We start from the raw sequence: 56,748 nt of genomic DNA, 5'->3' as shown, positions 1-56,748 counted from the left end.
AGATCATGGGAATCGGCCATGCGGACGCCCACCGCCTCATCGGGCTGACCCGGCGCATGGTGGGCTACCGGGATGAGATCTTCGTGGACACCGGGGGCCATGAGCGCCTCCGGCTCGCCTGGCTGCAGTCCGAGGTGTTCGAGTTCTTCGCCGGCATCCTCAAGCAGCGCCGCCGTGACCCGGGGGAAGATCTGGTCAGCATGCTGTTGAAGGCGGAGGTGAACGGTCGCCGGCTGACCGGGGAGGAGGTCTTCTACAACTGCATGAATGTCGCCGTCGGCGGCAACGAGACCTCCTCGCACAGCGCGTCCACCGGACTGCTCGCGTTCATGGACAACCAGGATCAGTACCGGATGCTGCGGAGCGGCGCGTGGCGGTCACAGCTCACCGTGGCGGAGGTTCTGCGCTGGAGTTCGACCAACGCCTACGTGCAGCGCTCGGCGCTACGCGATGTCACCCGCGGAGGGATCACCATCAAGGAGGGCGATTCCATCACGCTGTGGAACTATTCGGCCAACCGTGACGAGACCGTGTTCCCGCACGCGGACCGTTTCGACATCACCCGGGAGCCCAACCGCCACCTGTCCTACGGGGCGGGCCTGCACCGCTGTATCGGAGCTCCGATCGCCTACGCCGAGCTGTCGCTCCTGCTGGAGTCGCTCGCCGGCTCCGGGATGACCTTCGCCCTGGCCGGCGAGGTGCGGCGGCTGCGCTCCAACTTCATCCTCGGGATCACCCGCCTTCCCGTGGCGGTCGTCTGAGAGACGGTAGAGCGCGCGAGCGCGGCCGGTGCGATCGTCCGCACCGGCCGCGCTTCGGTTTCGTCTCAGGACACCGGCCGCGTCGCCTCCCCGGTCACCAGGTCATCGATACGTTCCCTGGCCACGTCGATCACCTTCTCCGACATGTCATTGCATGCCCACTTCCGCCCTGTCAGCTCGGCGGCGATCGCCGTGGAGCCGATTCCCACGCAGGGGTCGACGACGAGATCGCCTTCCGACGTGAGAAGTTCGATGAAGTACGTCGGGAGAGCCACGGGATAGCGGTCGATGTCGGGAAGGACACCCTCGGCCGCGCATCGATCCAGATACCGGAAGTCGGTGTAGGAGTCGCCCATGGTCAGGAGGTTGCCGAACGGATGGGTCAGGCTGCTCTGGTACTGGCGGACCTTGGTGGTGTCGACGGGCACGTCCGGCGTACGCGACAACCAGTACAGCGTGCTGACCGAGTCGTGCAGCCGGATACGCTGCTCGTCCACCCACGTGTCGCGCGCGTAGAGCAGTTGCGGGTTGTACCAGTAGAACTCCTGCAGCAGATGCCAGCCGCCCTCGCCGAGCAGTCGCGACAGGGCGGCGTAGTTCTGAATCGTGCGGACGGGGCGGTCGTCCGCCCAGGTGCACCCCATCTCCAGCACGACGCTCCCGTCGGGCAGCAACACCCGATCGAACTCCTTCATGAACCTGAGGAACCAGTCTCCGAAGCGTGGGCACGCCGGGTCATCGGATGTGATCGTGTACGGTCCCGTGAACCACAGGGACGACATGATGAGGCGCACGCCGGCGTCGGGCAGCGTACCCAGGAAGTCGATGGCGTCACCGCGGGTCAGTACCCCGTTGGCGGTGCTGGTGACGTGGGCCTGGCCGAGGCCCGCGGCCGGTTGGTTCATGAGATCTCCTCCAGTCGGTGGTGTCGTGAACTCCGCGGGCTCACCTGACCCAGCGCGCCTTCGCGGGCAGGCTGGTGATGGTCCGCTCGCTGGGAGTGACGCGACGTTCGATGGGCCCGTCGATCTCCCAGTCGATGAGCCGTGCGGTGAGTTCCTCGAAAAGGGCGATGAGTTCCAGCCGGGCCGCCGCGACCCCCAGGCAGTGGTGGATGCCGATGTTGAAGGACAGATGCCGCTGGACGGGGCGATCGAGGAGCAGGGACCCGGAGTCGTGCCAGCGACGCTCGTCCCGGTTCGCGGAGGCCCAGATCAAGATCACCCGTTCACCCGCTGGAATTCGCGTTCCGTGCACCTCCACCTCTCTGGTGGTGACCCGCTTGAACCAGTGGAAGGGCGCGTCGAAGCGGAGAAGCTCCTCCACCGCGCCGGGGACGATCTCGGGCTTGGCCTTGAGCAGTTCCCACTGATCCGGGTTGTCACGCAGATGGACGAAGGCGCTCGCGATGGTGGCGCTGGTGCTGACGATCCCGGCGTCGAAGAGGAAAAGGATGTTGGCCAGCGCCTCGTCGTGTGACAGCTCTCCCGCGAGCATCGCCCCGGACAGCACCGAGAGCAGGTCGTCGCCGGGCCGGGTGCGGCGCTTGGCGAGCTCGCGGGACAAGTACTCCCACATCTCGTCGCGGGCCGCCATCGCCTGCGCCGGCAGCTCGATCATTCCGGGATTGCGCTCAAGCATGGTCGAATGCCAGGCGCGTAACTGCTCTTGATCGCTTGCCGGCAGCCCGAGCCAGGCGCAGATCACGCCCGCGGGCAGCGGATAGGAGAGATCCCGCGCGATGTCCACGGATTCCTGTCGCGCGAGCCGGTCGATCAACGCGCTCACTTTGTCGCGCACCATCGGTTCCAGCCGGGCCCGCACCTTCCCGGCGGAGAACTCCTTTCTGAGCACGCCGCGAATCCGGGTGTGTCTGGGCGGGTCGGCGCAGTCCATGGCGGGCGCCGGGCCGAACAGGAGCCCGGTGTCGTCGAGGTCATTGCCCTGTGCGGAGGAGTAGGTTCTCCAGTCCATGGCTGCCGCCTCGACGTCGGCGAAGCGTGACAGCGCCCAGAAGTCCACCCCCTCCACGGTCTGCCCGTGATACAGCGGCGCCTCGGAGCGGAGCCTCCGATAGACCGGATAGGGGTCCTCCGCCAATTGCAAGGGGTCGTAGGTGAGTTCCATGTGCGTCTCCTTCACCGGTCGAGCACGGGCTTGACCATGGATCCCCTCGGGGTCAATTCCATGTCGTTGGTGTGCCGGCGGACCCACGACGGCGCGGTGCTTTCGCCATTTACGCCCTTCTCGATGAACACCAGGTTGTGGTAAATGTGGATCGCCGTGACCGACCGGTCGAGATAGGAGCCCAGGCGCGACTCCTCATCGAGCTGGTCCTGATGGTGCAGTCCATCGATGAGCTTCTTCAGGAAGCCGATCCATGTCGCCGTGTGGGTGAACGACGTGTGGCCGCCGTTCCACCCGGGCCAGTAAGACGTCTGTACGTCTTCGACGACATAGAGCCCACCGTCCTTGAGCAATGGGAACAGCGTGTGGAACGCGGTGATGGTGTGCGAGCTGATATGGCTGCCATCATCGATGATCAGGTCGATGCCGTCGATCTGATCGGCGACTTCGCGCAGCGAAAGAGGGTCCGACTGGTCGGCCCGATGAATTCGCACGCGCGGCTGGGCGAGCGGTGACTTGTCGAAGATGTCCAGGCCGTGAATAATCCCGCGACGGAAATAGGATTTCCACATGCGCAAGGACTCTCCGCCCTCGTCGGGCGCTTCGAAACCGCCTATACCTATCTCCAGGACATTTACCCTCCGGTCGCGGTACTTCGCGAAGTGGCGGTCGTAGTGGGCGGCGAACCAGTTCTCCCCCCACTTGTCGGCACCCGCCTTCAGCGCTTCGTGGCGGACCGACGGCGCGACCGGTGACAAGGCGTTCAGCACCTCCCCGGCCACCCGTCCGGCCGCCTTGTAGCGCAGCAGCCACGGGTCGTCGGGGGCGTTCGTCCTGGGCCCGGGCTCGCCGTCCACGCTCACGACGCGGGTGGCGTCGCATGCGGCGCCAGGCCGGCCGTAGAGCGCGAGCACCAGGTCTCGCAACTCCCAGCGGATGGTCACACTCTGCTGCGGCGCCTTCCCCTCGGTGACCTGGATTCCGGCCGCGCCCACGCGCAGTGCGAATTCCACCGAGCGGTCGCCCGCCGAAAGCAGGAATTGCACGTCGACCGCCGGCTCGGTGACCGTCGCGGGATTCAGCCGGAAAGTCAGCTCCTCCAGCGCCGCCCGCGCCACGTGGCAGGGATTCTCCCGGCGTAACCGGTCGGCGATTCCGTGTTCGCCGGCGTCCGCGATATCCAGGAGTAGTTCGGTCATTTCGACGTCGTTCATGTGTCCGGCTGCCTTTCTTGACCGACGGGCTTCTGGTCCTGATTATTGGGCTACACCGTTCGAGGGAGCAAGGACATGACCGTCATCATGAACAGCGTTACACTCCGGGAAATCTGGCAGGATATCCTGGGAGTCGAAGTCGGCGAGACCACGGATTTCTTCGACGCCAGCGGTGACTCGTTGTCGGCCATGCGCATCTACGCGCGGGTCACGGATGCTTTCGGCGTCGTACTTCCGCTGAGCACTATTTTCGACAGTCCCCGTTTCGACGAGTTCGCCCTGGCCGTGGAGGCGCACGCCCAGTCGCAGCGCGGCGACGGTGAACAGAGGCGTTGACTCCCCGTCGTCACGCGGGGAGGGTTCGATGACAAAGGCGCTGTGCATGTGACACCATTCCGCACTTGCACAACGTCCTGGTCGGCGACAACGAGGTGGAGCGTTGGACTTTCTCGCGGGAGTAAGGACCCAGGCCAAAGTCCTGGGGGCGGCTGGCGCGGTTTCTGTGGTGGCACTTATGGCTGTCCTGGTGGTGGAGGCCCTTACCCCCGCTGTGACCGCGCTCGTGCTGGCCCATCTGGTCGACACGCTGATCGCGACCGGCGGCTCAGGGGGCATCGCCGCGGCGGTGTTCCCCGGGCTGCTCGCCTTTTCGGGCGTCCTGCTGCTGGGGGCCGTCGGAGAAGCGATGGACGGCCCGCTCAGGGCCGGGATCACCGCACGGATCGACGGCGAGCACAGAAGGGACGTCGCTCACCTCGTCTCCGGCAGCCGGTATCTAGCGCCGCTTGAGAACCCCACCGTGCAGCGGCTGGTCAGGGAGGTCACCCTGGATCCCGCACGGGGATACGACACGACCCCGGCCGAGGGCGCGATCGCACAGCTGCGCTGGCTGGCCAGCCTCCTCGGCGTCGCCGCCTCCTGTGCCGTGCTGGCCTGGTACGCGTGGTGGCTGGTGCCCCTGGTACTCCTGCCGGCCCTCCTGAACTGGCACATCTGCAACCGCCAGGCCACCGAGATGGCCGCCCTGTGGCGGGGCGCGATCAAGGGGGAGCTGCACGCGGACGTCTGGCGGCAGGCGGCCGTCTCCGCGGGTGAGGGCAAGGACATCCGCATCTTCGGATTCGCGGCGTGGATGATCGACCGCATGCAGCACCACATCGTGAGCGCCAACGAGGCGTTCTGGGACTACGTGGCACGCATCATGCGCGGTCAGTGGCGGCAGTTCGGGCTGGTCGCGGTGGGCCTTGTCCCGGCGTACGCGGCCGTCACGGTGAGCGCGGCGCAGGGCTCCACGCCGATAGGCGTCCTGGCGGCCGTGCTGACCGCCGGCTGGTCGGTCTTCCAGGTACTGGGCCGGAGCATGGAGCAGTACAAGATGGCCTCGGCGGCCCGTGTGCTGGAAGCCACGGACCGGTTACGTCACGAACTCGCGGTCACCGTCCCGCAGGGCGATCCCGGGCCCCGCGAAGACCTCAGCGAACGGCCTCCCCCGCTGGTGCGGTTTCAGGGCGTCTCCTTCACCTACCCGGGCACCAGCCGTTCCGTGCTGCGGGAGCTGGACCTCGAGATCCGCCCGGGGGAACTGCTGGCCATCGTCGGCCTCAACGGCGCCGGCAAATCCACGCTGATCAAGCTGCTGTCCGGGCTCTACGCGCCGACCGGCGGCCGCGTCACCGCTGACGGGCGGGACATCGAAGAGATCGACCCCCGCCTGTGGCGATCACGGCTTTCTGTGGTCTTCCAGGACTTCGTGCGCTACCACCTCAGCGTCAGCGACAACATCGCGCTGGGGCACGCCACTTCGGAACCCGACCAGGACGACCTGAACGCCGCGGCGCGGGACGCGGGCCTGACCGCGGTGCTGGAGAGATTGAGCGGCGGATGGGAGACGCCGCTCGCCCGCGTCCGCGAAGGCGGAGTCGATCTCTCCGGCGGCCAATGGCAACAGGTCGTCCTCGCGCGAGCGCTGTACGCCGTGCGCCGTGGGGCCCGGCTGCTCATCCTCGACGAGCCCACCGCCCACCTGGACGTGCGTACCGAGTTCGACGTCTTCGACCGCCTGGCCAAGCACCGGGGTGAGACGAGCGTCGTACTGATCTCCCACCGGTTGTCCACGGTGCGCATGGCCGACCGCATCGTCATGCTCGACGGCGGGCGCATTACCGAGTCCGGCACTCACGACGACCTGATGGCGCTGGGCGGCTCGTACGCGGAGATGTTCGCCATCCAGGCCGAGCGCTTCAACCGCGGCTACGACGAGCGCATCGAGGAAGGGGAGCTGTGATGAGGCGCTATCTCGCACTGTGGCTGGAGCTCTTCCTCGTCTCCTGGCGAGGGGCGCGTGGACTCACCGCCGGCTCACTGCTGGTGGTGGCGGGCACGACGGTGATGACCGCGGCGGCGGCGCTGACGTTGCGCGCCACCGTCGACGCGGCGGCGGCCGGATACCTGCAGGCCGCCGTCATCGGCAGCGTCGGAGCGGCGCTCGCGTACGGCCTCACCATGGTTCTGCAGGACGTGGCGGGTACGCTGACCAACACCACCGCGGACCAGGTCGGGCGGCTCCACCTGCACCCCCGCATCCACGAGGACATCGCCACCATCGAGGGCCTCGATCACCTTGAGCGCAGCGACTTCCTGGACCGGGTCACGGTTGTTCGGGGCGCGTCGGGCAAGCTGCTCGGCCTCTTCTGGAAAGCGATCATGGCGGCCGGGGGAATCCTGCGGATCGTCATCGTGATGCTGATTCTCGGTGTGCTGAGTCCCCTGCTGCTCCTGCTCATCGTCTTCGCCGCCGTCCCCGTCTGGTGCAATCAGCGCGGGCAGCGCCTGCTGAAGCGGGCCGACATCGCCACCGCGGAGATCGACCGGCTGCAGCAGCACCTGTTCGATCTGGCGACCAACGCCGCCAGTAACAAGGAACTGCGTGTCTCCGGAGCGGCGGAGACGGTGGTCCGCCGGCAGAGCGCGGCCTGGGATCAGATGATGCGCGAACGCCAGCGCGCCCAGTGGGCGGCATCGGCCTGGAAGCTGGTGGGGTCCGTCGCCTTCGCCGCCGCCTTCATCGCCGGGCTCGCGCTCATGGTCCAGCGCGCCGGTCAGGGGCAGGGCACCGCCGGAGACCTGGTGCTCGTGATCGTCACCGCGGCGAGCCTGCGGCAGGCCATGCAGGCGGCGGTGTCCAATACGGCGGACACGACCGGCGCCGCGCGGGTCGTCGAGCCTTACCTGTGGCTGCGGGAGTACGTGGCCGCCCACAAGCACGCCGACTCCGGTACGCTCCCGACGCCCGACCGGCTGACCGAGGGAATTCTGCTGGACAAGGTCAGCTACGCCTACTCCGGGACGGGCCACCCCGCGCTGGACGAGGTCAGCGTGCGCATCCCCGCCGGCAGCGTCGTCGCCATCGTGGGTGAGTACGGCTCGGGCAAGACGACCCTGGTCAAGCTGCTGGGCAAGTTCTACCCGGTCAGCTCGGGGCGGATCCTGGTCGACGGCACGGAGCTGTCCTCACTCGAGACCGCGGGCTGGCGCGCCCGGCTGAGCGCGGCGTTCCAGGACTTCGGCCGCTTCCGCACGACGTTCGCCGAGACGATCGGCCTGGGAGACCTGGCGCACCTGAACGATCCTCAGCGGATCGAGGAGGCGATCGGCTACGCCGACGCGGGGGAACTCGTCCGCCGGCTGCCCGATGGCCTCGGTACTCAGCTGGGACGCGAACTGGGCGGAGTCGACCTGTCCGAGGGACAGTGGCAGCGCACCGCCCTGGCCCGCGCGTCCATGCGCCGGAATCCGCTGCTGTTCGTGCTCGACGAGCCGACGGCCTCTCTCGACGCGCCGAGCGAGCAGTCCATCTTCGAGCGTTACATGGAGCGTGCCCGCGACCTGGCCGCGCGGACGGGAGCGATCACGATCATCGTGTCCCATCGATTCTCGACCGTCACCGGCGCAGACATGATCTTGGTGCTGGACAAGGGCCGGCTGATCGAGCACGGCACCCACGCCGAACTCATGCGGCTCGACGGCCGCTACGCGGATCTGTACGGGATCCAGGCCACGGCGTATTCCGCCAACGGCCACAAGCCCAGTTGATCGAGGGGAGTCGAAGGTGGACATGCGGCCAGAGCAGGAGCCAGGGGCCTATCACGGCTACGTGGACGGGCAACTGATGAAGATCTGCCCCCATGACACGGCCACGGACACCGACCCGTTCACGAAGCTCGCCCACGCCCAGTTCCGGGCGATGATGCTGAGCGAGGCGTACACCTGCGTCGGCGGCGCGTCCGCGGTCCGGCAGGCCCGGTACAGGTTCGGGGTCTTCCCGGAGCTGGCGTCGCCGGAGGGTGTGGGGGAGTGCGCGGCGTCCCTGCGCGCCTTCCTCGAGGAGTTTCCGGAGAAGGAGAATCCCGTCGCGGTGTTCGTCGCCGTGTTCAGGGGGCCGGTCATCGACGGCGAGGATGCCTTCGAACGGTTGCTCTGGCAACATCTGCAGGGTCTGCACGACGGCGACACGCAGCCTCCCTGGTGGGACCCGGACGATCGAGACGCATGGGACGACGAGCTCGGATTCGTCTTCTCCGGGCGTAACTTCTTCGTGGTCGGGCTGCATCCGGCCGCTTCCCGCCACTCACGGGTCTTCGCCTGGCCCACGCTGGTGTTCAACACGCTGTCGCACATGCGGCCCCTGGAACAGGCCGGTCAGTTCCAGCGGATGCAGAGCAAGATCCGCGTCCGCGACGAGCGGCTCCAGGGGTCGCCGAGCCCTACTCTGACGCTGCGGCAGGTGGCGCAGTTCTCGGGCCGCTCCGTGGGCCCGGATTGGGAGTTCCCGTTGAGGCCCCGCGAAGAACAACCGGACCCTGAGTGACGGCGCCCACCTTCCTCAGCGCGGCGGTGTGAAGGAGGCCGTTGGACGTGACCACGGCCTCCCCGTCGCTCCAGAGCCCGCCGGTGAGCGAGGTCAGCCGCCCGCCGGCCTCGCTGACGATGAGGTCGAGCGGCACGACGTCCCATACGGCGCCGCCCGCCCCGGAGGAGGCGATGTCGTAGGTGCCTTCGGCGACGAGCATGTGCGGCAGGAAGTTCCCGAACCCGCGGGACCGCGCGCAGGCGGTGATCAAACGGACCATGCCCTGCGTGTCGGGCCCGTAGTCGCGCAGGCCGCCGTAGGCGATCCGCGCCCCTTCCAGGCGGTCCACGGACGATACGGTGAGCCGCCGGCCGCTCTCGAATGCTCCCGAGCCGCTCACCGCCCACCACCTTCTGCCCAGCAGCGGTGCGCTGACGAGGCTGAACCGCGGGCGGGCACGGCGCACGTAGCAGATCATGTGGGCGTAGGCCGGGAGTCCCTCCACGAAGTTGGAGGTGCCGTCGATGGGGTCGATGACCCAAAGGGACGCCTCCTCCGCCGTGCCCCCCAGTTCCTCGCCCACGACCGCGTCCCCCGGGAAGGCTCGCCGAATCGAGGCTTCGATGGCCCGCTCGATGCGTACCTCCAGATCGAGCATGGGGGAGTGGTCGGACTTGATGGAGACCTCGTAGGCTCCTTCGCGGAACGCGCGGGCCGAGAGGGCGTCGGCCGAGTCGAGGCACCGCCACGCCAGCGCGAACCGAGCCCGCTCGGCCGTCCGGAGGCCGGCAGGCTCCATCACGCCTCCGTTCCCGCCAGGATCGCGGCCAGGCGGCGCGCGAGCGCGAGCGTGGTCAGCGAGGGGTTGGCCGCCCCCATCCGGGGAAACGTCCCGGGACCCGCCGCGTACAGGCCGTCGATCTCGGCGAACTCGTGCCGGTCGGTCAGCATGCCGCCCAGAGGAGTGCCCCCGCCTTCATGATCCTCGGTCCCGATGTATCCCGACCACGTCAGCGGATCCGCGGCCGGACGGGCGTCCAGGGATTGCGGTAGTACGGCTGCCGCGCCCGCGCTCGCCGGATCGGCGAAGGGACGGAACGCCAGGGCGGTCGGTGCGGCCCCGGCGTGACCCGCGATCTGCTCCCATACGGACTGAAGGATCTCCCGCTGCCCATCGAGCATCGTCGCGTCCTCGGCGGACAGGCAGCTGTACACGGCGACCGGCAGGCCGGCCCGTTGCTCGATCCAGGTGCCCGGCGAGGGCAACTGCTCGCCCGTGAGCTGGGCGTCAACCACGGCTCCGCCTGCCGACGGGGCCGTGACATGGACGAAGAGATTGGATCGTGCCGACGGGGCGCAGGGCGCGTAGTACGAGCCGGGTGGCAGCGTGTGCAGCAGCCTCGCCGCGCCCGCCCCTTCGAGCCGTACGAGGAAGCCCTGCACCAGATGGTCGTAGAGGGACGGAAGCCGGCGCACCGGACCTCCCCTCACGTCGCTCAGCGCGCGCAGGGCGAGCCCGGCGTTGCACACTGCGCCCGCGCTCAGCACGACGGCGCCGGCCTGAACCTCTCTCACCCCTCCGCCGCCCTCGCGTACGAGGACGCCCCTGGCCCGCCCGTCGCGGATCACGACGCGGACCACCTCCGCCCTGGCACGGACCCGCACCCCGCCGCGACCACCCCGTGGCTCGCCCGTCCGGGGATCGCGCCAGGTGTCCAGCGGGGAGTATGCGTGCCATCGACCTGGATGATCCGGATCATGACGGACGGCGAGCGGCGCCGTTTCGAGCCGGAGGTCCCTCAGCGGCGGCACCGGGTCGCCGCCGGGGAGCTCACCGCCGCACCAGGAGGCGAGCTGATCCAGTGTGCGATCGTAGAGTGACGGCCCCCCGTGCCAGGAGTCGCGGAGGTCGCTTGCGACGGTGACGGGCCACCAGGTGGGGGTCAACGCCCATGATTCCGCCGGTAGCACCACGCCGTACCAGTAGAGGGAGCGGCCTCCGACCCGGCGTCGCAGGCCAGACGTCCCCGTGAAGTGGGGCGCGTTCAGGGCAGCCCACGGGCGGACGTAGTACGGATCGGTCTCGGGAAGCAGCCACTGCCGCAAGGCCCGGTCGCCGTCGTGGACCTGGTTCACATGGCGCAGTTCGTCGCCGGGGCCCGCCTCCAGGACGAGCACGTCGTCCACCTGCCGCGCTTCGAGATGCCTGGCCACTTCGAGGCCGGCCAGGCCGCCCCCCACGATGACCACCCGGCTGTGACGTGGCAGAACGTCCTGGTCAATGAGTGAATGACGCATCCGCAACCCGCTTCAAAAGATGAAGAGTCTCGTTCACGCCGTCGATCCAGGCCTCGACCGCCTTGGCGGACACCCTGGCCGGCTGGTAGGTGAGGTGCAGCGCGAACCTGTCCGGGCCCAGCCGCCATTCGGAGTAGACAGGTCTCCAGTACGAGGAGGCCATGGGCAGGGGCACCCGGGCACTCGTGACACCCGGTAGCCGCAGCATGGTGGTGTCCAGCGTCTCCGACATCATGTTCACCTTCACGACCTCCGGCCGGCCCAGCTCGTGCAGGATCTGGTCGACGTAGGCGTCGCGGTGACGATCGGCCGCCAGCCAGTGCCGACGGACCGAGGACAGGACTTCGGGGAACGGCCGGCCCGCAGGATCGGCGAGCGGCACGAGCCGGGTGTTGAGGCAGAACCCGGCCAGATCGTGCACGGAGGGATCTTCGCGGTTGGCCGTGTCGGTGCCGGCCAGCATCCGGTCCTGGCCGGTGATCCGGGCCAGGGCGGAAGCGGTGGCACTGAGCAGAACCAGGAACGGCGAGACCCGGGCCTGCCGTGAGACCCCGCGGACCGAGTCCACCTGCTCCGCGCTCGCCTCGAAGGTCGCGGCCGCCGTGGCGAAGGGCGGCGCCCCGGGATCGCCTGGCCCCGGCCAGTCCACCTCCCGGGGAACTCCCGCGGCCGCCGCACGCCAGTAGGCGGTCACGGACTCCTTCGACTTCTCCCAGGACTCCCGCTGTTCCCGGGTGTAGTCCAGGTAGGTGATGGTCAGCTCGGGCAGGCTCGGCGCCCGCCGCTCATGGCGCGCCGCGTAGCACTCCGACAGGTCGCGCCACAGGACGGAGATCGACCAGCCGTCGTACAGCACGTGATGGATGGTCATGGCGAGCACGACCATGTCCTTCAGCACGTAGATCTCCGGCTGGTACAGCGGGTCGCCGGAGCAGAGCCGCCCGGCGTCGTAGCGGCGCGCCACCAGGTCCGTCGTGATGTCGTCCAGCGTCACACCGGTGTCCACCGGGCGGATGACGGGACGGCACGCCCCGCCGGCCGGATCTCCGGCCCGCTGCCAGTCGGCGCCGTCGCGCGTGACGAGGGTGGTGGACAGCACCGGATGACGTGCGGCGAGATCCTCCAGCGCCCCCGCGAGCGTGTCCACGTCCACGTCCCCGGTCAGCCGGAAGACGAAGGAGTTGTGGTAGCGGCGGGCGCACGCGGGGAACGCCCGGATGTTGCGCAGCATCTCCTGCTGCTGGAACGAGAGCGGGAACAGGGCCTCCGCACGACGCATGGTCGCTCCCTCGGGTGCGGTCAGGACTCGGGCAGGTACGAACACAACCGCAGCCATCGCTGCCGGTCGTCGGAGGTGTCGCCGTGCTCCGCGGTGAAGGTGATGACGTATTCGGCGATCTCCGACAGGCTCCACTGCAACGCGTAGAAGTGATGCAGCAGCGGGTCGCCCTGCGGCGGCAGGCCGAACTCGCGCGCGCAGAAGTAGCCGTCGCGCTCGGCGGGAGCACGCAGGGCGCACTGCCAGTCCGCTATGGCGAAGTCGTCACCCAGGCGGAGAACGTTGTCGCCGTTGAGGTCGCCGTGCGTGATGCTCAGGGGACGGCGCGCGGCGGTACACCGCTCACCGGTCTCGGAGATCCGTTCCCTCAGCCCCGCGATGTAGGCGCCGTTACGCCGGACCAGCTCGCGCAGACGCCGGCTGAAGGGCCCGGCGTCCCGTGACGGCTCCAGCGCCCGCGACAGGCCGGCCGACAACCGATCTTCGAACGGCAGCCGGAAGTCCTCCACCGGCAGGTCCGTGGCGACGTCGCAGGTGTGGACCTTGCTCATCAGCTCCCAGATGCGGTTGAGCTCGCGTGGGGTGAGGGAGCCGGCTCCGCCGATCGGCTCCACCGGCAGGTACGGGTAGACGGCGACGGGAAAGCCCTGCACGGTACGCAGGACTCGCCCGTCTCGTCCGGCCAGCGGCGCGAGGACGAAGTCGAGTCCCGCGCCGCGCAGTGCGTACGCCGTCTCGTAGGACTGCGGAAGGTGGCCCAGGAAGTCGCGGCGCACGCTGATCCACAGGCTGCCGCAGCGATAGGCCCAGCTGTCAGTGCCCAACGGCTGGAAACGCAGCTCCGTTCCGGCCCCTTCGTAGGCCGGGCGGACCGTCCGCAGCAGGAGGTCCTCGTCCAGTCTGCTGTTGCGTGCCAGCATGGTGCGGGTCAGACCGGAACCTGCGAGACGAGGGTCCGCACCTTGCTGAAGGCCGCCGCGACGGCTTCCATGCTCCCCTCCCCGCCGAGCAGGAACGGGTGATGCATGGTCAGCACCTCCTCGTGTGCCCGGGTGGCCTCCGGCAGCTTGTAGCCCGCCGGGTCGATCCGCCGCTCGTGATCGGCGCTGATGCTGTAGCGGCGCTTGGTGTGCGGCTGATAGAGCGGATTGGCGTTCAGCGCGGGGTAGCAAGGCTGAACGGGGTATCCGAGCTCGGCCCTCAGCGCGCGGCAGATGGCGCGCAGGGGCTTGCCGCCGAACTCGCGAAGATCCAGGCGGATCGCATAGTGGTAGTAGGTCGGCATGGTGACCGAGGCCGCCGGCCGTACCGGGCGGACTCCGGGGATCTTCTCCAGCAGGCGGGTGAGAAGCTCCGCGTTGGCGGCGCGGTCCTGATGCTCCTGGTCGAGCACGGCGAGCTGGTCGAGCAGGAGCGCGGCGCCGAACTCGGACAGGCAGTAGTTGTTGCCCATCACGCTGGAGTTCTCCACCAGCTCCATGTCCCGCGGCAGGAGGGATCCCGTGGCCAGCCTGCGTCCGTCGGCGCGCAGCTGGAACAGGCGATCCGCCAGCCAGGCGTCATCCGTGATCGTCGCGCCGCCCTCTCCGGCCGTCAGCAGCTTCGTCTGCTGCATGCTGAACGTGCCGATGGCGCCCATCGTCCCCGCCCGGCGGCCGTTCCACCGCGCGCCGTGCGCCTGCGCGCAGTCTTCGATCACCGGAAGCCCGTGCCGCCGGCCGATGTCGAGGATGCGATCCATGTCGGCCATCGAGCAGTACAAGTGGACGACGGAGATGGCCCTGGTACGCGGTGTGATGGCCGCCTCGAGGGCGTCAGGGTCGATGCAGAGTGTCTCGGGGTCGACGTCGACGAGCACGGGGACCGCGTTCACGTTCAGCACCGACGACGCGGAGGCCACCCACGTCAGCCCCGGGATCAGCACGTCGTCGTCGGCGCCCACCTCCAGTGCTTCCAGGGCGATGGTGAGGGCGCTGGTGCCGTTCGCCGTCGGCACGCAGTGACCGATCTCGTTGTAGGCGGCGAAGCGTTCGGCGAACCGCTGCTCGTTGGTGCGATGGCCTTTCCATTCGCCCGACAGCGCCCAGCGTCCCGATTCCAGCGCGAGGGTCAGGAGCGTGCCCGCGTCGGCCTGCGGACGCGGCCACTGCGGCCAGGCGAGGTCGGTCACCGGCCGGCCGCCCATGAGTGCGAGAGTGCCTGTCATCATTCCTCCTTGTCACCGCGGCGATCGCCGGTCAGCCCATGTGGAAGACAGATCGCACGTTGCCGTCCGTCCTGTTGAGCGCCACGTCCAGCGCCGCCTTGTGGTCGGCGAGGGCGAACTCGTGCGTCAGCATGAAGTCGACGTCGACCGCCTTGCCGGTGAGCATCCGGATCGCGTCGTCGAACCGTCCTCCGGGGCCGAGGACACCGCGGACGGTCAGCGCCTTGATGGTGGCGACGTGCGGAGCCATGAGCCCCTTCTCCTCCACCCGGTAGCCCACCAGGCAGACCCGCCCACCGGGACGGACGATCTCCATCGCCTCCTGGACCGCCGCGGGATAGCCGGAGGCTTCGAGCACCACGTCCGGCCGGAGCCGCTCGTTCCCGTCGATCAGTGCGGTCAGCTCACCCGCCGCACCGCTGGACACGGCGTGTGAGCCGCGCGCCTGAGCCACGGCACGGCGTTCGCGGACGGGCTCCGACACCACCGTCACCTCCGCGCCGCGCTGCTGGGCGGCGGTCATGAGCATGAGACCGATACCGCCCGCGCCGGTGATGGCGACGCGCTCTCCCGCCTGAAGGCCGATGGCGTCGATGGCGTGCAGAGCCACGGCGAGCGGTTCGACCTGACTGCCGAGCCGCAGCGGGAGCGCGCCGGGAAGGGCGAACAGGTTTCGCACCGGGCTGATCATGTAGTCGGCGCAGGCGCCGTCGCGGGTGAACCCGAGCTCCTGGAGGTCCTCGCACAGCACCGGGTCGTCGTTCACGCACGCCTTGCACGCCCCGCAACTGCAGGTGAGGTCGCCCGTGACGTTCTTGCCCACGAGGCCCGCGTCACCGGAGTCACCGACGGCGACGACGGTGCCGCTCCACTCGTGGCCGGGGACCACGGGGTACTGGAATCCGTGCCACACGCCGCGGAAAAGCGAAAGATCGCTTCCGCAGAGAGAATTGTAGGCCACCTTCACGAGCGCCTCGCCGGCCTTCGCGGTCGGCACTTCTCGATTTTCCAGATGCGCTTGTCCGGGGGCGGAGAAAACCAGGGCTTCCATGTGCTCGGTCCTTTCCGTCGGGCTAAGGAATGTCGAACCTAATAAGGCGGAATTGGAGAGTCAAGCGCGTGTGCAACATGTTTGGGAGTTCGAGAGAACACGCCTTGACGAGGCCGGATCACGACATTTTCATACGACCCATGGAAAGCATTGAACTTGCGATTCTCGACGCCGGGGGAACAGGCCTTCTGGAGCTCGACGGAGCCCGGCCGTCGATCGCGGTCGAGAAGGGGATCGGCGCCGGCCCGCGCGAGATAACGGAGGCGATGCGCCGGCAACTGGGCATCACCGGCATGATCCTCAGGGTCGCCGGGCCGAACACCGTCGAGGTCGAGTACACCGGGACCGACGGCAGGCCGCCGTCCGGGTCGCTGACCTGGCGGCGGGCCGATCCCGAGCAGGCCGGCGCGCCGCGGATGTGGTGGCAGCGGCCGGGCGCCGTGAACGAGGTACTCGCCGCCGTCGACGCCGCGCTCGCCGCGCGGGGCATCGAGCGCATCGGCCCACCGGCGCAGATGCGGAACATCAGCGTCACGAGCCTGCTGCGTGTACCGACGGACCGGGGCCCGCTCTGGCTCAAGATGGCGCCGCCGCTGTTCGCCCATGAAGCAGGGGTCATCGACTGGGTCGCGGGAACGGGCACGGTGGCGGTGCCCCGGGTGGTGGCCAGGGGGGCGCGGTGGTGGCTGGCCGAGGCCTTCCCGGAGGAGCGGACGCCGGCGTCCGGCGATCCGCTGCTCGCCATGGCCACGGTGCAGCAGGCCTCGGTGGACCGCACCGGTGAACTGATCGCCCGCGGGTGTCCCGACCGGCCGCTTCGCCGGCTGGCCGGCGATGTCGCGGACCTCGCGGCGCGGCGGGATCTCGTCACGGCCGAGGAGCGCCGCCGGCTCATGGGAGTGCTGCCCCGCTTCGCCGGAATCGTCGCCGACGTCGACGCGCTGGGCTTCCCTCAGGTCATCGTCCACGCCGACCTGCACCCCGGCAACGTGCTGTGGACGGGCGAGACCTGGTTCCTGTTCGACTGGACGGACTCGTGCGTGACGCATCCGATGGTCGAGCTGGCGATGCCCCTCAGCTACGACACGAGCGCGTGCTCCGCGCGACGGGCCGCCCGGTACGCCGACCGCTGGCGCGGCTGGGTGCCGGACCAGGCCATCGCCACCGCATTGCAGGCGGCGCCCGCGGTCGGTGCCGGTCACCTGGCGGTCAGCTACGGCCACATCCTGCGGGCCGTCGGCCACCATGACGGGAGCACGCAGAGCAGCCGTGACCTGCTGCCCTGGTTCAGGCGCTGGATCGACGCGCTCTGCGTGGCCGTCGGATGAGGCGAGGCGCGGAGGTGGCCGATCAGTCGGCCACCTTCGCGACCAGGTCCTCGCTGACGTCCCACAACCAGGCGGCGAGGTCCCGGTCCTGCGCAGCGGAGGAGGTGCGGGCCGGTCCACGCTCCGCGTAGTAGGCGGCGCGCGGGGCCCCGCCCTCGGCACCGGTGGCCAGCCACACCAGCACGTCCGCTCCCTTCTCCGGGCGGGCCAGGAGGAAACGCTCGAAGGGCTTGACCAGCCGCACGAAGGGCGATTCCCGGTTGAGGTCTGTGCGGATCGACCCGGGGTGCGCGCTCGATGCGGGCAGTCCGGTACGCCGCGTCAGCTCCGTGGTGAAAAGGATGTTGGCCAGCTTGGAGTTCGCGTAGGCCAGGCGCCCGCTCCAGCGCCGGGTCAGCTGGATGTCGTCGCGGTCGATGGCGGCGGCCGTATGGGTGGACGACGAAGTGGTGATGACCCGGCCCGCGTTCTCGCCCAGCAGCCCGGCGAGGAGATTCGTGAGCAGGAAGGGCGCGAGATGGTTGACGGCGAACGTCAGCTCGTGGCCCTCGGCGGACTCCTGCCGTCTGCTCGGCTGAACGCCCGCGTTGTTGACCAGGACGTCCAGTTCCCGATGGTGTTCCAGCACGATGTCGGCGAGCTTTTCCACGTCGTCGAGACGGGACAGGTCGGCGTGCACGGGATCGGGCACCCGCAGGCCGGATGGCGCCACTCGCGTCATTCTCCGGTGTACCGATTCCAGCTTTTCAGGAGAGCGCCCAGTGGCCAGTACCCGATGGCCTTGGCGGGTTAATTCAACCGCCGCGGCGGCTCCGATTCCAGAGCTCGCCCCGGTTATGAGCACGTAACTCATTCTGTTGCCTCTCTGTTCGGCTCTTCTCATAATCTAAGCAACATCCACCCGTTGAGGGAGAAAGAAATGACGTATCGCCAAAGCTTCGCCTGGTGGTCCTTCACCGAAAAGGGAGAAGATCTCTCACTGCTCGAATCGGCGGCGGAAATCGGCTATCGAGGAGTGGACTTCCTGCCGGCCGAGCACTGGTCCAGGGCCCGCGACGCGGGCCTCGACCTCACGATCATCGACGGGCACGTCTCGCTGGAGGTCGGCTTCAACGATCGGGACAACCACGCCGCTCTCGCGGACGAGGTCCGGGCGAACCTGGCGCTGGCGGTGGAGGCCGGCGTCCCCTTCCTCGCGGTCAACGCCGGAAACCGCCACGTGCGCTCCGACGCCGAAGGAGCTGCCGTCTGCGCGGAAGGGCTGGCGCCACTCGCCGCCGAAGCGGCGGCGGCGAACGTGACGCTTCTGCTGGAACCGCTGAACAGCAAGGTCGATCATGTGGGCAACCAGTGCGACCACACCTCGTGGGCGGCGTCGATCGTCGACGAGGTCGCTTCGCCGGGGCTCGCGCTGCTGTACGACGTCTACCACATGCAGGTGATGGAGGGAGATCTCCTGCGCACCATCGACCGGTACCTCGATCGGATCCTCCACATCCACACGGCCGGCGTGCCGGGCCGCCACGATCTCGACGACCAGCAGGAGATCAACTGGCCGGCCGTCGCGCGCTTGCTCCACGAGCGCGGTTTCGCCGGGTACGTCGCCCACGAGTTCATCCCTCGGGCCGACCCGGTGGCCGCGCTCCGGCACGCCTACGGGGTATTCGACCGGGACGGTCACGTGTAGCTCGCCAGCGAACCGGTCCTTCGGACATCGAGCGTGACGCAGTGGAAGCCGCCGCCCAGCGTCCGCGCATGTGTCAGCCGGAGTGGCAGGACATCGATCCCGTGCCGCTCGAGGAACCGGATCAGACCGGGCTGGCGGTCGTCCACGACGGCCAGCCCGGGGCGGACGACGAGGAGATTCATGCCGATCCACGTCGAGGCCCGCGGATGCGCGCCGGCATGGCCGGTGTCCACGAGGTCCGGACACCGGAGCTGCTCCCAGCCCTTCAGGAACGCCGGCATGTTGGCGTCGTTGACCCGCGCCGGATTCACGAGCAGACGGCCCGGTGACAGGGCGACGAGTGTGGAGTCGACATGCGTCGAGGCGTACAGGCCGCGGCAGGGATGCACCGTATAGGTCTCGCCGAGGGCGGACTGGAGCCAGCGCGCGCCCAGTTCGTTGCCGCTGTCGGACACCAGGTAGAGGAGGTCCGTGCCGAACCGCAGGACGTTCGCCGCGTCGAAGGCCGGCTCCACCTCGCGTAGCCGTCCGCCGGGAGCCGCACTCAGGTCGTACATGTCGTCGAGCAGGCGCGGACGCGGCGCGGCGATCCACCGCGCCCCCGCGGTGAAGTACTCCATGAACAGGTTCTTGTAGGCGAGCGACTCGAAGATCCGCGCGCGCAGGACCATCGGCGTTTCGATGAGGGTCGTGCCCACGGCCAGCAGGCCGTCGCGCGGGCAGTAGTCGTAGAAACCCTCCGTGGACCAGTCGGGCGTGCTGATCCGGGCCGACAGGTCACGTGGTTCCGGCCTGCGCACGGTGACGCCCAGCCCGGACAGGGCCTCGGCCAGCGCGTCCAGCTCCGCTTCCGTCTGCTCGACGATCTCTCGCGCGTACGGGCCGTGCGGTATGTCGTCCGGGGACTCCAGCGTCGAGAACTCCACCGCGTGCAGGCTGACGTCGGGAGCGGGCACGCGTGCCCCCCGCATCGTCCCGACGATGATCTCCTCAAGCGGGTCCCACTCGTTGTGCACGTTGACCAGGCTCATGACGGACCTCCTCGTGTGGTGGACGGGTCAGGCGGATAGGCGAGTGGTCTCGGACGACCACAGGGCCTCGATGGCCCGGTCGACGACGGATCGGGGCACGGCGACCAGCGGCCGGCCTCCGGACCGGACGGGCCGGCCGATGGATTCCAGCAGCACCATGGCGACCTCGTCGTCCCCGAGCGGCAGGTATCCCCGCTTGTTGTCGGTGATCAGCAGCTCTTTCACCGCCTCCGGCCGTACGGCGCGCAACCGGTCCCTGCCGAAGGCCAGAACATCGATGAGCCGGTGATGCGTCCGCACGGCGTCGTCGGACAGGCCGTGTGTCTCGCGGGCGATGTCGGCCGCGGCCAGCATGCCCCAGGCGACCGCCTCGCCGTGCGAGATGGCTCCGCCGGAGGCGAACTCGACGGCGTGGCCGACGGTGTGTCCGTACTCGAAGAGGATCGCCTCGTTCCGTTCCCGGGAGTCGATCGCCAGAAGAGGCGTTTTGGCCTCGACCCCGATGCGCAGCAGCGTGCTCAGGGCGCGATCGGGCGACTCCCGTCGCTGGACCACGGCCGCCAGGAAATCGCCGGCGTCGTGAGGCACGGCGGCGAGTACGTTCTTGGCCATCTCGGCCAGCCCCGTGAGCATCTGATCGTCCGGGACCGTCTCGAGCCAGGCCAGGTCACACGCGATGAGGGACGGGATGAGGTAGGCGCCGAAGAGGTTCTTGCCGCGCCGGAGGTTCACGGCCTGCTTCTCCGAGATGACCGCGTCGAACGCGGCGACCGGCGTCGTGGGCAGGTGCACCAGGGGCAGCCCGCGAAACAGCAGCGCGGCGACCAGGCCGGCCATGTTGCCGAGTACGCCGCCGCCCATCGCGACCACGACCGAGTTCCGGCCGACGCCCTGGTCGATGAGCTGGTCGACGATGCGCTCGACCGCGGCGAGAGACTTGTTCTGCTCGCTCGCCGCGACCATCACCGGCACGATTCTCAGCTCATGCCGGATGTTCTCGATCAGCTTCTCCGCGTGGCTCCATACGGCGGAGTCGATGATCATGGCGACGTGGCCGTACCCTCCGAGCTCTCGCGCCAGGAGCTCACTGATCTCCGCGTTGCAGTCGAATCCCGAATAGTAGGGGACGACATTCCGCCCGAATGTCACCTCGTCCACATGCATCTGTGTCTCCCATCGGTGTAGGTGCCTGCGCCGGCCACGGACATCAGCGCGGTGCGGCGAGGAGGTCGTCGAGCTCCATGTCCAGAAGCCGGGCGAGCTGGGTCGCCGAGCTCGCGCGGGCGACCAGCCTCACCCCGCCTCGCGTGGCCTTCGTCCAGGCCAGCAGGCTCGCTTCCGTCCGTGCGTCCAGGTGGTCACGGGTGAAGGCCATGATCGGGAATCGCGGTAGTTCCCGCGCCTGCCATCGGTATGTCTCCGCGACCGCGAGGTCCGCGCGCACCACGGGCCCGAAGAAGGCGAACATGGCGTCGTCGGCGGCGACCTCGGAGGACAGGATGCCCTCCTCGACCAGAGCCGCGCGGAACCGGTCCTCGGGCAGGCTCGACAGCGCCGACGGCGCGTCCCCCGCGCATGGGGCGTGCTGGCCGATCACGGCCACGGCCTCGGGCGGCCCGCTCTCCCGCCGTTCCAGCGATCGACCCAGTTCGTAGGCGATCAGTCCGCCGGAGCAGTCGCCGACCAGGACGAACGGCAGTCCGTGTCCGCGCGCGTGCCGGGCGAGTTTCTCGCCATAGGCGCCGATCACCTCGGTCATGGTGCGCAAGGGGGGTTCCGAGAACCGGCTCTCCCGCCCCGGCAGACGCAAGGAGAAGACGGCGAGCCGATCCGGAAGCTCCCCTGCCAGTTCGCGATGGGCCGCGGCGCCCGCGCCCGCCGCGGGAACGGTGTAGACGACGGCCCGGGTACGCCCGTTCGGCGGGCGGTGTTCCAGCATCCAGCGTTCAAGCACGGACGATCTCCCTAGATTCGAGTGCGCCGGCCCTTGGCCGCGTCACGTCCTGCGGGACTCCATGTCCAGGGCGAACTGGTGCCAGTCCCTTGACCGGGCGTGGGCCAACTCGACGATGGCCTCGCACCACCGGGCCGGAATGTTCCTCACGAGCCAGGCGCGCTGCTCGTCCGTCACGTGTGAGCCGAACCAGCGCAGCAGCAGCCTGCCCGCGCTGGACATGCGCAGTGACGGGTCGCGAACGAGGGCGCGCATCGTCAAACCATGATCCTTCGGCCGTTTGACCAGATGCGTGCCCCGGGCGGTGGCGTCGGCCGCATCCGTCTGACATGGGCGGGCCGGGGCGGCCGGTCCCTGGCCGTGTTGCCGTCGCTGCCGAGGCGGGACCGGGTCTTCGTTGCGCACCAGGCGCTGGCGCACGTCGCGGACCGTGCCGGGGGAGATGCCGGTCTGCCGGGCGATCTCGCGCAGCGATGCCGTCGGCTTCTCCCTGATGAGGATGCTCGCGAGGCGCCGGCCTTCGGCGCTGTTGAGTGGCCGGGCCTTGCCGTCCCGGCCGATGCGCGTGTGCAACTGCGCATCATCCTCAGTTGCCGATCTCCTCCGGATGGCGGCCACCGTCTTGGAGGACAGGCCGCTCACCGACGCGACCGCGCGGTCCGACCACTCCGGGTGCGATCGGATGATGCGTGAGGCGGCGGCGGAGCGATCGGAAAGCGTGAGCGGCAGGCCGTGGCGCACGTTGGCCTGGACGGCCAGGACGAACGCGTCCTGCTCGCTGCCGTCGAAGAAGATGACGTCGATGAATCCGCGCTTCTGCATGAGCGCCGCCCGCACACGGTGGATTCCGTCGATTACTTTCATGGTGGGCCGGTGCACGATGATGGGAGGCAGGCCGCCTTCCATTTGGGCGAGCATGCTGATGTGCGCTAAATTCTCGCCGGTCAGCCTGGGTGTTTCCGTGGTAATGAGGTCCGCTATTGGGACCGTCTCCAGAATGGATTCCCTGGACATTTCCATGACCTGCGTCGTTGTCATGGTAGCCAATTCGCTCACGGCGCGTCCTTTCTGCCGACGTCACAGGCGTGCTCTCGCACCTCCGGCCGGAGATCGCAGTCGTGTACCTTCCGTTTCACCTGCCCTCAGCTTTGCCGGGTCGTGGGCAGGTGGCCAGGTGGCGGCCGGACAGCAAGTTGCAGGGCGGTGTCCTCTTCATGCCAAGGCCCGGGCCGCCGAATGGCGTTGATTGTTCGATGTTGACTCCCGGCCGGAGCATCACATAAACAGCTCTATGCGGCAGGAGGAGGCGTTACCGCCCTCCACTCTTTCGGTTTCACGATTCGGGAGACGGAATTGAAACGTGTCGTGGTGGTATATGACGTGGGAGCGGCTTCTCCGCTGGAGATAAGCATGTCGCTCGCCGGGATCGCGGAGCCGCTCTTCGTGTGTCCGGAACCCGGCAGGAATCAGCGGGCCATGGAGGTCATTTCGCGGGTCGGGCTCTTCTGCGACGTGGTCGGCAGGCCGTACGACGAGGTGGCCGGGCTGCTGGCGGCGTACGCTCCCGACGGCATCGTGACCTACAGCGAGTTCCAGCTGGAGTGGACGGCGCACGTGGCCGCCGGGCTCGGGCTGCCCTTCCACGATCCGCGTGTGGTGCGCGACCTGACCAGAAAGCACGACCAGCGAATGATCCTGAACGCCGCCGGCGTGAGTTCCACCAGGACATTCCTCGTCAACGACATGGGTTCGGCCCGGGCGGCGGCGGCAGGTGTCACCTTCCCGTGCGTCCTCAAGCCCAATGTGGGGGCCGGAGCACGGGACACCTACCTGATCGAGGACGCCGGCGAGCTGCTCGACGTCGCCGCCGGGCTGCTCGCCCGCCCGGCCCGCGGGGACGCGGAAGCGTACGTCGTGGAAGAGCGCATGACCGGCTGTTCCGTGGGGTGGCCGTGGGGTGACTACGTCTCCGTCGAGTCGATCGTCTCGTCGGGCGCTGTCACACACCTCGGCATCACCGGCAAGTTCGCCCTCGCGCCGCCGTACCGGGAAAGAGGGGGGTACCTGCCGGCGCGGCTGGACGGATGGGATCCCGCGGCCATCGAGGACGTCGCCGGCCGTGCCATCGCCGCCCTGGGGGTCAGGACGGGCATATGCCACACCGAGCTGAAGATGTCGCCGGACGGGCCCGCCGTCATCGAGATGAACGGGCGCCTCGGCGGGAACATCTATGACCTCTTCCTCCGCGGCCGTGGCCTCAACCTCGTGGCGGTGGGCGCCCGGATCGCCCTCGGCGAGGATGTGGACGTGCCGGCTCCTCCGTCCGGCGGCGTGGTCTTCCACTACTACGGCACCTCGCCGATGCGGGTGAGTCAGGTGACCCGGGTCGACGGAGTCGCCGAGGCGCGCGCACTCCCCGGCGTCACCCGGCTGACCATGCAGGCCGAGCCGGGCGCCGTCGCGGACTGGCGGCACGGCGTGCGGGGCAAGATGTACGCCTGCTGCGGCCAGGTGGACACCCACGAGGAGCTGGCCCGGCTCATCGACCAGGTCGAGCGGACCGTGGACATCGGCTACGCGCCGGAGCCGGTCTCCGCCGTGCCTGGATGAGCCGGCGCCACTCCGAACGGTCCCCGCGTGCGTACGAACCGGCGGCAGAGGAGCAGAACGTATGCCGGACAACGGCTTGAGCCTCCGCGAGACACATCGGGAGGATCCGAGGGAGGCGTTACGCCAGCTGCCCGGAGCGCTGCAACTCCCTCTCACCTTCCTCACCGGGAAAGCCCTCAAGGGGCAGAGCGGGCCGCGCATGACCCCCACGTTCCACCTGCTCGCCGCGATGACGTCCCTCGGGACGGGCGTCGCTCTCGCGGCGCTCAGCCTGGCGGCGGCGAGATGGTGGTCCCTTCCCGGGCTCCTGGCCGGATGGGCGGTCACCCTGCACGGCCTGCGCAACCTGCGGATGATGATGTTCCACCAGTGCGCCCACCGCAACATGTGGGGGCGCAGACGTCCCGACCGGCTGCTCGGGCGCGTGCTGGGCGGCCTGCTGCTGGTACAGGGATTCGACGCCTACAGCCGCGAGCACGTCGTGGACCACCACGCCGGGCATCACATGACGCTGCGCGACCCCACGGTGCAGGCGTTCCTGCTCACGCTGGAACTCCGGCCCGGCATGTCACGGGGGCACATGTGGCGCGTCCTGCTGCGCAAGCTGTTCTCCGTCGCCTACCACGCGAGGTTCCTCGGCGCCCGGCTGCACGCCTACTGGTCCACGACCGGCTCCGCGGCCAGGGTGCTGACCGTGCTCTGCTACGGGGCGCTGGCCATCTTTCTGACATGGGCGGGCCTCTGGGGCGCCTTCCTCGTGTGCTGGGTGGTGCCGCTCACCGTGCTGTTCCAGATCAGCAACACGCTACGGCTCTGCGTCAAGCACACGTTCCCGCCCCCGGACGCCGATCCCGGTGTGCGCAAGGGCAGGGAACATTTCGCCTCGCTCACCAACGCCATCTTCCTGTGCCACCCACCGCCGAAGCCGGGCCTGCGGGGAGCGCGCCGATGGGCGGCGTGGACGATGTGGTGGGCCGAACTCGCCGTGGTCCAGTTCCCCAGCCGGTATCTCGTGCTGACCGGTGACACGGTCTGCCACGACTTTCACCATCGCCACCCCCGGTCGAAGGAGTGGGCGGACTACGTCTTCGCCCGGCAGCGAGACGTCGACGACGGGCATCCGGGATGGCCGCCCTACCAGGAGGCGTGGGGACTCGTCCCCGCGATCAACCGGGTGTTCGACTCCCTGTCGGGCGCCGACCCCTTCGTCTACGACGTGAGTCGGATCCGGCACACCTCGGCCGGGCGGCGCGCGGTCTTCCTCGCCTTCGACGACTGACCAAGTTCAGGAGAGCATCATGCCCGTACTGCCCACCTCCGCCACCACCTCGCGAAACCGGGGAACCGTGGTCCTGGGCGTCGCCGCGAGCGACGCGCACGCCGTGGCCAACCAGCTCATCGCCGCGTCACTCCGCCTCGCGGGGTTCGTCGTGGTGAATCTGGGCGTGTGCACGCCGCTCCAGGAGTTCGCGGCGGCCGTGGACGACCACCCGGAAACGCTGGCCGTGGCCATCGGCAGCATGAACGGGCACGCGTACGACGACCTGTCGGATCTGCCCCTGCTGCGTGCGGCCGGTCGCCTGCCGTGCCCGGTGCTGCTGGGAGGAAATCTCGCAGTGGGCGGCGACGGGGAAACCGATCACGCGAGGCTGCGGGCGTTGGGCGTGGACCACATCGTCGCGGATCCGGCCGACCTGCCCGGTCTCCTGACGCGGCTCGCCGAGCGCGCCCGGCCGGACCGCCTGGCAGTGGCGCCGTGACGTTCGCCGGCATCGACGCCGAGGCGGGTGACGACGTCCCCGGCCTCGGCGCGTGCGTCGGCTACATCCGGGACCTGGCCAAGCCCTCCGCCGTGGATCTGCTGCGGGACGCGGCCCGCACCGGGCGGCCCGTCCTGCAGCCACGTTGTGGCGTGGGCGGGCACGAGGCGATGAAACGCCTGCTCATCGAGCTCGAAGAGCAGGCGGCCCCCGACCTGTTGACACTCACCATCGACTCGCACACCAGGTTGCGCCGCTTCGGGGAGGCGCAGCGGATCCTCGCGAGTGACCCGGCGCGGCTCAACGGCTACCCGCTCGTCAGCCACGGGTGGCGGCGGGGACGGGAACTCAACGCGGCCGTCCGCGCTCCGCTGCAGGTACGCCATGGCTCACCCGACGCGCGAGAGCTCTTCGTCACGGCGATCGCCTCAGGCATCACCTCCTTCGAGGGCGGAGGGATCTCCTACAACCTGCCTTATGTGAAGGACGTCCCCCTCGGTGAGTCGCTGCGCGCCTGGCGGGAGATCGACCGGGCCTGCGGGGTGCTGGCCGGGCATGGTGTCGTGGTCGAGCGGGAACTGTTCGGGACGCTGACCGCGGTGCTCATGCCGCCGAGCATCAGCCTCGCCGTCTCCATCCTGGAAGCGGTCGCCGCGGCCGGTGAAGGCGTCACGGCTCTCACGATCGCCTACCCGCAGGGCGGCAACGCCGTACAGGATGTCGCCGCCCTGCGTGCCGTCAAAGTGCTGGCCGGCAGGTACGTCGGTGACCGGGCCGCCGTGTTCCCCGCGTTGCACCAGTTCATGGGCGCCTTCCCCCGTGATCTCGCCAAGGCGGACGCCCTGATCCTGTTCGGCGGGATGGTGGCGACGTGGGGGAGGGCGGCCAAGGTCGTGGTGAAGACGCATCGGGAGGCGTTCGGGATCCCCGATCTCGCGGCGAACGTCCGAGGTCTGCGCACCACCCGGGTGGCCGTCTCGGGCTATCTCGGGGCCGGCTTCGGGGTGGACGAGGACGCCGTCGCCGAAGAGACACGGTGGATCTGCCAGGAGGTCGTGGAACTCGTGGAGCCGGTGCTCCAGGGCGGTGACCTGCTGAGCGGTATCGAGAAGGCGTTCGTCGCCGGGCGGCTCGATGTGCCGTTCAGCGCCAGCGTTCACGCGCACAACGCGGTCCTGCCGCGCCGGGACGCCACGGGGGCGATCCGGTACGCCGATCCCGGCGGGCTCCCGTTCTCCGCCACCACCCGCCGGCGCAACGACGACCTGCTCGCCGCCTCGCCGGGGCACGGCGTCATGAACCCCGCCGGCCTGATCGAGGCGATCCGGGCCGACGTCGAGCATTTCGCGACCTGAGGCGCCACGGCGACCGCCCAATACCCGCCGAGCCAGAAAGCCGGGCACGGAGAATGCCGGAGTTCTCCATGACAGGATGCGGAACTCCTGATGCAGCTTGCTGCAGCCGCCGCTTATTTTCTTTCTGTCGCCCGCGTCGCAGAGTGGTGAATGTATCAGGCACTGCGGGAAAATGGGGAGCAGCGAAATGGTGAAGCGAACTCTGGTAGCGGTGGTATCGCTCGGCAGCGCGTTCGCCGCCGCCGCGCAGGTCGTGAACTGCGGGGGAAATACCTGGCCAGGTACCGTCTAGACGGCCGGTCAGATCCATTCCTCTTCTTTGGCGCGCAGCGCGGCTTGGAAACGGTTCGCCGCACCGAGCCGCGCCATGAGGTCGGCGACATGACGCCGGTAGGTGCGCACCGATATATCCAGGGTGCGGGCGGCGATCTCGTCTTTGTCCGCCGTCGCGATGGCCGCGAGCACCCGTCTTTCCATTTCGGAGAGATCTGGTTTTCCGGTCGGCGGATCAATGTATTCACGTAGTTCCACGGCGTTCTTCCACAGGCCCTCGAAATAGATGTAGAGCTGTGAGACCAGCCCGGGTTCTCGCACCAGGAGCGCGCCGGCGGAGTCCTGGCGGGGGTCGATGGGAACGACGGCGACGGCGCGGTCGTACATCAGCAAGCGGTCCATGGGTTGCTCGGTGATCCGGATCTCCGCGCCCAGGTTCACCAGCTCACGCAGGTAGGAGACCATGCGCGGTTCGTCCAGTGCCCGCGGGTGGAAGATCTCCTTCATTCTGAGCCCCCGGCGCAGCGACCGCGTGTCGAGCGGCATCGCCGAGTCGATCATTATCTGGTTGAACGGGCCGCCCGGATGCAGGCACAGCGTCTCTTCGTGGCAGAGGAAGGCCAGATCGTCCAGTCGCTGGCGGACGCGCGAGCCGTCCTCCACCCGCTCGATGTCCAAGGCGCGGGTGTGATCGCCCGTGTGGGTGTCCTGCTGGAAACTGACGATGGCCTCACGCGCCGCGAACACCCTGCGTGTCTCCGCGTTGAGTTCCTCCAGGCGCCGCTCCACCAGGCGCTCGATGGCGACGCGCGGCTGGGTGGCGGTGATCCGGTAGCGATCGGTCAGGTCCAGCATGGACAGCCGGCCCAGCGTTTCGACGGCTTCCTCGACGGCTTCGAAATCCATGCTCAGCGCGTCGGGGACCGAGCTTATGCTCTCGCCTCTGTGCCGCAGGAAGTAGCGGTAGACCTGCTCGGCAGGGGCGGTGATGCCGATGACGGTGAGATCCATGGCTCACGGTCCCGCGCTCACGGGCAGCCCGCGCAACGCCTCGATCGCGGTCATGCCGGGACCTCCTTCAACGAGGCGATCTGGGAGAAGCACCTGCGGTAGTCGCCGAGGATGCGGTACGGCCACGCGTGGACCGGCCGCCTCGCGCTCCAGAGGCTGGCGGCCGGGGTGTCACGCGCCGTACGCTCTGTTCGGTTCCCGGGTCCCCGTTCGGCGGACGCTCAGGTGAGATGATCACGAGGGGCAGCCTAATGTGGATGTTCACCTTCACGTAGGACACCGTTCACGATTTCGACGTGAATCGGTCACATATGGACTGGTGAGTCGATAACTTCCCGGCAGCCCGCCGCTACCGCACAATCCTGGTTGACGTGATCGACCAGGCGGAGGTGGCGGAGATGACAGAGGTCAGGACGAGCGCCAAGCGGATCGAGGAGCAGGACTGGCGGTTCGCGGAGCTGGTCATGCGCACATGGTCCGAGCCGCGCCTGGCCGGCCGGTACCTCGCCGACCCGGTGGGTACCTTCGCCGACTTCGGCATCGTCATCACCAACGCCGCGGACGCCCCGCAACTCGGCGGGCGTCCCCTGAACGAGGCGGCCGTGACCATCCAGAACCTGGACCGGCCGGGCGCCAACGTCCCGGCCTGGCCGTCCGGCCGTGCGTGATCATGCCGGCCTCCAGAGCCATGGTGCTCGGCTTCAAGCGCCACGTACGCGTGGAAGCGACGGCGGGGGGAGGCGTCTACGTCCTGTCACCCGACGGGGCGCTCGCTCTTTCGGGCACGCACCTGCGCGAGGTGGTGACGCTGCTCGACGGCACCAGGACGCTGGAACAGATCTCACTCGCCCGCCCGCCCGGCCTGTCGCAGGAGGCGCTCGGTCAGGTACTCGGCCAGCTGTCGAGCGCGAACCTCATCGGGTTTCGCCCCCGATCGCAGGCGGGCGACGCGGCCGCGGCGGCGTACTGGGATCTGACCGGACTGGACCCCGAGCCGGGGCAACGCACCGTGGGCATCGTGTCGACGGGGGTTGGCGACATCGCGCAGGCGGAGGCGGCGTGCGCGAGTGTGGGACTGCGCCCCGCGAGCGGCGCCGCCGACCTCACGCTGGTCTTCTGTGACGACTACCTCGACCAGGAGCTGGCGGAGATCAGCGCTCGGCATCGGAGGTCGGGGCGAGCCTGGATGCCGGCACTCACCACGGGCCCGGTGACCTGGATCGGCCCCGTCTTCGCCCCGGGAACGGGGCCCTGCTGGACCTGCCTGGCCAGCCGGCTGCGCGAGCGAAGGTACGGCGAGAGCTGCCTGCGACGCGTGCTCGGCGTCGCGGGCGAGGTGCGCGGCCCGTTCGCGTCGTTGCCGGTGACCAGGTCGATCGGCATTCAGTTCGCGGTGCTCCAGGCCGCCAAGTGGCTGGCCGCAGGCAGCGGCGCGCAGCGCGACGACCTGCTCACCACGTTGTGGACCCTGGACACCACCACGCTGCGGTCGCGGCGGCACGTCGTCGGCCACCGGCCTCAGTGTCCCGGGTGTGGCGACCCCACGCTCGTCGCGAGGCTGACGCGGGCGTCCGTCGAGGTGCGCGCCCGGCCCAAGGCCGCGATGCGCGGCAACGGCCACCGCGCGCTGCCGGCTGAGCAGGTCTGGCAGCGATACCACCACCTGGCCGATTCGATCACCGGCATCACGGGCGACATCGAACGCGATCCGCGATCGCCGGCGTTCGTCCACTGCTATCTCGCGGGACACAATCGCGCCCTGCGCGCCGACAACCTCGACGGGGTCAGGGCGGGCCTGCGGGCACGGAGCGGAGGGAAGGGCGCCACCAGCATCGAGGCGAAGGTGGGTGCCCTGTGCGAGGCGGTCGAACGGTACTCCGCGTCCCGCTTCGGTGACGAGGAGACGACGGTCGACTCGATGCGCGGCCTCGGGGCACGGGCCATCCACCCCAATGACTGCCAGCTCTTCCACCCGCGGCAGTTCGGTGAGCGTGATCGCTGGAACGCCACGCACACGTTCTTTCATCAGGTCCCCGAGCCCTTCACGGAGACCACGGTGACCGAATGGACGCCGGTGTGGTCGCTCACCCGCCAGGAGCAGCGTTTCCTGCCCACCGATCTGCTCTACTACCGATCCGGCGGCAGGCTCTGGGCCGACTCCAACGGCAACGCCGCGGGGTCGAGCCTCGAAGACGCGATCGTCCAGGGCTTTCTCGAACTCGCCGAGCGTGACGCCGTGGCCATGTGGTGGTACAACCGCGCACGCCGTCCCGCGGTCGACGTGGACTCGTTCGGCGACCCGTGGATCACCCGGCTCCTGGAGCGTTACCGCGAGCTGGGCAGGACGGTATGGGTGCTCGACGTCACGAACGACCTGGGCATCCCCGTGATGGCAGCGATCTCTCGCCGGCTGGGCCAGGGGCCGGAGTCCATCATGCTCGGCTGCGGCGCGCATTTCGATCCCCACGTCGCCCTGCGGCGAGCGCTCACCGAACTGGGCCAGCTGCTGTCGGCCGTCGACCTCGGCGATCGCAACCTCGGGAAGTGGAGTACGGCGACCGCGACGGCGCACCCCTACTTGCTGCCGGAGCCCGCCCTGACGCCGCTGCGTGCGGGGGACTATGCCTACGCGCCGCGCCAGGACCTGAGCGACGACATCGGCCACATGCGCACTCTGGCCAGTGGGATGGGTGCGGAGCTGCTCGTGCTGGACCAGACGCGGCCGGATATCGGCATGCCGGTGGTCAAGGTCATCGTGCCCGGCCTGCGGCACTTCTGGGCGCGGTTGGGCGAAGGCCGGCTTTACGACGTACCGGCCAGGCTCGGATGGCTGCCCGCACCGAGGTCGTATGACGAGCTCAACCCCGTCCCGTTGTTTCTGTGAAGCAGGTGGAGATATGTGGTTCGCACTGTGGTCGTTCCGGGAGGACGTCTACCTGGACTTTCAGGAGAAGGGCCTGGCCCTGTCCGGCCGGTGGGGCGACCGGTGGCTGCCCATGCCCGCGCCGCCGGTCGTCGAAGCGTTACGCCGCATGTGCCTGGGACCGATCTCCTTGGAGAACGTCATCACCCGAGCGGCGGACGCCAAGGCGCTGAATCGCATACTCGTCCAGTTGCACCCGATGGTCATCCGTTCCTATGGCCCGGACAAGGGGCAGGCACTGCTCTCCGTGGTACCGATGTCCGCGCAGGCCCGGTTCCGGCCGGCCCCGCTGCGGCTGGAGGCTCCCGTGCGCCTTTCCCGCTTCGTCTCGATCGCCTCGGACGGGCGAGACTGGCGTATGGAGTCACCGCTCTGCCTCCATCGGGTGGTGCTCCATCACGCGCAGGCCATGTCCCTCGTGGGCGGGCTGAGCCGTCCGGCGCTCCCCTCGAAGCTGACCCCGATCAGCATGCGATTCGTCCAGTGCCTGCTCGACATCGGGATGGTGGTCCAGGCGTCGGGAACGGGGGACTTCGAGGAGGACGCCGACCCCGTGCACAGGGCATGGACCCCGCTCAACCTGATGTTCCACAGCAGGACCACGCAGGGGCGCCATGACCACGACTTCGGTCAGACACATCGGCTGAGCCACAGGGTGATCGAGCCCGTGGTCAAGCCTCCGGTGGGTGACAACCACGTGGACCTGCCCAGGCCGGGATGGCAAAAGCTGATCGCGACCGATCCGCCGCTCATCGCCGCGTTGGAGGCGGCCAACACGAAGCCGGCATGCGGCGGCCGGGCTCCCACCATCGACGATCTCGGCGAGCTCCTGTACAGAACGGTGCGGGTGCGATCGCTGACCGGTGACGAGGACGGAACCTCTACCCTCGCCACGAGCGATCGGCCCTACAGAAGCGCGGGTGGTACTTACGGGCTGGAGGTCTACGTCACGGTCAGTGCCTGTGCGGGGGTGCAGAAGGGCGTCTATCACTACGATCCGCTAGCCCATCGGTTGACTTTAGTAACGATTCGCGGAGACAAACTGCTTGAGAATAGCCGACAATCGGCGAACCTTGCCGCTGATCCGCCGGTACTCGTCACCCTCACCGCGCGATTCCGCAGGCAATCATGGAAATTCAACGGACTCAGTTATGCCCTCTTACTCAAGGATGTCGGCGCGCTAACACAGACGTTTCTCCTGGTGAGTGCGGCCATAGGGTTGTCGGCGGGTGTGCTCGACAGTAGTGACGTCGATGTGACGGCCGGCATTTTGGGGCTCGACTGGTTGAGCGAGTCCGGTGTCGGAGGGCTGGTGATAGGTGAGACATCCGACGACCGGCCTGACGATACTCAGGAGACCTATCCCGTAAATGACCGCGAGTGGTCGGCTTATGGCAAGAGTTTGATGTGCTGACCTTTCTGGCGCATAATCGAGCTAGCCGTTCGGCGGAGCAGGCAGCGCCTGACTGACGGCGGGGGTGCGCGGTGCGTCACCCGGCGGGAGGTGGCGATGGGGGGACGTATTGCGCCAAGGCTCCCCCAGGCAGTCGGTCCCTAGCGCTCGGGTGGCACGTATGTGGGTAAGCGGGGGAATCGTGGCGCCGGCGCCACGCTTGGCACTGGTGGTCACCGCCGGCGTACTCACGGGGTGGTTGCTGAACGCGGCCGTGAACGTCGTCAACCAGGTCTGGGGGTCGGTGGACGGGCTGGGCGTCTGGACCTTCGTCGCGTGTATGGCCGTCGCGTTCGGCCTGCAGGTCGCCCATTCGTTCGGCAGGCCGTGGTTGTGGCGGCCCGCGGCGAAGGCAGCCTCCCTGGGAACGCTGGCGGTCGTCGTCCTCGCTCCGACCCTGTGGATCGGTCCGTCATCCCTGCACATGCTCGCCCTGCTGGCGGCGTCGGTTCTCCTCGTGGCGCCTCTTCGGCTCGGCTGGCCGTTGTTCGCGTTGGTGTGCGCCGCCGGACTGGCGTTCACCTGGGCGTACGGGCTGGGCGCGGTGAGCTTCGTCTACGCCCTGGCCTACACCCCCGTGACGGGCCTGGCTCTCTACGGGATCAGTTTCCTCGCCACGCGCGCGGAAACCCTGGAGCACGGCCGCCGCTCGCTCGCCCTGGTCGCGGCGGCGCGCGAGCGCGTACGTATCGCCAGAGACCTGCACGACGTGGTCGGACACGACCTGCTCGCGTTCACCTTGAAGAACGAACTGGCGCACCGGCTGTTACCCGGCTCGCCCCAGCAGGCCGAAGCGGTGCTTTCCGAGGCGCTGCTGGTGGCGCGGCGGGCCACCGCGGAACTACGGACGATTCCACTGGGCGACCAGCAGCTGTCGCTGTCCCAAGAGATCACCTCGATCGAGTCCACGCTGTCGGCCGCGCAGATCGACGTCCACGTGAGCGCGTCGATCGACGGACTCACGCACGCCGTCGACTGCGTGCTGGCCGTCGTGCTCCGCGAGGCGGTCACCAACGTGCTGCGCCACAGCAAAGCCCGTCAGTGCACGGTGCAGGCCGATGTCCTCGACGGCGTGGCCAGGCTGAGCGTGGCCAACGACGGGGTCGGCGCCGAGGACCTGTCCACGAGCGGAAGCGGGCTGGACAACCTGGCCTCGCGCCTGGCCTCGTTCGCTGGACGCCTGAAGGTGAAGCAGGATCACGACTGGTTTCGCCTCACCGCCGAGATCACGCTCTCCGACCTCCCCCCGGAAGCGTCGGCCGGGCGAGCCGACCAGGCGAAGGGCGCTTCGCCGGGCCCGAACTCTCCCGTGTGGGCGCCGGCGGCGGTCCATCTTCTGACCTTGGCGGTCGTCCTCGGCTACATCCCCATTCTGGTGACCAACATGCTCTGGCGTAGCCCTCAGGGCTTTACGGCCGGGGTGGGGATCTGCCTGGCGGTCCTGCTGGCCACGCAACTCGCCCACACGTTTCTGGGCCCCGCGGGCCGGTCGGCGCCGATCTCCGCCGCGACGCTGACGCTCCAAGCCGTGGCGACGTTCCTGCCGCTGGTCTGGATGGGCGCGCTGTGGGGCTCGATGGCGGGTTTCCTGGCCGGCTCCATCCTGCTGCTCCTGCGGGGAGTCTGGCGCTGGGGACTGTTCGCGGCCGTGGGAGCGGTGGTGCTGGCCCTGGGCCTGGCGATCGAGAACGACACCGTGTTGCTGGCGCACTTCGTGCTCTCCACGCTCTACACCGGACTGATTCTGTACGGCCTGGCCTCCCTCTCGACGATGGTCGCGGAAAGCCATCGGATGCGAGGCGAGATCGTCCGGCTGGCCCAGGCGCAGGAACGCCTCGGGGCGGCGCACAAGGTGAACGACCTGCTGGACCGCGACCTCTCCATGATCATGTGGACCTGCGGCGAGGCCCGCCGGATCGCGGCCGCGGAACCGCAGCGGGCCCAGGAACACACGACGGACGTGCTGGTCGCCGCCCGCAAGCTGGTGGCCGAGGTACGCTCCCTGGCCAGCGGATACCGGCACGTCTCTCTTGCCAAGGAGATCGAGTCGAGCCGCGCGGCACTGCGTGCGGCCGGGATCGATTTCACCGTCGAGGTCACGGGTGACGAGATCGTGGGAGAGAACGACGTGGCCGCTGCGATGGTGCTCCGCGACGCGGTCACGATGCTGGTCCAACTGCGCGGTGTCACGGAATGTGTCATCAAGGTGAGCAGCGACGTCGACACCGTACGGCTGCGCGTCTCGCACGACGGCCCCCTGAACCCCGGCGACGACTCACTGACTCAGGTACGTTCCCGTGCTGAAGCGATCAACGGCACGCTGCGCACTACGACGGAGGCGGGTTGGTGCCATGTCACCGCCGAGTTGCCCGCCGGCGTCGGCACGGGTCGGCCGGCGGCCGCTGACTGACCTTGTTTCGAGTACGGCACGATAGGTGATCAAATGCTGAAGCTCCTTCTCGCCGAAGATGTCCAGATCGTGCGGGGCGCCCTGGTCGCACTTCTGGAGACCGAACCCGACCTCACCGTCGTGGCCGAGGTCGAGAGCGGTGACAAGATCCTTCCCGCCGCGCTCGAGACCCGCCCCGATGTGGCGATCCTCGACATCGACCTGCCTGTGGTCGACGGCTTGACCGCGGCGCAGCAACTGCACCAGCGCCTGCCGTCCTGCCGCGTTCTGATCTTGACGGGACTGGGCCGGCCGGGAACCCTGCGGCGTGCGATGGCGGCGTCCGTGTCCGGATACCTTCTGAAGGACACCCCGGCCGAACGGCTGGCCAGAGTCGTACGGGAGGTGGCCGCGGGCGGGCGGGTGATCGACCCCCAGCTCGCGCTGACCGCCTTCGAGATCGGTGACAACCCGCTGACCCAGCGGGAGATCGAAGTGCTGCGGCTCGCCGCGCAGGGCGCGGAGCCGCCGGAGATCGCGGCCAGCCTGCATGTGTCCACGGGCACTGTGCGCAACTACCTGTCCAGGATCGTCTACAAGCTCAACGCGCGTAATCGGGTGGACGCCATCCGCATCGCCACCGAAGCCGGGTGGTGCTGACCCGGATGACTCACCGCTGGGTCTCACAGGCCACCACGCTCAGGTGGCTGTAGGCCGGGTGCGTCAGGACCGGACCAACCTTGTCCAGCGCACCTTCGGCTGTGACGCCCCTGATGGTCAGGACGATCTCGCCGGAGTCGATGATGTCGAGCTCCGTGTGCCATTCAGCGGGAAGCGCCGCGATGATGCGGATCGCATCGGTCGGGGCACTGCCGAAGGACACGATTCCTGCCCTGCGGATGGTGAGTTTGGATTTCATCGGGCGCATCCGTGGATACTCATCGAAGTGCTTGCTTACCTCGATGGTGTCCGGCCGCGCCCGGTCGGGCCAGCAAGAACTGCTTCAGCTAGCTGCCATGGCACGGTAGGAAGTTGCCAGCGCACCCGCGAGCTCGGGAGCTGCGTCAGCGGGTGCGGTAGAAACCGGGGTACTCGATCTGCGGTTGTTCGCCTGCTCCGGTCACCGCATGGACCGACCGTTCCACCAAGCGCCACAGAGCCGGGGAATCTCCGTTCGTGGAAGGCCGGATCAGAGGCCACGAGATACTCGGAGGAGCGATTAACGAGTACCGCCGAGCCGCTTAGCTCGATCGGCGAAACCCAAGATCAGACCAGTCCCATGTCACGTGTCACCCCCAGCTGTCACCGTGAGTTCTGAGACCGCGCCGTGGGATGCCTGTCGGGGATCCAGGGCCCGGCCATGCTGGTATGCCTCAGCGTAGGCTTCCGGTCCCAGCGCGGCGATGGCTGCCGAGCGCGCCCGCTCGACCTCGGCCTGCTCGGTGGTGGGCAGCTTCGCTCTGATGGCCGTGCGTGCCGCGGCCGCCGTGCCCAAGTGGTGCGCGGCCTGGCGGGCCCGGCATGCCGCCGCCAAGGTCGCGGCCAGGCCTTCCAGCGCGCGGGCGATGGAGCGTAGAGATCCGGTTTCCAGTGCGGTGGTCAGCGCTCTGCTGTGTTCCCGCAGCGCTGTCTCTGTGTCTGCGCGCAGTTCGGCGATGCAACCGAGTTCGGTGAAGACCATCGCCAGGTCGACGGTGCCGGCTATGTCGCTCGCGTGTTCCAGCCAGTGGCGCAGATGCCGGTCCGCGGCCTCCAGTCGTCCTTCGCGGTGGGCGGCCATCCCGGAGCCGAGCTCGGCGGCGCGTTCTCCGTAGCTGTAACCGATCTCGGTGGCCAGCCGAGATGCCTGCTCGTGCAGGTTCCGTGCCTGCTCGAAGTCGCCGTGCGCCACTGCGCACCAGGCCAGGCTGGACAGCCAGGTCGAGACCTCTGGCCACAGACCTAGCTCTCGGGCGATGGACAGGGCCTGCCGGCCGATTCGGGAGGCCTCGCCGAAGTCGCCGTCGATCTCCGCGTGCCTGCTCAGCACGGCCATGGCCTGAAGCTGTCCCCATCTGTCCCCGAGGTCGCGGAAGAGCTGTAGGGCGTGCCTGCCATCGGTCTCATGCCGAGGTGAATTGCCCCGGCTCTGCTCCAGCCAGGCCCGGTTGGACAGGGCGACGGCGACGCCCCACAGGTCGCCCTGCTCCTGGAGTTCGGCCACCGCCTGGTCGAGCAACTCCATGCCTTGCGCCCGGTGCCGGTGCGCGATGAGTGCGGGGCCGAGGAACCATTTGGCCCTGGCTCGCGCGTTGTGGTCCGGCAAGCCGTCGAACTGCGCCAGGGCTGCGTTCGCACCGGCCACCGGGTCCGCTGCGCGCGGGTTCATGTTGTCCAGGCCGGCGTGCCAGGCCGCAGCGATCGCCCGCCGTTCCCGGCTGCCGCCCGGCATGGCCAGGGCCTCGGCGAGCAGCCGGTGTGCCTCTCCGAGTCGGCCGCGGATCCAGCGATACCAGAACGGGGCCGAGGCCAGGACCAGCGCCATGTCGGTGTCACGGCGGCCTATCGCAGTGGAGAAGGCGGTACGCAGGTTGGCCTCCTCCCGTTGCATGAGCTGCAGCCACTGGTGCTGCTCAGCGCTGCGCAGCATGGGATCTGCGCGCTGGGCGAAGCCGGCGTAGAAGCGCATGTGGCGCTCCCGTGCCGCCTCGGCCTGTCCGGACTCCTCCAGCCGCTCGGCCGCATAGGCGGCGATCGACTCGAGCAGACGGTAGCGGGGGCCGTGGAGAGTCTGCTGCACGCTCACCAGGGACTGCCCGACCAGGCGCGACAGCGGGGCGAGTACCCCGCCGTCCAGATGCTCCTCACCTTCGGCCACCGCCTGCGCGGCTTCCAGCGTGCATCCGTCGGAGTGCACGGCGAGATGACACAGGACCCGGCGCTCGGGCTCACCCAGCAGGTCCCAACTCCAGTCGATCACCGCGCGCAAGGTCTGCTGGCGGTGGGGCAGGGCGCGGTGGCCCTCGACCAGGAGGCCGAAGCGATCATCCAGGTGCGCGGACAGCTCCGGGAGCCCCAACACGCGGACTCGATGGGCAGCCAGCTCCAGCGCAAGCGGCAGTCCGTCAAGGCGATGGCACACCGACGCGACCACGGAGAGCGCCTCCGCGTCCAGCCGCAGGTCCGGCGCGACGGCCAGAGCACGGTCGGCGAACAGGCGTACGGCGCCGGGCGCGCTGTCGAGGTCCACCGGGGGCCGACCCGCGCCGGTCTCCAGCGGGGAGACCTCGAAAACGTGTTCCCCCTCCGCTCGCAGCGGCTCCCGGCTGGTCGCCAGGCAGCGCAGGCCGGGGGCTGCGCGCAGCAGCCCGTGGACCAGCCGGGCGACGGGCTCGGCGGCGTGCTCGCAGTTGTCCAGTACGAGCAGCATGCGGAAGGGGCGCAGCCGGTCGGCCAGATGCTGGAGGAGGTCTTCGGGGCTGGACACGGCGCTGCCGTCGCTGATCTCCAGGCCCGCGGCCACGGTCTCGGCCACCCGCTCGACCGTGGCCTCGGCGGGAGAAAGCGCACCGAACTCCACCAGCCGGATTCCATCCGGGAATTCCTCGTCGAGGCCGGTGGCGGCCTCCAGGGCGAGCCGGGTTTTGCCGACCCCGCCAGGGCCCGTCAGGCACACCAGCCGGGCCTGGCGCAGCAGGCGCCGCACCTGCTCGGTTTCGCGTTCCCTGCCAATAGTGCGGTTGACCGGGGCGGGGAGGTTCGACCGGGGACGCAGCGCGGACTCCCGCGGGGGCAGGGCGGGAGGCGTCGCGAGCCGGGGAGAGTGGCGCAGGATGTCCTGGTGGAGCGTGGTGATGTCGGGGCCGGGGTCGGCGCCCAGTTCCTCGGCGAGCTGGTGCCGCAGTTTCTCGTAAGCCTCCAGTGCCTCGGCCTGGCGGCCCGAGCGGTAGAGCGCGCTCATGTGTACGGCCAGCAGTCGCTCGCGCAGCGGATGTTCCTCCACCATGGGCCGCAGTTCGTCGGCGAGCGGGCCATGCTCGCCCAGGCGAAGCCGGTGCTCGGCCCGTTCTTCCACCGCGCTCAGCCGCTCCTCGGTCAGCCGGACCGCCGCGGCGACGGCGAAGGGCGTCTCGGGAAAGTCCGACAGCGCCGGCCCCCGCCACAGATCGAGGGCCTCGGTGAGCAGCGCGACGGCTTGCCCGGGCACGTCCGCGGCGCGGGCGCGGGCCATGAGCGTGCGAAAGCGCAGTACGTCCAGTTCGTCGGCGTTGACCGGGAGGAGATAGCCGCCGGGGACGCTTCGCACCCTGTTGCGTCCGCCGTCCTGCGCGGTGGCCAGGGCGGTACGCAGCTGGGAAACCTTTGCGCGCAGTACCCGCAGGGGGCTGGCCGGTCGTCGGCCGCTCCACACGTCGTCGATGAGGGCGTCGACGGTCGCCGCGCGACCTTCCCGGACCAGGAGCGCGGCCAGCAACGTTCGGACCCTCGTTTCGGGGATGCGGACCGTCTCGCCGCCGTCGTCCCGTACCTCCAGTGGGCCGAGTAGTCCGAATCGCATGCTGTCACGGTACCGCCGCTCTCCGTACCGGATCCAAACGGAGGACGGCCCCCGGCCCCGCTGCCGCCGGAGCCCTTCCGGAGCCGTTCCGGAAGGTAGGCCCTCGATGCTCGGTGATGTGAGGGCGGCCGGACTGCTTCGGTTCGCCGGCGACTCGTACGGAAGGAGACGTGTAGTGAGGACCACGGCGGACACCTTGCCGCAATCGCGTGCAGGGCGGCGGGAATGGCTGGGGCTCGGTGTCCTGGTCCTGCCCACGTTGCTGATGGCGATCGATTTGAGCGTGCTCCATCTGGCGCTGCCCCACCTGGCGGCCGACCTGCGGCCCAGCAGTACCCAGCAGTTGTGGATCCTCGACATCTACGGATTCATGATCGCCGGGCTCCTGGTCACGATGGGCACCCTCGGGGACCGGATCGGCCGGCGCAGGCTGCTGCTCATCGGCGCGGCGTGCTTCGGCGCGGTCTCCGTGGTCGCCGCCTACTCCACCGGACCGGAGATGCTTATCGCCGCGCGTGCGCTGCTGGGCGTGGCCGGGGCGACCCTGATGCCTTCGACCCTTTCCTTGATCCGGCATTTGTTCCCGCACGACGGGCAGCGGCGAACGGCCATCGCGGTGTGGACTGCCGCCTTGATGGGCGGGGTCGCCCTCGGCCCCGTCATCGGAGGGATGGTCCTGCAGTGGTTCTGGTGGGGCGCGGTGTTCCTGATGGGAGTGCCGGTCATGCTGGTGCTGCTCGTGGCGGGACCCCTGCTGCTGCCCGAGTCCAGGGACGCGAAGGCCGGACGGCTGGACCCGGTCAGCGTCGTGCTGTCGCTGACCTCGGTACTCGGCATCGTCTACGCGCTGAAGGCGGCGGCGACCGGCGGCTGGGGGGCGGCGAGCCTGACGCTGGTAGCCGGTGTGGGCCTTGGCTGGCTGTTCGTCCGAAGGCAGCGGACACTGGCCGACCCGCTGGTGGACCTGGCGCTCTTCCGGCGTCGCGTGTTCACCGTCGGCCTGGGCAGCCAGTTGCTGGGAGCCGTCTGCCTGAGTGCGTTCATGCTGTTGTTCGCCCAATACCTCCAGCTTGTGCAGGGCTTCTCGCCGACCGAATCCGGGTTGTGGATGATGCCCTACGCTCTGGCGACCGTGGCCGGCATGCTGTGCACTCCCGCGCTGGCCGCCCGGCTGGGCGAGACTCGGATCATCTGGAGCGGCCTGCTGCTGGCGGCGCTGGGGTTCGTCCTGCTGGCCCTGGTAGGGCTGGACGCGGGGCCGGAAATGGGAGCCGCGGCGGCCGTCCTCATCGGGCTGGGTGCCGCCCCGCTGATGGTGCTGGTGACTTCCATGGTCATCGCCGAAGCACCCCCCGAGAAGAGCGGATCGGCCGCGTCACTCACGGAGACCGGGCAGGAGCTGGGCGCCGCCCTGGGTATCGCCGCCCTCGGCGCCGCCGGCACGGCCATCTACCAGCGCCTCATCGACGGGGCCCTGCCGTCCGGGATTCCGAACCGGGAAGCCGCGGAGGTGCGGGAGAGCCTCGCCTCAGCCGCGTCGGCCGCCGACCGGCTGCCCGCCGAAGCCGCGGGGGACCTCCTGGCCGTCGCCCGTGACGCCTTCGGCACCAGCCTCACCCTGCTCGCCGCCGTGGCCGCGGCCGCGATGCTCACCCTCGCCGCCGTGACCTCCTTCTTCTTGGGTACGGCGGATCGCCGTACCCAAGACGCGGCGCACGAACGAACGGAAAGGAAGTGACCGCAATGTCCGTGGCAGAACCTCTTCGGGTGGCCGTCATCGTGGGGAGCATCCGCAACGATCGCTTCTGCCCGACACCCGCGAACTGGATCGCCGACCAGGCCCGCCGGCACGGCGGCCTCGACGTCGAGTACATCGATCTGCTGAAGGCCCGCCTACCGGAAGTCCTCACGGGAGACGACGAGCAGGCTCCGCTACCCGCTCCCGTCCAGACGCTCGGCGCCCGGCTGGCCGCGGCCGATGCCTTCATCGTCGTAACCCCCGTCTACAACCGCGGCTATCCGGCCTCTCTCAAGACAGCCGTGGACTGGTACCTCGAGGAGTGGAGTGCCAAGCCGGTCGGCTTCGTCTCCTACGGCGGTGTCGGCGGGGGCCTGCACGCGGTGGAGCAACTTCGCCAAGTCTTCACCGAGGTGCACGCCACCACGATCCGCAACACCATCAGCTTCTCCAACTTCTGGGAGAAGTTCGACGACCGGGGGGAGCCCGTCGACGGCGACGCGGCCCATGCCGCGGCCAAGCGCTTCCTTGACCAGCTCATCTGGTGGGGCGACGCGTTGCGCGAGGCCCGCACCCGCCGCCCCTACCAGACCTGACGCGCGATGCTCCGGTACCCCGGTCATCGACGGACGGGAATGCGACAGCCATCCCTTCTCCCGCGGGGGCCGCCGCGACACGCCAGCCGACCACAGTGGGTACCCGAACCGGCTGTCCAGACTGGTCCCGGGGGGAAACGTACCGGCCGGGGCAACAGGCCCGACCTGCTTGACGGGTGTCGGCCCCTGAGCAGCAACCAATCGGTCAGTGGCGGTAGCGGGCCGACGCGATGGGACCTACCGCCATCCAGCGGTCCGATACAGGTACTTCATCGCCCGATCTTGTGCCTGTACATGGTGAACAGGGCCACGAACACCTCGCTGTGGCCGGCTATGACCGCTCGCCCGCACGGTCCACGATCACGGCCTTGTACACGATGATCTTCTGGCCTGGCCAGCGGAAGCCCATGTACTCGTAGGTCTTGGGGTGGATGTAGACGCGCTCGTCGCCGTGGAAGAGGGACATGGCCCGGCGTCCGGCCGGATCCTTCACCCCGCCCTCGTACTTCACCCCCGGGATCCGCGCCATCGCCCCGTACATGGCCGCGCGCAGCTTCGCGGGCAGCACGGTTTCTCCCATCCCCATGGAGATCAGCCGGAACGCCCACAGGTGACGCTCGTCCTCGCTCATCTCGGGCCGGTTCAACATGGCGTTCTCCTCCACGATCTGCTGGTCCATCCGGGCCAGCAACGCGTCCGGGTCGGTCGGCAGCGACAGCAGGAAGGGATAGCCGACCTCGAACTCCGAGCCCTCGTGCACCTCTAGTTCGCCGCCTCTGTAGCGGGTGGCGAACTTCGTGTCGTCCACCCGCCGCCACAGCTCCCCGGTGTCGGTCTTCATGTAGGCCCAGTCGGTCGGGGCGAAGACGTCGTCGCTCTCCGCCGCCGCCAGGACCGCCGCGTTCGCGGCCAGGTCCGCCGCGCCGGCGACCGGCCGCAACGTGGTCTCCACCACCCGGGGAACCAGGCGCACGGATTCCCGCTCCTGCGCGGGCCAGAACGAGATGCCCGCCACGAGGGCCGCCAGCGCGACCAGGGTGGCCAGCCCCAGGAACGGCCGCCGACGTCTCACGGGCCGCACCCGGCCGTGGGCCCGCAGCCGGGCCCTGGCCACCCCGACCTCCTCGCCACCGGGCTCCGGCTGGGCGTCGTGGTACCTCTTCAGCATCGCCATCTCATCCATGGTTGAAGACCTCCCGTGCCGTGGGACCCAGAAGCGCGCGCAGCTTGCGCCGCGCCCGGTTGACGCGGGAGCTGACCGTGCCGACCGCCACGCCGAGTGCCCGCGCCGCCTCGGCGTAGCTGAATCCGGCACACGCGACCAGCAGCAACGCGTCGCGGTCACCGCGTGACATCCCGGCCAGGCCGCGGGCCAGTTCCGGGCTCAGCCGCTCGGCCGCCACCCGCTCGGTGACGCGGTCGGCGTGCCCGCCGTCCGGCTCCGCGGTGCCCGCGCGGGCCATGGCCCGGTAGAACCCGGTAGAAACGGACCTCGCTGCGGCGGTGCCTGCCGATCAGGTTGGTGGCGATCCCGTAGAGCCACGGACGCGCCTGGTCGCAGGTCAGGTCATAGCGCGTACGCCGGTCGAAGGCGACCAGGAACGTCTCGGCCGCCACGTCCGATGCGACGTCGGGACCGAGGCGGGCGGCGGCGTAGCGGTGGATCGCGCCGTAGTACCTGTCGAAGATCACCGAGAACCACTCAGGCTCCTCGCGGGACTTCGCGATGACCACCGCGTCGCCGTCGAGTCGCGGGTCGGGCTCATCCATCCGGCGCCTTTCTCCAAGAAACCGATCAGCGCTACTTGCCCGATCCCGCCCTTCTTGTTCTCAGACGGTCTCCGGGCCGGTTCTCTCGTACGCCTCGCGTGCGGCGTCCGTAGTCAGTAAGGCGATGAACGTACCCGGCCACGGAAGGGGAGTACCCGCCGTCCGACACCCACGGCCCAGCCACCCTCTGGTTCCTGCCACTGTGCCACGGGGGTTGGGGAGACACGGCCCAAACCGGGGCGACGTCGCCGACACCTGGCGCCCGTTTGTGAAGTGACGCAGATCACCTTTCAGACCGTGAACCTGCGCCTGCCGTCCGGGCGAAAGCGGGAGAACCGATGTGTAGGGACGGGAGCAGCATGTGATCGCCGACGAATCCGGCAGGGCTGATGACACCGAGCTGATAAGACGCTCGGCGCGCGATCCGGAGGCCTTCGCAGACCTGTTCACCCGGCACGCGCCCGCGTTGCGGCGCTATGTTGCCCGGCGGCTGGGCCCTTGTCTGGCCGACGACATCGTTTCCGACACGTTTCTGACCGCGTTCCGGCGTCGCGGCCGCTACGACCTCAGCCATCCTGACGCGCGTCCCTGGCTGTACGGCATCGCCGCCCGGCTCGTCAGCCGGCATCGGCGCGTGGAGATCCGGTTCTACCGTGCGCTGGTCCGCAGCGGTGTCGACGAGATCGCCGAGCCGTACGCCGACCGCGTCGATGACTGGGTGGCCGCGCAGCAGGCCGGACTGGCGGCGGCCCTGATGAAGCTGTCGCCCGGGGACCGGGAGGTGTTGTTACTCGTGGCCTGGGCCGACATGTCCTATGAGGACGTGGCCCGCGCGCTGGACATTCCGATCGGCACCGTGAGATCCCGCCTGCACCGGGCCAGGGCCAGGACACGCCAGGCGCTCGGCGGATCCGACCCGGCGATGACGCGAAAGGAGTCTTCGGATGGATGAGATGCGGTCGTTGCGCGAATGGCGGGCCGGTGTGCCCGAGCCCGGCGCGGAGTGGATCATTCCGGAGCGCCGGCGGCTGCTGACGCGGATACGGGGGCGCGGGCGGGCGGTAGGGCGTCGGCTGCTCGCGGTTGGGATGGTCGGGGTGACGGTCGCGGTCGCGGTGGCGGCTCTTCGGCCGCAGTCTCCCGCTCAGGATCCGGCGACTCCACCCACGGTGGTCCAGTTCGACTCCTCTGTGGTGCTGGCCCGCGCCGCCGAGGTGGCGAGCAGGCGCGAGAGCGTCCCGGTGCCGCTGCCGACGCAGTGGCACTACACCAAGACCCTGGACAAGCAGCCGAACTCGGACACGGTCAAGCCCAGTGAGCAGTGGCAGCGCTATGACGGAATGCAGGCAGCCGGTTTCGATGAAGACGGAAGACTGCAGGTCGGCCCCGAACACAATCCCCTGGACGCGAACGACGATGACCTGACGCCGCAGCAGTACGACGCCAAGCTCCGCGAACTGCCGACCGACCCGAAGAAGCTGCTGGCCAAGGTGACGGGTGACCGCCACTGGATCAAGGGAGCCCGCGAAGAAGGGGTGCCCCACAGCGTCACGCCTGACGACGTCCGGGCGTACCACGTGATCATGCTCTATCTGAGCAGGTACGGCTCGATGCCACCGCGGCTGGAGGCTGCCATGTTCCGTGCTCTCGCCCTCATTCCCGGCGTCCGGATCGAACAAGGGGTGAGCGACGCCGCCGGCCGCAGCGGACTGGGCGTCTGGTTGGAACAGCCCGGCGACGCGCGGCCGTACCGCCGATACGACATTCTGGACCCTGCCACCTACCGCTACCTGGGCGGACGGATCGTCTGGCTGCGAGATGAGATGCACCCCGACATGCCGGAACCCATCGCCCGCAAGGGAGCGGTGTGGAGCACGGCCCTGCTGGCATCGGTGATCGTCGACCGTCCCGGCCTGCGGGGCTGAGCACCGCCGCCGGCGCGGGGAATCCATCCGCACCATCGCCGCCGGCAGCACGCGCACGAGTCCGCCCAGGTGTCCCAGAGCGAGATGCCGCTGCTGCTCGCGGGCAGGCATCTGGCCCTGCTCATCAAAGTTTCGCGGAGGGCGGTAATGCCCAGGCCTTGCCGTACATAGACGATGGTGTCCGCATTTTCTCCTGACAAAGGACGCCCGTGAATGAGGAACGGCTGGCCAGATTCGAGGCCGTTTACCGGCAGACGTATGGCCAGATCACCGCATATGCGATACGACGCTGCGCCGCGCCGCAGGACGCGGCCGACGTGGTCGCCGAGACGTTCGCCATCGCCTGGCGCAAGGTGGACAAACTGCCAGACGGCGAGCAGGCCCTGCTCTGGTTGTACGGCGTGGCCAGGAAAGTACTGGCCAACTACCACCGCACCGACAACCGGCGCCGGGCCAGGACCGTCGAGCTCGACGCGGAGATGACCGACCTCTATGCCGCCGCGCCGGAGAGCAAGATCGAGGCCGAGGCGGTGGCGCAGGTGTTCACGACGCTTCCCGACGACGATCGGGAGGTGCTGGCCCTGGTCGCCTGGGAAGGCCTGGACCGGGCGGAGGTCGCCGCGGTGCTGGGCCTTACGCGCAACGCCGTACGGGTGCGGCTGCATCGCGCGCGCAAACGGTTCGCGCGGGCGCTGACCGAGGCAGGAGTGCGGACGGACCGGCTGGTATCTGCGGAAGGGGCGCTGTGATGGACGAGATCGAGACGATGACGAGAGCCCTGGCCAGGGTGAAGCCGGGCGAGCACGGCGGGGACCCGTCCGGCGCGGGGGCGCGGGCGCTGCTGGCGGAGATCACCGCGCACCCGCCCGCCGAGAGAGCAACGGCGCGGCGCTGGTTGCAGCGGCCTCGATTGGCGCTGGGACTGGCCATCGCCGTGACGGTCGCCGCGGCGGCGGTGGTCGTACCGAGCGTGCTGGACGACAGCGGCACCTACACCTCGGCCTCCTGGGCTGTCACCAAGCAGGCGGACGGGGTGGTGTGGGTCAAGGTGACCGACTTCAAGGACGCCACCGGGCTGAGCAGGCAGCTCAAGGAGCTGGGCGTACCCGCGATCGTGGACTACGTGCCCGAGGGCGACAAGTGCAGAGAGCCGCGCGCTGAGTACGTCGAAGACGTCCCCAAGGGCCTCTACCACGCGCCACAGAACATCCCGGGCGACGACCGGGGCTGGCAGATGCGGGTCGACACCAAGCTATTCCGCCCGGGTGAAACGTTCGTCTGGACGATCACCCCGCTGTCCGGCGGCGGCAGCAGCACCAGCACGATCCTCATGAAGGATCCCGTCGCGCCGTGCGAGCTGGTCCCCGACGACCGCGGCGAGAAGCTGGTCAAAGAGTTCGCCGGCTCCCGCTCGGCGACCGGGAAGGGCGGCCTCCTGGAGGGTTACCCGGTTGAGGGCAAGCCGCTGGAAGAGGTGCGCAAGGAACTCGATCGCCGCGGCCTGGACTCGACGTTCGTGGTCCTGCCCGGCGGCCAGAGCAAGAACCTGGTGGTCGTGGACGCGCGCCAGGACCCGCTGGAGGGCGAACGGTTCATCCAGCTGCTGGTGAAGCCCGCTCCGTGAGATAGCGACTGTTCGAACAGGCCAACGGCTTCCGAGAAGGACCGCCTCTCGGAATCCCGTTGCGTCGTGGACTTCCGAGAACGCGCACCGCGGCCGATCGCCGCCCGCCCGCCCCCACCCGCACACCCACGGGCTCACCGGGAGAAGCGGCATCGTCGTGGACACTCACAACCGCCACGATGACCAAGCCCACCACCCCCGGGCAACCCATTCCGCCGAATCCCGGATCAGGCAGACGTCCAGGCGAAACACCTCGATCGCAGACCACACAGAACGCTGATTCCTTACGGCACCCCGGGTGGCGTAGCGGTCAAGGTGCTGCGGAGGGCATCACCACGGGCGGGCACACCGGGCACTCCCTGATCCTGTGATCCTGGACCTGGTCTTGGCCCACCTACCGCCTCCACGGTGCTACGGATGCCGCGCGAGCACGACCAGGCCAGCCAGGCCGCCGAGGTGGCCGCCACTGCCCCGACGAACTGCTCAGGGCGCTGCGCGCTCGACGACTTCTCCAGCCGGTCACCGGCGAGACCTACAAACGCCCAGCTCGCCACCGCAAAGGCACCAACCCCGCCGCACCACATAACCGGGCAACACAGTCACGAACGCCGCAAACACGAAGACCAGAACTTAAACGACAAGCTCAGAGCCAGCTGGTGTCCTGAACCAGGGTCTCCAGCTCGTTGATGAGGCGCGCCACGTGGAATCCGTCTGCCACGGCGTGATGTACCTGCGCCGCGACGGGAAGTCGCACACGGCCCTCTCGCTCGATGTAACGACCGAGCGTGAAGATCGGCGACAGGTGGTCCCAGTCATTGTCGATGTTGAGGTTGAATGCGGTGAAGGACGCCCACGGGACACTGGAGATGTCGAAGGCGTTGGCGGGCCGGAACCCTTGCGGAACGAATTCGGTGGCCTGACTGTGCTTGGCGAGCAGCGGGGCGGCGACATCGTGGAACGCGCCGAAATCGGGGTCGTATTCAGCGAACACACCCGCGAAAGTCTCGAGTTCGGGGTTGAAGACCGTGAAGGCCGGGTGCACGACGGGCCATACTGCCGGGGCGCCCTCCTCGGTGAGGCACATCTTGAACTCATCGTGCCGGTTGACGATCGTGGCGAGCGCCCAGACCTGCGCGATGTACGACTTGCGCGGTGATTGCCGTAGCGCGGCGACGAACGCGGTGACGTCGATTTCGAAGGTCATTGAGTATGTGCAGGGAACGCGCCGGAAGTGGTGGAAGTGCTGTTGCCGCGGCCACGTGTCCATGTTGACGGGTTCAGGGGCATGATCCATGTGATGGATCATGCCAGTGCTTTCTCGGCGCGGCTATGGGTTATGACGGTTTGGGATGATGCTTCACTTCATGCGCTAATTCGCGCCTGGTCTTGCCCTGGTTTGGTGGACACCTGATCTCTGAGGAACCCTGGTTCCCGGAAGAAGGAGTTCACTGTGCCGAACAACTATCCGCCGGAGTTTCGCCGGCAAATGGTTGGTTTCCAGCGAGTGAGTTGGCCCCATCTACGGACGGCGGATTCGCATGATCATCGCAACACGCGGTCATTCGACTGTTGCGACGATCTTAGCGAACAGCTCGGCGGGCGCTTTACGCGGGCGGTTGTTGAGTTCCGCAGCGACGAAGGCGAGGTCTTCGGCGCTGTAGATCGACAGGTCGCTGCCCCGCGAGCGGCTACGGGCTCCTGGAGGCGGGCCCGCACCCCGATGCATGATCTTCGCATCCCGTGACCGCGCCACCGGCCATCATGTCGTGTCATACGCCGCACCACCGCGTCACCGATGACACGACACCCGAAGGGATTCTTCGTGGCCGTCCCTCAGCTTGTCGTTCAACTCCTGATCTTCGCGTATGGGGTGGGGCCCCTCATTTCGGACGGTTGCGGAGTGTGCTTTCTCAAGCACGGCGGCGGGGTTTGGTGCCCGTCTTGTGATAGGCGGGACGTGCGTAAGCTTCGCCGGTGGCGAGGGTGAGGCCGACCTCATGGCGTGACGCTGGGTGCTTGTTCCAGGAGCCTTGGGGTCGTCCGCTGCCGGGCTTGGAGGGTTTGGGTGCACGGGCTGGCGTGGGGGTCTTCGCACGGAGGGTCCGGAACCCTCGGCAAACGCGGGCTGGGCGGGTTTCTCCCAGGGACGCCGAGCTCACCAGCTTGCTCGCGCCCGGCGACAGCAGGCGATGGGTTGGACATCCCGCTCAAAGGTTGGGTCAGCAGTCATCGCGCACATGAAGGGACACGACGCTAGGACACCCGCCTGTTGGCGAGGACCGCGATCAGCAGCGGTACAACAACCCAGGCGCCCAGGACGGCGAAGGCGGCCGCGTTCGGCATGATGTCCGGCAACTGCTCGATGAGCTGGAGCCCCGGATAGCCCGGCAGGATCCGGTTGACCACCTCACCCCCCGGCAACATCCGCCCGGCGAAGGGAACCAGCACCATGAGCACCACGAGCACGGAGATGGCCACGACGCCGTTGCGGAAGATCGCGCCGAGTGCCAGCCCGAGCATCGTGGTCGTCACGATCATGAGCGTGCCGCCGCCGATCACCGCCCATGCTCCAGCAGGTGGCAGTGTGGGGTCGAACTCTGCGGCCACCGTGTGCCCGTACAGGTATCCGGGGATCGCGATGAGCAGTGAGGCGGCGATGGCGATGCTACCCAGCACGGACGCCTTGGCGAGCAGCACCCGTGAGCGCGACGGCGTGGCGACGAAGGTCGTGTGGATCATGCCGGAGGTGTACTCACCGCTGATCGACATGGTGCCGAGCATGCCGAGCGGCAACTGAGCCAGCACGACTCCGACATAGACGGCAGCGACGATTCCCATCGCGGCCTGCTCGCCCGTCTGCCCGGGGTCCCAGCGTGAGATCACGGTGGATGCGCCGAGTGCGGTGAGCACGAGCGCCGTCAGCACTCCCACGCCCAGGGCCCACCAGGTCGAGCGCAATGTGCGCAACTTGATCCACTCGGCGGCGACGGCATTCACGACGCGCTCCCTTCGATGACGTTCATGAACGTGTCCTCCAGCGACATCCCGGGCCGCACGAACCGCGTGATCTCCGTGTCGGCCAGCAGCCGGCCCCGTCCGATGACGATCAGGTGATCGGCGGTGACCGCCATCTCGTGCATGAGATGGCTGGAGACCAGGACAGTCCGCCCCTCGGCCGCCAGCGACTTCAGCAGCCCGCGCATCCACCGGATGCCCTCGGGGTCGAGCCCGTTGAGCGGCTCGTCGAGCAGCAGCATCTCGGGATCGCCAAGTAGGGCGGCGGCCAGCCCCAGCCGCTGCTTCATACCGAGCGAGAAGCCGCCCACCCGCGTGCGCCCCGCCTCGCCGAGCCCGACGAGTTCCAGCAGCCCGCCGATGCGTGTGCGGGAGATCCCGTTGGCTCTGGCCAGCCAATGCAGGTGCTGCTCGGCCCGCCGTCCGCCCTGCACGGCGCTCGCGTCGAGCAACGCGCCGACGTGGGTGAAGGGCCGGTCCAGTGTCCTGTACGGCACGCCGTTCACGACGGCCCGTCCGGAGGTGGCCCGGTCGAGTCCGAGGATGATGCGCAAGGTCGTGGTCTTGCCCGCGCCGTTCGGCCCGAGGAATCCGGTGATCTTTCCGGGCGTGACGGTGAAGGACAGGTCGTCGACAGCGGTGCTCCGCCCGAAGCGTCTGGTCAGTCCGATGACTTCGATCATGTCCATCACGATCCGCGTCGTTGGCCGGACCGCGCATCGGTCCTGAGACCGATACGCGCCGCCGAGCCCGGTGGCTAGGGTCGGGAATGTGCGTGACCAGCCCCGGCTTCCCCTGCTGAGCCGGACACCAACGTGGGCCTGGGTGTCGCTCGACACCATGGGTGCGCTGCTGCTGGCGGCCGGCTTTCTCGGGCTCGCCGCTACGCGCAATCCCACGCCGCCCGACGTGCTCGACTTCGCCGCGGCCCTGGCCACCAGCCTGCCCCTCGCGGTCAGGCGCCTGTGGCCGCGGGCGGTGTTCGTCGTCGTGCTGATTGGCGGGCTGGGGATGCGGGAGTTCCTCATCCCGCAGGCCGACCCGTTCGGCGTGCCGTTCGCGCTCTACACGCTGGCCACCCGGACCAGGGCGGTGCCCGCGTTGCTCGCGGCGGTGACGGTCACGGTGCAGGGGGTCGTGGAGCTCCCGTTGCGGGGCCACATCGTCGACCAGCTCGGGCTGGTGCTGGCGATCGTGGTGGCGGCCTGGACCGCCGGCACCGCCGTACGGCAGCGCAGGCTCTACACCGAGCAACTGGCCGCCAAGGCCGAAGAGCGGGCCCGCGCCGAAGCGGCGAAAGAACGCCTGCGCATTGCCCGCGAGCTGCATGACGTCATCGGCCACAGCCTCAGCACGATCGCCGTGCAAGCCGGCATCGAACGGCACGTCGGCGGCGCCGAGGAGATGAGCCGCGCACTGGGCTCGATCGAAGAGACCAGCAGGTCGGCGCTGCGCGAGACCAGGCGCCTGCTCGGCGTGCTGCGCGAGGACAGTCCCGCGGACCTGGCCCCCGCTCCCGGCCTCGGCGACCTCGACGACCTCCTGGACAGGATCAGGGCCGCGGGCCTGGAGGTGGAGTTGCGGCTGGACGGCGAGGTTCGGGGGGAGATGGAGCTCACGGTCTACCGGATCGTGCAGGAAGCGCTGACCAACGTGCTCAAGCACGCCGCAGCCCAGCGGGCTACGGTGCTGATCGAACGGCAGGAAGAGGGGCTGGTCGTGGAGATCACCGACGACGGGAGAAACGCGCGGGAGCGGCCGTACGGCCACGGCCTGAAGGGGCTGCGCGAGCGCGTGCGCATCTTCGGCGGCGAGTTCGAGGCGGGCGTCCGCCCGGTGCGTGGTTTCCGGGTGATGGCGAGGCTGCCGCTGTGATCAAGGTGCTGGTGGCCGACGACCAGCCACTCATCAGGGCGAGTTTCCGCCGGCTGATCGACAGCGTGCCGGGATTTCAGGTGTACGGCGAGGCCGCGACGGGCACCGAGGCGGTGGCCGTCGCCACGAGCGAACCGCCCGACCTGGTGCTGATGGACATACGGATGCCCGAGATGGATGGCATCGAGGCCACCCGCCGCATCTGCGCCGCGAATCCGCAGGCCCGCGTCCTCATCGTGACCACCTTCGACCTGGACGAGTACGTCTACGGAGCGCTCCAGGCCGGCGCCACGGGCTTCCTGCTCAAGGACACCCCGGCAACCGAGCTGATCAGGAGCGTGCAGGCCATCGCGTCCGGCGACTCCCTCCTCGGACCCAGCGCCACGCGGCGGCTGATCGAGCGCTACGTGAACCGACCGGCCCGTCGCCTGGACATCACCGGACGCGAGCGGGAAGTGCTGGTGCTGGTGGCCCGCGGCCTGTCCAACGCGGAGATCGCGCAGACCCTGTACGTCACGCTGAGCACGGTCAAGACGCACGTCAGCAGCCTGCTGCTGAAGCTCGACGCCCGCACCAGGGTCCATCTGGTCATCGCCGCCTACGAGGCGAATCTCGTCTAGAAAAAGTCGATCGACGACAGGCCGTTGATCGACACCGAGGCGGCTATGAGAGCTCCTGACGCTGCCCGACCTGGACGAGGCAACCACCTGCAACGGCGGTTCGGCGCCGATGCGCGGGTGAGATTCACTCCTGAAGACCGCTTCCTCCTGGCGGCGCTCGTGACCTCCCTGCCCCGAGCGGTCCTGTGTCGGCTCCGGCTTGTCGTCCGCCCGGACACCATCCTGCGCTGGCACCGCAAGATCGTGAGGCAGCGGCACGCCCGGACTTTGCCGGCCGAAGAGGCGTGGGCACCCGCCCACGGTGGCCTCCATCCGCGCCGTCCACGGTCTGGGAGATCCTCAAGCAAGAAGGCATCGACCCAGCACCCGAGCGAGCTTCCACCACCCGGGCCGGCTTCCTGCGATCACAAGCCGACGCGCTCCTGGCTTGCGACTTCATGGAAACCGTCGCTCCTAGCGGGCAGCGCCGGCACGTCCTGGCCGTCATCGAGCACGCCACCAGGCGCGTTCGCGTGCTCGGCACCACCGCCCACCCGACCGCGGCCTGGGTAACCCAGACTCGCACCGTGCTCACCGGCACCCGGATGCCGCGGATGAACTCCATTCACGTAGCGGTGGGTGCTGACCTGCCGCCGCGAACTCCTGGACCGCTGCCTGCTCTGGAATGAACGCTTCTACAACGAGCATCGCGCTCATCAAGCCCTTGACCAAGCCGCCCCACTCCGCGCCGCACCCGACCCGACGCGCATCGCAGCCCTGAACATCCGCCGACACGACCGACTCTTTGACCTGTACGGATGGAATTATCGGCAGGTGCACGGTCGGGGGTCGACGGGGGCGGGGACCCCCGCATCGGTACATCGCCCTGCCATGATCGGACGGCGTTCTATCGTCATGGTTGGCTGGCGGTAAGTTTGTGCACTGCTTCGGCGATCGCCCCGCTGATCTCGTCGGGGTGGCCGGGCCGATGGGGAAGGGCGGCGGCGCCGACGGGGCCGTCGGAGGTGGCCAGGGCGATGATGAGGGCCAGGAGGATGTCTGGGCTGAAGGTGTCGCTGAGGCGCCCTTCGCGCTGGGCGGTTTCGATCGCGGCCAGCTTGGCGGCGTGGGCGGGCGAGGCCGCGGTGGGATCGGGTCTGCCTGCGCGTTCCAGCCGGTGCCAGGCGACCAGCCGGATGACCGAGGGGTGTCGACGGCAGTGGTCGTGGACACGCCTGGCGTAGCCGGGCAGGTCGTCGACCGTGAACGGAACCGCGTCCAGGCCTTTGGCGACCTCGGCGTCGAAGACCGTCTCGAACAGGGTGTCCTTGTTCGTGAAGTAGATGTAGATGAGGTTTTTGTTCACCGAAGCCGCCTTGGCGATGCGGTCCACCCGGGCGCCGGCGAATCCGTAGGCGGCGAACTCCGCCGCGGCGGCCTGGAGGATGCGGCTCTTGGTGGCTTCGGCGCGGGACATGGTCTCCAGTGTGACAGATTGACTAACCGGTTAGATGGCGCCGACCGGCCAGGAGATGTATTTGTGCTCCAGGAACTCGGCGATGCCGTAGGCGCCGCCTTCGCGGCCGAGGCCGCTGTGCTTGACCCCGCCGAAGGGCGCGTCGGGGTTGATCCCCCAGGAGGCGTTGATGTTGACGGTGCCGCTGCGGATCCGGCGGGCGACGGCGTGGGCGCGGGCGAAGTCGCTGGTGAAGATGCCGGCGTTGAGGCCGTAGTCGCTGTCGTTGGCGATCTGTACGGCCTCGTCGTCGCCGGAGAAGGGGATGACCACGTTGACGGGGCCGAAGAACTCCCGCTGGGCGATGGTCATGGAGTTCTTGACCCCGGTGAACAGGGTCGGCTCCAGGTAGAAGCCCCGGTCAAGGCCGGGCGGGCGGCCGCCGCCGTACGCGAGGACGGCTCCTTCGGCCTGGCCTTGGCGGATCATCGCCTCGACGCGGTCGCGCTCGGCGGCGCTGATGAGCGGGCCCATGGCCGTCGCCGGGTCGGCCGGGTCGCCGATGGTGACGGCGGCCAGCATCGGGATCACCTTGGCGATCAGTTCGTCGTGTACGCGTGCGTCCACCAGGGTCCGCGTCAGCAGCAGGCAGCCCTGTCCCGCGTTGGTGACGGTGTTGCCCACGACCTCCAGTGCCGCCCGGTCCAGGTCGGCGTCGGCGAAAACGATGTTGGCGGACTTGCCGCCGAGTTCCAGGATGACCTTCTTGAGGGTGGCCGAGGCCTGCGCCGCGATGGTACGGCCGACCGTGTCGGAGCCGGTGAAGCTGACGATGTCGACGCCGGGGTTGCTGGTCAGCTCCACTCCCGCGGCCACGTCACCGGAAATGATGTTGACCACGCCGGGCGGGAATCCGGCATCCTCGACGAGTTCGGCGAGCAGCAGGACCTGCAGGCTCGTGTGCGGGGACGGCTTGATCACCGTGGTACATCCGGCGGCCAGCGCCGAGGCGAGCTTGTGCAGGGTCAGCGGGACCGCGGCGTTGAACGGCGTGAGCAGCGCCGCCACCCCGGCCGCTTCCCTGGCCACCACACCCTGGGTGGTCTGCGGCCGCCCGGTCATCGACGGGGCCGCGTGCGGGTTGAGCGGCGTGGTGAAGGCCATCGAGGGCAACAGCCGGTCGGCCACGTCGTACAGGAAGTCGATCGCGCTCTGCACGTGGACGGCCTCGGCCAGCGGCCGGGGGAAGCCGCTCTCACGCACGACCAGATCGACGAACTCCTCCCGGCGCTCGTGCATGGCCTGGCCCAGGCGGCGAAGCAGATCCGCGCGGTGGCGGGGAGCGGTGTGCGGCCACGGGCCATGGTCGAAGGCCTGGCGGGCGGCGGCCACGGCTCGTGCGGCGTCGTCTCGTGAGGCTGACGGGGCGGTGGCGAAGGGCTGGCCGGTGGCGGGGTTGATGACGGGCATCATCTCCTGGGCCGGTACCCACTGGTTGTCGATGAACAAACGGTTGGCCATCACGCAGTCCTAACTAACTGGTTATCCCATTGGGTTAGCTTTGATGAAGCTAGAGATAACCAACCGGTTAGTCAACCCGGTCGCCCCATCCTCCGGCGGGCCGGGAGGTGGAGCCGCCGGGACACCCCAGCATGCGCGGGCAGCACGTTCCTGGGGTGCCGGTAAGAATCGCGCCACACGGCCCAAAGCGACGGTGCGTAACCGGGAGCTCCGGGACGGCTAGACCTAAAGCACTTAGCGAGCAACGCGACCTGCGGAAACGTCCGATCCAGCGTTATCGCGTCGCAAGGCGCCTGACTCATCCCCGAACGCCCGGACCGAAACCTGCCCTCTGCGGGCGACATCGTCGCGGACCGTGACCTGCGGCGACGCTGCTCGTTTGGGCCGTGTGGCGCGATTCTTACCGGCGGGCCTAGATCGTTGATGTGAAATTCGGGTTAGGAGCTGTTTCTTAGATCAGGTGCGGAGCCAGATGGCCAGCGCTGCCAGGGTGACGGTGCCGTGGAAGATGTAGGCGCGTTTGTCGTATCGGG

Annotated in this window: 48 protein-coding genes and 1 pseudogene (1 of these 49 only partly in view); 24 read left to right on the top strand and 25 right to left on the bottom strand. The window is 68.8% G+C overall.

What is annotated here, in order from left to right; all coding sequences use genetic code 11:
- Positions 1 to 761 carry the 3' portion of a cytochrome P450 gene (locus tag ACFWYW_RS41845; protein WP_379623308.1) on the top strand. 454 nt of this gene lie to the left of the window's left edge, so only the last 761 of its 1,215 coding nucleotides appear in the window; its start codon lies beyond the left edge, outside the window; its stop codon occupies positions 759 to 761.
- Between the two features lie 65 nt (positions 762 to 826).
- On the opposite strand, the gene ACFWYW_RS41840 is transcribed toward ACFWYW_RS41845, so the two are convergent.
- Genes ACFWYW_RS41840 through ACFWYW_RS41830 form a run of 3 tightly spaced genes read right to left on the bottom strand, consistent with a single transcriptional unit; the run spans position 827 to position 4,102 of the window.
- Positions 827 to 1,666 (bottom strand): DNA-methyltransferase, encoded by an 840-nt coding sequence (locus ACFWYW_RS41840; RefSeq protein ID WP_379623310.1) that lies wholly within the window; start codon positions 1,664 to 1,666, stop codon positions 827 to 829.
- A gap of 40 nt (positions 1,667 to 1,706) precedes the next feature.
- Complete coding sequence (locus tag ACFWYW_RS41835; protein ID WP_379623312.1) at positions 1,707 to 2,888, bottom strand: cytochrome P450; 1,182 nt, start codon at positions 2,886 to 2,888, stop codon at positions 1,707 to 1,709.
- Positions 2,889 to 2,899: 11 nt separating this feature from the next.
- Entirely contained in the window at positions 2,900 to 4,102 is a 1,203-nt protein-coding gene (locus tag ACFWYW_RS41830) for a hypothetical protein (protein ID WP_379623314.1), read from the bottom strand.
- 75 nt (positions 4,103 to 4,177) lie between these two features.
- Between ACFWYW_RS41830 and ACFWYW_RS41825 the strand changes: the two genes are divergently transcribed.
- The 4 genes from ACFWYW_RS41825 (at position 4,178) to gntA (ending at position 8,969) form a co-directional block, all read left to right on the top strand.
- Positions 4,178 to 4,438: a phosphopantetheine-binding protein gene (locus ACFWYW_RS41825; protein ID WP_379623316.1), complete on the top strand. Its 261-nt coding sequence runs from the start codon at positions 4,178 to 4,180 to the stop codon at positions 4,436 to 4,438.
- Between the two features lie 178 nt (positions 4,439 to 4,616).
- Positions 4,617 to 6,386, top strand: a complete 1,770-nt coding sequence (locus tag ACFWYW_RS41820) for an ABC transporter ATP-binding protein (RefSeq protein ID WP_379623318.1) — start codon at positions 4,617 to 4,619, stop codon at positions 6,384 to 6,386.
- Entirely contained in the window at positions 6,386 to 8,194 is a 1,809-nt protein-coding gene (locus tag ACFWYW_RS41815; protein WP_379623320.1) for an ABC transporter ATP-binding protein, read from the top strand. The genes ACFWYW_RS41820 and ACFWYW_RS41815 overlap by 1 nt, the downstream gene beginning before the upstream one ends.
- 22 nt (positions 8,195 to 8,216) lie before the next feature.
- Positions 8,217 to 8,969 carry a guanitoxin biosynthesis heme-dependent pre-guanitoxin N-hydroxylase GntA gene (gntA, locus tag ACFWYW_RS41810; protein WP_379623404.1) on the top strand — a complete coding sequence of 251 codons (753 nt, stop codon included), beginning with the start codon at positions 8,217 to 8,219 and terminating at the stop codon, positions 8,967 to 8,969.
- Here the strand turns inward: gntA and ACFWYW_RS41805 are convergent.
- The 6 genes from ACFWYW_RS41805 to ACFWYW_RS41780 are packed head-to-tail and all read right to left on the bottom strand — an operon-like array spanning position 8,866 to position 15,731.
- Positions 8,866 to 9,750: an inositol monophosphatase family protein gene (locus ACFWYW_RS41805; RefSeq protein ID WP_379623322.1), complete on the bottom strand. Its 885-nt coding sequence runs from the start codon at positions 9,748 to 9,750 to the stop codon at positions 8,866 to 8,868. The genes gntA and ACFWYW_RS41805 overlap by 104 nt on opposite strands.
- Positions 9,750 to 11,249: a hypothetical protein gene (locus ACFWYW_RS41800; RefSeq protein ID WP_379623324.1), complete on the bottom strand. Its 1,500-nt coding sequence runs from the start codon at positions 11,247 to 11,249 to the stop codon at positions 9,750 to 9,752. Before ACFWYW_RS41800 ends, ACFWYW_RS41805 begins: the two co-directional genes overlap by 1 nt.
- Complete coding sequence (locus ACFWYW_RS41795; RefSeq protein ID WP_379623326.1) at positions 11,230 to 12,528, bottom strand: condensation domain-containing protein; 1,299 nt, start codon at positions 12,526 to 12,528, stop codon at positions 11,230 to 11,232. Before ACFWYW_RS41795 ends, ACFWYW_RS41800 begins: the two co-directional genes overlap by 20 nt.
- Positions 12,529 to 12,548: 20 nt before the next feature.
- The gene (locus tag ACFWYW_RS41790) at positions 12,549 to 13,448 is read right to left on the bottom strand and encodes a phosphotransferase (protein WP_379623328.1); all 900 of its coding nucleotides are present in this window, start codon (positions 13,446 to 13,448) and stop codon (positions 12,549 to 12,551) included.
- 8 nt (positions 13,449 to 13,456) lie between these two features.
- On the bottom strand, positions 13,457 to 14,737 hold the full coding sequence (locus ACFWYW_RS41785; protein WP_379623330.1) for a DegT/DnrJ/EryC1/StrS family aminotransferase: 1,281 nt from the start codon (positions 14,735 to 14,737) through the stop codon (positions 13,457 to 13,459).
- A gap of 28 nt (positions 14,738 to 14,765) precedes the next feature.
- Complete coding sequence (locus ACFWYW_RS41780; protein WP_379623332.1) at positions 14,766 to 15,731, bottom strand: zinc-binding dehydrogenase; 966 nt, start codon at positions 15,729 to 15,731, stop codon at positions 14,766 to 14,768.
- Positions 15,732 to 15,925: 194 nt separating this feature from the next.
- Between ACFWYW_RS41780 and ACFWYW_RS41775 the strand changes: the two genes are divergently transcribed.
- Positions 15,926 to 17,113, top strand: coding sequence for an aminoglycoside phosphotransferase family protein (locus tag ACFWYW_RS41775; protein WP_379623334.1), 1,188 nt, complete (start codon positions 15,926 to 15,928; stop codon positions 17,111 to 17,113).
- A gap of 22 nt (positions 17,114 to 17,135) precedes the next feature.
- Here ACFWYW_RS41775 and ACFWYW_RS41770 read toward each other — a convergent pair whose 3' ends face one another.
- The gene (locus ACFWYW_RS41770; protein WP_379641251.1) at positions 17,136 to 17,966 is read right to left on the bottom strand and encodes an SDR family NAD(P)-dependent oxidoreductase; all 831 of its coding nucleotides are present in this window, start codon (positions 17,964 to 17,966) and stop codon (positions 17,136 to 17,138) included.
- Between the two features lie 66 nt (positions 17,967 to 18,032).
- On the opposite strand from ACFWYW_RS41770, the gene ACFWYW_RS41765 reads away from it, so the two are divergent.
- Positions 18,033 to 18,800, top strand: a complete 768-nt coding sequence (locus ACFWYW_RS41765) for a TIM barrel protein (protein WP_379623338.1) — start codon at positions 18,033 to 18,035, stop codon at positions 18,798 to 18,800.
- Here the strand turns inward: ACFWYW_RS41765 and ACFWYW_RS41760 are convergent.
- The 4 genes from ACFWYW_RS41760 to ACFWYW_RS41745 are packed head-to-tail and all read right to left on the bottom strand — an operon-like array spanning position 18,791 to position 22,841.
- On the bottom strand, positions 18,791 to 19,831 hold the full coding sequence (locus ACFWYW_RS41760; protein ID WP_379623340.1) for a hypothetical protein: 1,041 nt from the start codon (positions 19,829 to 19,831) through the stop codon (positions 18,791 to 18,793). The two genes, ACFWYW_RS41765 and ACFWYW_RS41760, sit on opposite strands and share 10 nt — an antisense overlap.
- Positions 19,832 to 19,858: 27 nt before the next feature.
- Complete coding sequence (locus ACFWYW_RS41755) at positions 19,859 to 20,995, bottom strand: iron-containing alcohol dehydrogenase (RefSeq protein WP_379623342.1); 1,137 nt, start codon at positions 20,993 to 20,995, stop codon at positions 19,859 to 19,861.
- A gap of 43 nt (positions 20,996 to 21,038) precedes the next feature.
- Positions 21,039 to 21,785, bottom strand: a complete 747-nt coding sequence (locus ACFWYW_RS41750; protein ID WP_379623344.1) for a thioesterase II family protein — start codon at positions 21,783 to 21,785, stop codon at positions 21,039 to 21,041.
- A gap of 42 nt (positions 21,786 to 21,827) precedes the next feature.
- Complete coding sequence (locus ACFWYW_RS41745; RefSeq protein ID WP_379623346.1) at positions 21,828 to 22,841, bottom strand: winged helix-turn-helix transcriptional regulator; 1,014 nt, start codon at positions 22,839 to 22,841, stop codon at positions 21,828 to 21,830.
- Between the two features lie 420 nt (positions 22,842 to 23,261).
- Here ACFWYW_RS41745 and ACFWYW_RS41740 point away from each other — a divergent pair, with 420 nt between their 5' ends.
- From ACFWYW_RS41740 to ACFWYW_RS41725, 4 genes are all read left to right on the top strand, one after another.
- On the top strand, positions 23,262 to 24,395 hold the full coding sequence (locus tag ACFWYW_RS41740) for an ATP-grasp domain-containing protein (protein WP_379623348.1): 1,134 nt from the start codon (positions 23,262 to 23,264) through the stop codon (positions 24,393 to 24,395).
- 61 nt (positions 24,396 to 24,456) lie between these two features.
- Positions 24,457 to 25,674 carry a fatty acid desaturase gene (locus tag ACFWYW_RS41735; RefSeq protein WP_379623350.1) on the top strand — a complete coding sequence of 406 codons (1,218 nt, stop codon included), beginning with the start codon at positions 24,457 to 24,459 and terminating at the stop codon, positions 25,672 to 25,674.
- Between the two features lie 19 nt (positions 25,675 to 25,693).
- Positions 25,694 to 26,155 carry a cobalamin-dependent protein gene (locus ACFWYW_RS41730; protein WP_379623352.1) on the top strand — a complete coding sequence of 154 codons (462 nt, stop codon included), beginning with the start codon at positions 25,694 to 25,696 and terminating at the stop codon, positions 26,153 to 26,155.
- A complete protein-coding gene (locus ACFWYW_RS41725; protein WP_379623354.1) occupies positions 26,152 to 27,510 on the top strand; it encodes a methylaspartate mutase in 1,359 nt (452 codons plus the stop codon). The genes ACFWYW_RS41730 and ACFWYW_RS41725 overlap by 4 nt, the downstream gene beginning before the upstream one ends.
- A 300-nt stretch (positions 27,511 to 27,810) precedes the next feature.
- Here the strand turns inward: ACFWYW_RS41725 and ACFWYW_RS41720 are convergent, their stop codons facing one another.
- Positions 27,811 to 28,794 carry a LuxR C-terminal-related transcriptional regulator gene (locus ACFWYW_RS41720; protein WP_379623356.1) on the bottom strand — a complete coding sequence of 328 codons (984 nt, stop codon included), beginning with the start codon at positions 28,792 to 28,794 and terminating at the stop codon, positions 27,811 to 27,813.
- Between the two features lie 371 nt (positions 28,795 to 29,165).
- Here ACFWYW_RS41720 and ACFWYW_RS41715 point away from each other — a divergent pair, with 371 nt between their 5' ends.
- The 5 genes from ACFWYW_RS41715 (at position 29,166) to ACFWYW_RS41695 (ending at position 36,219) form a co-directional block, all read left to right on the top strand.
- Positions 29,166 to 29,462 carry a hypothetical protein gene (locus ACFWYW_RS41715; RefSeq protein WP_379623358.1) on the top strand — a complete coding sequence of 99 codons (297 nt, stop codon included), beginning with the start codon at positions 29,166 to 29,168 and terminating at the stop codon, positions 29,460 to 29,462.
- 2 nt (positions 29,463 to 29,464) lie between these two features.
- Positions 29,465 to 31,678: a TOMM precursor leader peptide-binding protein gene (locus tag ACFWYW_RS41710; protein ID WP_379623360.1), complete on the top strand. Its 2,214-nt coding sequence runs from the start codon at positions 29,465 to 29,467 to the stop codon at positions 31,676 to 31,678.
- Positions 31,679 to 31,691: 13 nt separating this feature from the next.
- Positions 31,692 to 33,131, top strand: coding sequence for a SagB family peptide dehydrogenase (locus tag ACFWYW_RS41705; RefSeq protein WP_379623362.1), 1,440 nt, complete (start codon positions 31,692 to 31,694; stop codon positions 33,129 to 33,131).
- Between the two features lie 208 nt (positions 33,132 to 33,339).
- On the top strand, positions 33,340 to 35,580 hold the full coding sequence (locus tag ACFWYW_RS41700) for a sensor histidine kinase (RefSeq protein WP_379623364.1): 2,241 nt from the start codon (positions 33,340 to 33,342) through the stop codon (positions 35,578 to 35,580).
- Positions 35,581 to 35,613: 33 nt separating this feature from the next.
- Complete coding sequence (locus ACFWYW_RS41695; protein ID WP_379623366.1) at positions 35,614 to 36,219, top strand: DNA-binding response regulator; 606 nt, start codon at positions 35,614 to 35,616, stop codon at positions 36,217 to 36,219.
- Between the two features lie 10 nt (positions 36,220 to 36,229).
- Here the strand turns inward: ACFWYW_RS41695 and ACFWYW_RS41690 are convergent, their stop codons facing one another.
- Entirely contained in the window at positions 36,230 to 36,478 is a 249-nt protein-coding gene (locus ACFWYW_RS41690; RefSeq protein WP_379623368.1) for a hypothetical protein, read from the bottom strand.
- Positions 36,479 to 36,841: 363 nt separating this feature from the next.
- Positions 36,842 to 40,096: a BTAD domain-containing putative transcriptional regulator gene (locus tag ACFWYW_RS41685; protein WP_379623370.1), complete on the bottom strand. Its 3,255-nt coding sequence runs from the start codon at positions 40,094 to 40,096 to the stop codon at positions 36,842 to 36,844.
- Positions 40,097 to 40,271: 175 nt separating this feature from the next.
- Here ACFWYW_RS41685 and ACFWYW_RS41680 point away from each other — a divergent pair, with 175 nt between their 5' ends.
- Positions 40,272 to 41,834 carry an MFS transporter gene (locus ACFWYW_RS41680; protein WP_379623372.1) on the top strand — a complete coding sequence of 521 codons (1,563 nt, stop codon included), beginning with the start codon at positions 40,272 to 40,274 and terminating at the stop codon, positions 41,832 to 41,834.
- Positions 41,835 to 41,839: 5 nt separating this feature from the next.
- Positions 41,840 to 42,430 (top strand): NADPH-dependent FMN reductase, encoded by a 591-nt coding sequence (locus ACFWYW_RS41675; RefSeq protein ID WP_379623374.1) that lies wholly within the window; start codon positions 41,840 to 41,842, stop codon positions 42,428 to 42,430.
- Between the two features lie 331 nt (positions 42,431 to 42,761).
- Here ACFWYW_RS41675 and ACFWYW_RS41670 read toward each other — a convergent pair whose 3' ends face one another.
- From ACFWYW_RS41670 to ACFWYW_RS41660, 3 genes and pseudogenes are all read right to left on the bottom strand, one after another.
- On the bottom strand, positions 42,762 to 43,604 hold the full coding sequence (locus tag ACFWYW_RS41670) for a CU044_5270 family protein (RefSeq protein WP_379623376.1): 843 nt from the start codon (positions 43,602 to 43,604) through the stop codon (positions 42,762 to 42,764).
- Between the two features lies 1 nt (position 43,605).
- On the bottom strand, positions 43,606 to 43,893 hold the full coding sequence (locus tag ACFWYW_RS41665; RefSeq protein WP_379623378.1) for a sigma factor-like helix-turn-helix DNA-binding protein: 288 nt from the start codon (positions 43,891 to 43,893) through the stop codon (positions 43,606 to 43,608).
- An 82-nt stretch (positions 43,894 to 43,975) separates the two neighbouring features.
- A pseudogene (locus tag ACFWYW_RS41660) lies at positions 43,976 to 44,200 on the bottom strand (RNA polymerase sigma factor); the annotation flags it as partial.
- 361 nt (positions 44,201 to 44,561) lie between these two features.
- Here ACFWYW_RS41660 and ACFWYW_RS41655 point away from each other — a divergent pair.
- From ACFWYW_RS41655 to ACFWYW_RS41640, 4 genes are all read left to right on the top strand, one after another.
- Positions 44,562 to 45,152, top strand: coding sequence for an RNA polymerase sigma factor (locus ACFWYW_RS41655; protein WP_379623380.1), 591 nt, complete (start codon positions 44,562 to 44,564; stop codon positions 45,150 to 45,152).
- Positions 45,145 to 46,125 (top strand): CU044_5270 family protein, encoded by a 981-nt coding sequence (locus ACFWYW_RS41650; protein ID WP_379623382.1) that lies wholly within the window; start codon positions 45,145 to 45,147, stop codon positions 46,123 to 46,125. Before ACFWYW_RS41655 ends, ACFWYW_RS41650 begins: the two co-directional genes overlap by 8 nt.
- Before the next feature lie 209 nt (positions 46,126 to 46,334).
- Positions 46,335 to 46,874, top strand: a complete 540-nt coding sequence (locus ACFWYW_RS41645; RefSeq protein ID WP_379623384.1) for an RNA polymerase sigma factor — start codon at positions 46,335 to 46,337, stop codon at positions 46,872 to 46,874.
- The gene (locus ACFWYW_RS41640) at positions 46,874 to 47,749 is read left to right on the top strand and encodes a hypothetical protein (protein WP_379623386.1); all 876 of its coding nucleotides are present in this window, start codon (positions 46,874 to 46,876) and stop codon (positions 47,747 to 47,749) included. The genes ACFWYW_RS41645 and ACFWYW_RS41640 overlap by 1 nt, the downstream gene beginning before the upstream one ends.
- A 643-nt stretch (positions 47,750 to 48,392) precedes the next feature.
- Here the strand turns inward: ACFWYW_RS41640 and ACFWYW_RS41635 are convergent.
- From ACFWYW_RS41635 to ACFWYW_RS41625, 3 genes are all read right to left on the bottom strand, one after another.
- Positions 48,393 to 49,016 carry a CatA-like O-acetyltransferase gene (locus tag ACFWYW_RS41635; protein WP_379641259.1) on the bottom strand — a complete coding sequence of 208 codons (624 nt, stop codon included), beginning with the start codon at positions 49,014 to 49,016 and terminating at the stop codon, positions 48,393 to 48,395.
- A 986-nt stretch (positions 49,017 to 50,002) separates the two neighbouring features.
- Positions 50,003 to 50,746, bottom strand: a complete 744-nt coding sequence (locus ACFWYW_RS41630) for an ABC transporter permease (protein ID WP_379623390.1) — start codon at positions 50,744 to 50,746, stop codon at positions 50,003 to 50,005.
- Positions 50,743 to 51,447, bottom strand: a complete 705-nt coding sequence (locus ACFWYW_RS41625; protein WP_379623392.1) for an ABC transporter ATP-binding protein — start codon at positions 51,445 to 51,447, stop codon at positions 50,743 to 50,745. Before ACFWYW_RS41625 ends, ACFWYW_RS41630 begins: the two co-directional genes overlap by 4 nt.
- A gap of 88 nt (positions 51,448 to 51,535) precedes the next feature.
- On the opposite strand from ACFWYW_RS41625, the gene ACFWYW_RS41620 reads away from it, so the two are divergent.
- Together ACFWYW_RS41620 and ACFWYW_RS41615 are read left to right on the top strand one after the other, a co-directional pair.
- A complete protein-coding gene (locus ACFWYW_RS41620) occupies positions 51,536 to 52,639 on the top strand; it encodes a sensor histidine kinase (protein ID WP_379623394.1) in 1,104 nt (367 codons plus the stop codon).
- Positions 52,636 to 53,259 (top strand): response regulator, encoded by a 624-nt coding sequence (locus ACFWYW_RS41615; RefSeq protein WP_379623396.1) that lies wholly within the window; start codon positions 52,636 to 52,638, stop codon positions 53,257 to 53,259. Before ACFWYW_RS41620 ends, ACFWYW_RS41615 begins: the two co-directional genes overlap by 4 nt.
- 892 nt (positions 53,260 to 54,151) lie before the next feature.
- Here the strand turns inward: ACFWYW_RS41615 and ACFWYW_RS41610 are convergent.
- Together ACFWYW_RS41610 and ACFWYW_RS41605 are read right to left on the bottom strand one after the other, a co-directional pair.
- Positions 54,152 to 54,715 (bottom strand): TetR family transcriptional regulator, encoded by a 564-nt coding sequence (locus ACFWYW_RS41610; RefSeq protein WP_379623400.1) that lies wholly within the window; start codon positions 54,713 to 54,715, stop codon positions 54,152 to 54,154.
- Between the two features lie 30 nt (positions 54,716 to 54,745).
- Entirely contained in the window at positions 54,746 to 56,215 is a 1,470-nt protein-coding gene (locus tag ACFWYW_RS41605; protein ID WP_379623402.1) for an aldehyde dehydrogenase family protein, read from the bottom strand.
- Positions 56,216 to 56,748 lie beyond the last annotated feature (533 nt).

The organism is Nonomuraea sp. NPDC059023 (assembly GCF_042740095.1).
In the GTDB taxonomy this organism is placed as follows: domain Bacteria; phylum Actinomycetota; class Actinomycetes; order Streptosporangiales; family Streptosporangiaceae; genus Nonomuraea.
Note: the sequence above shows the minus strand (reverse complement) of the source record. Positions and strands in the feature narration are given on the sequence as shown.

What these genes read in the sequence shown, in the direction of transcription:
- ACFWYW_RS41740 (WP_379623348.1), top strand. Translation starts at nt 23,262, where the DNA reads ATGGAGGTCATTTCGCGGGTCGGGCTCTTCTGCGACGTGGTCGGCAGG.
- ACFWYW_RS41690 (WP_379623368.1), bottom strand. Translation starts at nt 36,478, where the DNA reads ATGAAATCCAAACTCACCATCCGCAGGGCAGGAATCGTGTCCTTCGGC.
- ACFWYW_RS41755 (WP_379623342.1), bottom strand. Translation starts at nt 20,995, where the DNA reads ATGCATGTGGACGAGGTGACATTCGGGCGGAATGTCGTCCCCTACTAT.
- ACFWYW_RS41790 (WP_379623328.1), bottom strand. Translation starts at nt 13,448, where the DNA reads ATGCTGGCACGCAACAGCAGACTGGACGAGGACCTCCTGCTGCGGACG.
- ACFWYW_RS41800 (WP_379623324.1), bottom strand. Translation starts at nt 11,249, where the DNA reads ATGCGTCATTCACTCATTGACCAGGACGTTCTGCCACGTCACAGCCGG.
- ACFWYW_RS41685 (WP_379623370.1), bottom strand. Translation starts at nt 40,096, where the DNA reads ATGCGATTCGGACTACTCGGCCCACTGGAGGTACGGGACGACGGCGGC.
- ACFWYW_RS41735 (WP_379623350.1), top strand. Translation starts at nt 24,457, where the DNA reads ATGCCGGACAACGGCTTGAGCCTCCGCGAGACACATCGGGAGGATCCG.
- ACFWYW_RS41665 (WP_379623378.1), bottom strand. Translation starts at nt 43,893, where the DNA reads ATGGCCCGCGCGGGCACCGCGGAGCCGGACGGCGGGCACGCCGACCGC.
- ACFWYW_RS41840 (WP_379623310.1), bottom strand. Translation starts at nt 1,666, where the DNA reads ATGAACCAACCGGCCGCGGGCCTCGGCCAGGCCCACGTCACCAGCACC.
- ACFWYW_RS41760 (WP_379623340.1), bottom strand. Translation starts at nt 19,831, where the DNA reads ATGAGCCTGGTCAACGTGCACAACGAGTGGGACCCGCTTGAGGAGATC.
- ACFWYW_RS41775 (WP_379623334.1), top strand. Translation starts at nt 15,926, where the DNA reads ATGGAAAGCATTGAACTTGCGATTCTCGACGCCGGGGGAACAGGCCTT.
- ACFWYW_RS41830 (WP_379623314.1), bottom strand. Translation starts at nt 4,102, where the DNA reads ATGAACGACGTCGAAATGACCGAACTACTCCTGGATATCGCGGACGCC.
- ACFWYW_RS41730 (WP_379623352.1), top strand. Translation starts at nt 25,694, where the DNA reads ATGCCCGTACTGCCCACCTCCGCCACCACCTCGCGAAACCGGGGAACC.
- ACFWYW_RS41710 (WP_379623360.1), top strand. Translation starts at nt 29,465, where the DNA reads ATGCCGGCCTCCAGAGCCATGGTGCTCGGCTTCAAGCGCCACGTACGC.
- ACFWYW_RS41770 (WP_379641251.1), bottom strand. Translation starts at nt 17,966, where the DNA reads ATGAGTTACGTGCTCATAACCGGGGCGAGCTCTGGAATCGGAGCCGCC.
- ACFWYW_RS41785 (WP_379623330.1), bottom strand. Translation starts at nt 14,737, where the DNA reads ATGATGACAGGCACTCTCGCACTCATGGGCGGCCGGCCGGTGACCGAC.
- ACFWYW_RS41610 (WP_379623400.1), bottom strand. Translation starts at nt 54,715, where the DNA reads ATGTCCCGCGCCGAAGCCACCAAGAGCCGCATCCTCCAGGCCGCCGCG.
- gntA (WP_379623404.1), top strand. Translation starts at nt 8,217, where the DNA reads ATGCGGCCAGAGCAGGAGCCAGGGGCCTATCACGGCTACGTGGACGGG.
- ACFWYW_RS41640 (WP_379623386.1), top strand. Translation starts at nt 46,874, where the DNA reads ATGGACGAGATCGAGACGATGACGAGAGCCCTGGCCAGGGTGAAGCCG.
- ACFWYW_RS41835 (WP_379623312.1), bottom strand. Translation starts at nt 2,888, where the DNA reads ATGGAACTCACCTACGACCCCTTGCAATTGGCGGAGGACCCCTATCCG.
- ACFWYW_RS41820 (WP_379623318.1), top strand. Translation starts at nt 4,617, where the DNA reads ATGGCTGTCCTGGTGGTGGAGGCCCTTACCCCCGCTGTGACCGCGCTC.
- ACFWYW_RS41795 (WP_379623326.1), bottom strand. Translation starts at nt 12,528, where the DNA reads ATGCGTCGTGCGGAGGCCCTGTTCCCGCTCTCGTTCCAGCAGCAGGAG.
- ACFWYW_RS41705 (WP_379623362.1), top strand. Translation starts at nt 31,692, where the DNA reads ATGTGGTTCGCACTGTGGTCGTTCCGGGAGGACGTCTACCTGGACTTT.
- ACFWYW_RS41650 (WP_379623382.1), top strand. Translation starts at nt 45,145, where the DNA reads ATGGATGAGATGCGGTCGTTGCGCGAATGGCGGGCCGGTGTGCCCGAG.
- ACFWYW_RS41720 (WP_379623356.1), bottom strand. Translation starts at nt 28,794, where the DNA reads ATGGATCTCACCGTCATCGGCATCACCGCCCCTGCCGAGCAGGTCTAC.
- ACFWYW_RS41695 (WP_379623366.1), top strand. Translation starts at nt 35,614, where the DNA reads ATGCTGAAGCTCCTTCTCGCCGAAGATGTCCAGATCGTGCGGGGCGCC.
- ACFWYW_RS41675 (WP_379623374.1), top strand. Translation starts at nt 41,840, where the DNA reads ATGTCCGTGGCAGAACCTCTTCGGGTGGCCGTCATCGTGGGGAGCATC.
- ACFWYW_RS41815 (WP_379623320.1), top strand. Translation starts at nt 6,386, where the DNA reads ATGAGGCGCTATCTCGCACTGTGGCTGGAGCTCTTCCTCGTCTCCTGG.
- ACFWYW_RS41670 (WP_379623376.1), bottom strand. Translation starts at nt 43,604, where the DNA reads ATGGCGATGCTGAAGAGGTACCACGACGCCCAGCCGGAGCCCGGTGGC.
- ACFWYW_RS41605 (WP_379623402.1), bottom strand. Translation starts at nt 56,215, where the DNA reads ATGGCCAACCGTTTGTTCATCGACAACCAGTGGGTACCGGCCCAGGAG.
- ACFWYW_RS41765 (WP_379623338.1), top strand. Translation starts at nt 18,033, where the DNA reads ATGACGTATCGCCAAAGCTTCGCCTGGTGGTCCTTCACCGAAAAGGGA.
- ACFWYW_RS41625 (WP_379623392.1), bottom strand. Translation starts at nt 51,447, where the DNA reads ATGATCGAAGTCATCGGACTGACCAGACGCTTCGGGCGGAGCACCGCT.
- ACFWYW_RS41635 (WP_379641259.1), bottom strand. Translation starts at nt 49,016, where the DNA reads ATGGACACGTGGCCGCGGCAACAGCACTTCCACCACTTCCGGCGCGTT.
- ACFWYW_RS41805 (WP_379623322.1), bottom strand. Translation starts at nt 9,750, where the DNA reads ATGGAGCCTGCCGGCCTCCGGACGGCCGAGCGGGCTCGGTTCGCGCTG.
- ACFWYW_RS41825 (WP_379623316.1), top strand. Translation starts at nt 4,178, where the DNA reads ATGACCGTCATCATGAACAGCGTTACACTCCGGGAAATCTGGCAGGAT.